Annotated in this window: 48 protein-coding genes, 2 tRNA genes, 2 rRNA genes, 1 pseudogene and 1 riboswitch (2 of these 54 only partly in view); of the genes and pseudogenes, 24 read left to right on the plus strand and 29 right to left on the minus strand. The window is 64.4% G+C overall.

Features of this window, described 5'->3' with window-relative positions:
* The 4 genes from FBZ93_RS31640 to FBZ93_RS31660 form a co-directional block, all read right to left on the minus strand.
* A 23S ribosomal RNA gene (locus tag FBZ93_RS31640) occupies positions 1-157 on the minus strand; it reaches 2,683 nt to the left of the window's first position.
* Positions 158-552: 395 nt separating this feature from the next.
* Positions 553-628, minus strand: a tRNA-Ala gene (locus FBZ93_RS31650).
* Positions 629-663: 35 nt separating this feature from the next.
* Positions 664-740: transfer RNA gene (locus FBZ93_RS31655), tRNA-Ile, on the minus strand.
* Between the two features lie 210 nt (positions 741-950).
* Positions 951-2,439 (minus strand): 16S ribosomal RNA (locus FBZ93_RS31660).
* Together the 16S and 23S rRNA genes with 2 tRNA genes alongside form the textbook arrangement of a ribosomal RNA operon.
* A gap of 1,004 nt (positions 2,440-3,443) precedes the next feature.
* Here FBZ93_RS31660 and FBZ93_RS31665 point away from each other — a divergent pair.
* From FBZ93_RS31665 to FBZ93_RS31675, 3 genes are all read left to right on the plus strand, one after another.
* Positions 3,444-5,507 (plus strand): M23 family metallopeptidase, encoded by a 2,064-nt coding sequence (locus FBZ93_RS31665; RefSeq protein ID WP_146991336.1) that lies wholly within the window; start codon positions 3,444-3,446, stop codon positions 5,505-5,507.
* A gap of 213 nt (positions 5,508-5,720) precedes the next feature.
* A complete protein-coding gene (locus FBZ93_RS31670; RefSeq protein WP_146991337.1) occupies positions 5,721-6,083 on the plus strand; it encodes an SPW repeat protein in 363 nt (120 codons plus the stop codon).
* An 80-nt stretch (positions 6,084-6,163) separates the two neighbouring features.
* A complete protein-coding gene (locus FBZ93_RS31675; RefSeq protein WP_146991338.1) occupies positions 6,164-6,421 on the plus strand; it encodes a hypothetical protein in 258 nt (85 codons plus the stop codon).
* Between the two features lie 4 nt (positions 6,422-6,425).
* Here FBZ93_RS31675 and FBZ93_RS31680 read toward each other — a convergent pair whose 3' ends face one another.
* From FBZ93_RS31680 to FBZ93_RS31690, 3 genes are all read right to left on the minus strand, one after another.
* A complete protein-coding gene (locus FBZ93_RS31680) occupies positions 6,426-6,836 on the minus strand; it encodes a hypothetical protein (protein WP_146991339.1) in 411 nt (136 codons plus the stop codon).
* Positions 6,837-7,126: 290 nt separating this feature from the next.
* The gene (gene clpB, locus FBZ93_RS31685; protein ID WP_146991340.1) at positions 7,127-9,778 is read right to left on the minus strand and encodes an ATP-dependent chaperone ClpB; all 2,652 of its coding nucleotides are present in this window, start codon (positions 9,776-9,778) and stop codon (positions 7,127-7,129) included.
* A 191-nt stretch (positions 9,779-9,969) separates the two neighbouring features.
* On the minus strand, positions 9,970-10,533 hold the full coding sequence (locus FBZ93_RS31690; protein WP_146991341.1) for a helix-turn-helix domain-containing protein: 564 nt from the start codon (positions 10,531-10,533) through the stop codon (positions 9,970-9,972).
* A gap of 56 nt (positions 10,534-10,589) precedes the next feature.
* Here FBZ93_RS31690 and FBZ93_RS31695 point away from each other — a divergent pair, with 56 nt between their 5' ends.
* From FBZ93_RS31695 to FBZ93_RS31705, 3 genes are all read left to right on the plus strand, one after another.
* A complete protein-coding gene (locus FBZ93_RS31695) occupies positions 10,590-11,105 on the plus strand; it encodes a GNAT family N-acetyltransferase (protein WP_146991342.1) in 516 nt (171 codons plus the stop codon).
* A gap of 56 nt (positions 11,106-11,161) precedes the next feature.
* Entirely contained in the window at positions 11,162-11,944 is a 783-nt protein-coding gene (locus tag FBZ93_RS31700; RefSeq protein WP_146991343.1) for an MOSC domain-containing protein, read from the plus strand.
* A 134-nt stretch (positions 11,945-12,078) separates the two neighbouring features.
* Entirely contained in the window at positions 12,079-13,008 is a 930-nt protein-coding gene (locus FBZ93_RS31705; RefSeq protein WP_146991344.1) for a YARHG domain-containing protein, read from the plus strand.
* A gap of 81 nt (positions 13,009-13,089) precedes the next feature.
* Here FBZ93_RS31705 and FBZ93_RS31710 read toward each other — a convergent pair whose 3' ends face one another.
* Complete coding sequence (locus FBZ93_RS31710) at positions 13,090-13,761, minus strand: TIGR02594 family protein (RefSeq protein WP_146991345.1); 672 nt, start codon at positions 13,759-13,761, stop codon at positions 13,090-13,092.
* A 234-nt stretch (positions 13,762-13,995) separates the two neighbouring features.
* Between FBZ93_RS31710 and FBZ93_RS31715 the strand changes: the two genes are divergently transcribed.
* Positions 13,996-14,862 (plus strand): alpha/beta fold hydrolase, encoded by an 867-nt coding sequence (locus FBZ93_RS31715; protein ID WP_146991346.1) that lies wholly within the window; start codon positions 13,996-13,998, stop codon positions 14,860-14,862.
* A 7-nt stretch (positions 14,863-14,869) separates the two neighbouring features.
* Positions 14,870-16,474, plus strand: a complete 1,605-nt coding sequence (locus tag FBZ93_RS31720; protein ID WP_146991347.1) for a hypothetical protein — start codon at positions 14,870-14,872, stop codon at positions 16,472-16,474.
* A 60-nt stretch (positions 16,475-16,534) separates the two neighbouring features.
* On the opposite strand, the gene FBZ93_RS41450 is transcribed toward FBZ93_RS31720, so the two are convergent.
* Positions 16,535-18,421 (minus strand): hypothetical protein, encoded by a 1,887-nt coding sequence (locus FBZ93_RS41450; protein WP_433995460.1) that lies wholly within the window; start codon positions 18,419-18,421, stop codon positions 16,535-16,537.
* A 58-nt stretch (positions 18,422-18,479) separates the two neighbouring features.
* Between FBZ93_RS41450 and FBZ93_RS41455 the strand changes: the two genes are divergently transcribed.
* A complete protein-coding gene (locus FBZ93_RS41455) occupies positions 18,480-18,662 on the plus strand; it encodes a hypothetical protein (protein WP_246667725.1) in 183 nt (60 codons plus the stop codon).
* Between the two features lie 110 nt (positions 18,663-18,772).
* On the opposite strand, the pseudogene FBZ93_RS42005 reads toward FBZ93_RS41455, so the two are convergent.
* The 3 genes and pseudogenes from FBZ93_RS42005 to metX all read right to left on the minus strand — a co-directional run.
* Positions 18,773-19,333 (minus strand): annotated as a pseudogene (locus tag FBZ93_RS42005) (G8 domain-containing protein); the annotation flags it as partial.
* A gap of 332 nt (positions 19,334-19,665) precedes the next feature.
* A complete protein-coding gene (gene metW / locus FBZ93_RS31730; protein WP_074128739.1) occupies positions 19,666-20,331 on the minus strand; it encodes a methionine biosynthesis protein MetW in 666 nt (221 codons plus the stop codon).
* A complete protein-coding gene (metX, locus tag FBZ93_RS31735) occupies positions 20,328-21,533 on the minus strand; it encodes a homoserine O-acetyltransferase MetX (protein ID WP_146991349.1) in 1,206 nt (401 codons plus the stop codon). The genes metW and metX overlap by 4 nt, the downstream gene beginning before the upstream one ends.
* An 84-nt stretch (positions 21,534-21,617) precedes the next feature.
* Positions 21,618-21,697: riboswitch (SAM riboswitch) on the minus strand.
* A 186-nt stretch (positions 21,698-21,883) separates the two neighbouring features.
* Between metX and FBZ93_RS31740 the strand changes: the two genes are divergently transcribed.
* Genes FBZ93_RS31740 through FBZ93_RS31750 form a run of 3 tightly spaced genes read left to right on the plus strand, consistent with a single transcriptional unit; the run spans position 21,884 to position 24,842 of the window.
* Positions 21,884-22,747, plus strand: coding sequence for a chorismate mutase (locus FBZ93_RS31740; protein WP_146991350.1), 864 nt, complete (start codon positions 21,884-21,886; stop codon positions 22,745-22,747).
* A 60-nt stretch (positions 22,748-22,807) separates the two neighbouring features.
* Positions 22,808-23,905, plus strand: a complete 1,098-nt coding sequence (gene hisC, locus FBZ93_RS31745; protein WP_146991351.1) for a histidinol-phosphate transaminase — start codon at positions 22,808-22,810, stop codon at positions 23,903-23,905.
* A 4-nt stretch (positions 23,906-23,909) separates the two neighbouring features.
* On the plus strand, positions 23,910-24,842 hold the full coding sequence (locus FBZ93_RS31750; RefSeq protein WP_146991352.1) for a prephenate/arogenate dehydrogenase family protein: 933 nt from the start codon (positions 23,910-23,912) through the stop codon (positions 24,840-24,842).
* A gap of 295 nt (positions 24,843-25,137) precedes the next feature.
* Here the strand turns inward: FBZ93_RS31750 and FBZ93_RS31755 are convergent, their stop codons facing one another.
* The 3 genes from FBZ93_RS31755 to FBZ93_RS31765 form a co-directional block, all read right to left on the minus strand.
* Positions 25,138-26,127, minus strand: coding sequence for a Bug family tripartite tricarboxylate transporter substrate binding protein (locus FBZ93_RS31755; RefSeq protein WP_146991353.1), 990 nt, complete (start codon positions 26,125-26,127; stop codon positions 25,138-25,140).
* Between the two features lie 82 nt (positions 26,128-26,209).
* On the minus strand, positions 26,210-26,719 hold the full coding sequence (locus tag FBZ93_RS31760) for a hypothetical protein (RefSeq protein ID WP_246667727.1): 510 nt from the start codon (positions 26,717-26,719) through the stop codon (positions 26,210-26,212).
* A 198-nt stretch (positions 26,720-26,917) separates the two neighbouring features.
* Positions 26,918-28,486 (minus strand): hypothetical protein, encoded by a 1,569-nt coding sequence (locus tag FBZ93_RS31765; protein ID WP_246667728.1) that lies wholly within the window; start codon positions 28,484-28,486, stop codon positions 26,918-26,920.
* Between the two features lie 316 nt (positions 28,487-28,802).
* On the opposite strand from FBZ93_RS31765, the gene FBZ93_RS31770 reads away from it, so the two are divergent.
* Entirely contained in the window at positions 28,803-29,120 is a 318-nt protein-coding gene (locus tag FBZ93_RS31770) for an antibiotic biosynthesis monooxygenase family protein (RefSeq protein ID WP_146991354.1), read from the plus strand.
* Between the two features lie 164 nt (positions 29,121-29,284).
* Here FBZ93_RS31770 and FBZ93_RS31775 read toward each other — a convergent pair whose 3' ends face one another.
* A complete protein-coding gene (locus FBZ93_RS31775) occupies positions 29,285-30,472 on the minus strand; it encodes a DUF2125 domain-containing protein (protein WP_146991355.1) in 1,188 nt (395 codons plus the stop codon).
* A 143-nt stretch (positions 30,473-30,615) separates the two neighbouring features.
* Here FBZ93_RS31775 and FBZ93_RS31780 point away from each other — a divergent pair, with 143 nt between their 5' ends.
* Together FBZ93_RS31780 and FBZ93_RS31785 are read left to right on the plus strand one after the other, a co-directional pair.
* Positions 30,616-31,221, plus strand: coding sequence for a gamma-glutamylcyclotransferase (locus tag FBZ93_RS31780; RefSeq protein ID WP_146991356.1), 606 nt, complete (start codon positions 30,616-30,618; stop codon positions 31,219-31,221).
* A gap of 85 nt (positions 31,222-31,306) precedes the next feature.
* On the plus strand, positions 31,307-33,103 hold the full coding sequence (locus FBZ93_RS31785) for a caspase family protein (protein ID WP_167529302.1): 1,797 nt from the start codon (positions 31,307-31,309) through the stop codon (positions 33,101-33,103).
* Between the two features lie 70 nt (positions 33,104-33,173).
* Here FBZ93_RS31785 and FBZ93_RS31790 read toward each other — a convergent pair whose 3' ends face one another.
* Entirely contained in the window at positions 33,174-33,497 is a 324-nt protein-coding gene (locus FBZ93_RS31790) for a hypothetical protein (protein ID WP_146991358.1), read from the minus strand.
* 194 nt (positions 33,498-33,691) lie between these two features.
* Here FBZ93_RS31790 and FBZ93_RS31795 point away from each other — a divergent pair, with 194 nt between their 5' ends.
* From FBZ93_RS31795 to FBZ93_RS31810, 4 genes are all read left to right on the plus strand, one after another.
* Positions 33,692-34,435, plus strand: coding sequence for an ankyrin repeat domain-containing protein (locus FBZ93_RS31795; RefSeq protein ID WP_146991359.1), 744 nt, complete (start codon positions 33,692-33,694; stop codon positions 34,433-34,435).
* Positions 34,436-34,604: 169 nt separating this feature from the next.
* Complete coding sequence (locus FBZ93_RS31800) at positions 34,605-37,907, plus strand: efflux RND transporter permease subunit (RefSeq protein WP_146991360.1); 3,303 nt, start codon at positions 34,605-34,607, stop codon at positions 37,905-37,907.
* Between the two features lie 58 nt (positions 37,908-37,965).
* Complete coding sequence (locus FBZ93_RS31805; protein ID WP_146991361.1) at positions 37,966-38,430, plus strand: peroxiredoxin family protein; 465 nt, start codon at positions 37,966-37,968, stop codon at positions 38,428-38,430.
* A gap of 96 nt (positions 38,431-38,526) precedes the next feature.
* Positions 38,527-40,008 (plus strand): aldehyde dehydrogenase, encoded by a 1,482-nt coding sequence (locus FBZ93_RS31810; protein WP_146991362.1) that lies wholly within the window; start codon positions 38,527-38,529, stop codon positions 40,006-40,008.
* Positions 40,009-40,015: 7 nt separating this feature from the next.
* On the opposite strand, the gene FBZ93_RS31815 is transcribed toward FBZ93_RS31810, so the two are convergent.
* The 5 genes from FBZ93_RS31815 to FBZ93_RS31835 all read right to left on the minus strand — a co-directional run bounded on the left by FBZ93_RS31815 (position 40,016) and on the right by FBZ93_RS31835 (position 44,676).
* Positions 40,016-41,275, minus strand: coding sequence for an arsenic transporter (locus FBZ93_RS31815; protein WP_146991363.1), 1,260 nt, complete (start codon positions 41,273-41,275; stop codon positions 40,016-40,018).
* A complete protein-coding gene (locus FBZ93_RS31820) occupies positions 41,275-42,540 on the minus strand; it encodes an MFS transporter (RefSeq protein WP_283810862.1) in 1,266 nt (421 codons plus the stop codon). Before FBZ93_RS31820 ends, FBZ93_RS31815 begins: the two co-directional genes overlap by 1 nt.
* Positions 42,541-42,552: 12 nt before the next feature.
* Positions 42,553-43,008, minus strand: a complete 456-nt coding sequence (locus FBZ93_RS31825) for a DMT family transporter (protein ID WP_146991364.1) — start codon at positions 43,006-43,008, stop codon at positions 42,553-42,555.
* 2 nt (positions 43,009-43,010) lie between these two features.
* The gene (locus tag FBZ93_RS31830; protein WP_146991365.1) at positions 43,011-44,117 is read right to left on the minus strand and encodes a metallophosphoesterase family protein; all 1,107 of its coding nucleotides are present in this window, start codon (positions 44,115-44,117) and stop codon (positions 43,011-43,013) included.
* 109 nt (positions 44,118-44,226) lie between these two features.
* On the minus strand, positions 44,227-44,676 hold the full coding sequence (locus FBZ93_RS31835) for a hypothetical protein (protein WP_146991366.1): 450 nt from the start codon (positions 44,674-44,676) through the stop codon (positions 44,227-44,229).
* 265 nt (positions 44,677-44,941) lie between these two features.
* On the opposite strand from FBZ93_RS31835, the gene FBZ93_RS40830 reads away from it, so the two are divergent.
* The 3 genes from FBZ93_RS40830 (at position 44,942) to FBZ93_RS31850 (ending at position 47,491) form a co-directional block, all read left to right on the plus strand.
* Positions 44,942-45,310: a hypothetical protein gene (locus FBZ93_RS40830; protein WP_167529303.1), complete on the plus strand. Its 369-nt coding sequence runs from the start codon at positions 44,942-44,944 to the stop codon at positions 45,308-45,310.
* 139 nt (positions 45,311-45,449) lie between these two features.
* On the plus strand, positions 45,450-46,115 hold the full coding sequence (locus FBZ93_RS31845) for a response regulator transcription factor (RefSeq protein ID WP_146991368.1): 666 nt from the start codon (positions 45,450-45,452) through the stop codon (positions 46,113-46,115).
* Positions 46,115-47,491 (plus strand): ATP-binding protein, encoded by a 1,377-nt coding sequence (locus FBZ93_RS31850; protein ID WP_246667729.1) that lies wholly within the window; start codon positions 46,115-46,117, stop codon positions 47,489-47,491. The genes FBZ93_RS31845 and FBZ93_RS31850 overlap by 1 nt, the downstream gene beginning before the upstream one ends.
* A 49-nt stretch (positions 47,492-47,540) precedes the next feature.
* On the opposite strand, the gene FBZ93_RS31855 is transcribed toward FBZ93_RS31850, so the two are convergent.
* From FBZ93_RS31855 to ftsE, 4 genes are all read right to left on the minus strand, one after another.
* A complete protein-coding gene (locus FBZ93_RS31855; protein ID WP_146991370.1) occupies positions 47,541-48,299 on the minus strand; it encodes a lysophospholipid acyltransferase family protein in 759 nt (252 codons plus the stop codon).
* 13 nt (positions 48,300-48,312) lie between these two features.
* The gene (locus FBZ93_RS31860; protein ID WP_146991371.1) at positions 48,313-49,026 is read right to left on the minus strand and encodes a YdcF family protein; all 714 of its coding nucleotides are present in this window, start codon (positions 49,024-49,026) and stop codon (positions 48,313-48,315) included.
* 160 nt (positions 49,027-49,186) lie between these two features.
* Positions 49,187-50,158: a cell division protein FtsX gene (locus tag FBZ93_RS31865; protein ID WP_074129082.1), complete on the minus strand. Its 972-nt coding sequence runs from the start codon at positions 50,156-50,158 to the stop codon at positions 49,187-49,189.
* Positions 50,151-50,810 (minus strand): cell division ATP-binding protein FtsE, encoded by a 660-nt coding sequence (ftsE, locus tag FBZ93_RS31870; RefSeq protein WP_021079468.1) that lies wholly within the window; start codon positions 50,808-50,810, stop codon positions 50,151-50,153. The genes FBZ93_RS31865 and ftsE overlap by 8 nt, the downstream gene beginning before the upstream one ends.
* Before the next feature lie 273 nt (positions 50,811-51,083).
* On the opposite strand from ftsE, the gene FBZ93_RS31880 reads away from it, so the two are divergent.
* Together FBZ93_RS31880 and FBZ93_RS31885 are read left to right on the plus strand one after the other, a co-directional pair.
* Positions 51,084-51,947, plus strand: a complete 864-nt coding sequence (locus tag FBZ93_RS31880) for an MJ0042-type zinc finger domain-containing protein (protein ID WP_146991373.1) — start codon at positions 51,084-51,086, stop codon at positions 51,945-51,947.
* A 37-nt stretch (positions 51,948-51,984) separates the two neighbouring features.
* Complete coding sequence (locus FBZ93_RS31885) at positions 51,985-52,359, plus strand: response regulator (RefSeq protein ID WP_146991374.1); 375 nt, start codon at positions 51,985-51,987, stop codon at positions 52,357-52,359.
* A 46-nt stretch (positions 52,360-52,405) separates the two neighbouring features.
* On the opposite strand, the gene FBZ93_RS31890 is transcribed toward FBZ93_RS31885, so the two are convergent.
* The 3 genes from FBZ93_RS31890 to FBZ93_RS31900 form a co-directional block, all read right to left on the minus strand.
* The gene (locus tag FBZ93_RS31890) at positions 52,406-53,950 is read right to left on the minus strand and encodes an HlyD family type I secretion periplasmic adaptor subunit (protein WP_167529304.1); all 1,545 of its coding nucleotides are present in this window, start codon (positions 53,948-53,950) and stop codon (positions 52,406-52,408) included.
* 11 nt (positions 53,951-53,961) lie between these two features.
* Positions 53,962-56,088 (minus strand): type I secretion system permease/ATPase, encoded by a 2,127-nt coding sequence (locus FBZ93_RS31895; RefSeq protein WP_246667734.1) that lies wholly within the window; start codon positions 56,086-56,088, stop codon positions 53,962-53,964.
* 193 nt (positions 56,089-56,281) lie between these two features.
* On the minus strand, positions 56,282-57,671 hold part of the coding region annotated (locus FBZ93_RS31900; RefSeq protein ID WP_208764084.1) for a DUF5801 repeats-in-toxin domain-containing protein (this coding region is incomplete at its 5' end). Its footprint extends 627 nt past the window's final position; 1,390 of 2,017 annotated nt are visible.

Consider the following 57,671-nt stretch of genomic DNA (forward strand, 5'->3'; position numbering starts at 1 on the left):
GGTCTTGGAGTTCCGGCTATCGAAGGTGGGTTTCCCCATTCGGAAATCCGTGGATCAAAGCTTCTTCGCAGCTCCCCACGGCTTATCGCAGCGTAGCACGTCCTTCATCGCCTCTCAGCGCCAAGGCATCCACCGAACACCCTTAAGGCACTTGATTGCTCTCATTATCAATGTCCACACACTCGGCAGAATGTTGTCTGTGTAACTGCCCAAAGACCGAAGTCCCAGGCGCGCATCCTCGATGAATGCGATTGCACAGCCGGACATTGACTAGAAAGACCAGCTTGCTTCGTAAGATCGGCCCGATAGCGAGGCGGTCAAGCTTCGCTACAAAGATCGTTTTACAACTCGATCATCTTGCGATGAGCGAGCGCCGAAAACGATCTGGAGATTAGGAATGGTACCCGCGAATTGCTTCGCAGATCCAAACTCGGATCGATCTCCTCTTTACGATGTCAGAAAACACGCACGTCACCGTCCATCCGGACCAATGAGTGCGAAGTGATGTTTCGCGGACGATTGAACGAGGCATTCTCGAGCTTCAATTCCATCTGGTGGAGCCAGACGGGATCGAACCGACGACCTCATGCTTGCAAAGCACGCGCTCTCCCAGCTGAGCTATGGCCCCGTACCAGAAGACGAATGCTCCGCACTCGATCAAAATGGTGGGCCTGGGAAGACTTGAACTTCCGACCTCACGCTTATCAAGCGCGCGCTCTAACCAACTGAGCTACAAGCCCCTAACACGAGAGACATGCCGGCGCGCAACCGACGCGAAGTCGATGCATCGCACAGCGCTCAGCCCCTGGCGCGTGTTCGTCCGCGAAGAAAGAGAAACGAAGACGGCGAAATCCCGCCAATGGAGCTCAACAATCCTGAAACTGTTGGCCCCTGAATGTTTCTAAAACGATCCGATAGTGAGCGTGAGCTCGCTGAAGGATCATCCTTAGAAAGGAGGTGATCCAGCCGCAGGTTCCCCTACGGCTACCTTGTTACGACTTCACCCCAGTCGCTGACCCTACCGTGGCCGGCTGCCCCCTTTCGGTTAGCGCACCGTCTTCAGGTAAAACCAACTCCCATGGTGTGACGGGCGGTGTGTACAAGGCCCGGGAACGTATTCACCGTGGCGTGCTGATCCACGATTACTAGCGATTCCAACTTCATGGGCTCGAGTTGCAGAGCCCAATCCGAACTGAGACGGCTTTTTGAGATTTGCGAAGGGTCGCCCCTTAGCATCCCATTGTCACCGCCATTGTAGCACGTGTGTAGCCCAGCCCGTAAGGGCCATGAGGACTTGACGTCATCCCCACCTTCCTCGCGGCTTATCACCGGCAGTCTCCTTAGAGTGCTCAACTAAATGGTAGCAACTAAGGACGGGGGTTGCGCTCGTTGCGGGACTTAACCCAACATCTCACGACACGAGCTGACGACAGCCATGCAGCACCTGTCTCCGGTCCAGCCGAACTGAAGAACTCCGTCTCTGGAGTCCGCGACCGGGATGTCAAGGGCTGGTAAGGTTCTGCGCGTTGCGTCGAATTAAACCACATGCTCCACCGCTTGTGCGGGCCCCCGTCAATTCCTTTGAGTTTTAATCTTGCGACCGTACTCCCCAGGCGGAATGCTTAAAGCGTTAGCTGCGCCACTAGTGAGTAAACCCACTAACGGCTGGCATTCATCGTTTACGGCGTGGACTACCAGGGTATCTAATCCTGTTTGCTCCCCACGCTTTCGTGCCTCAGCGTCAGTATCGGGCCAGTGAGCCGCCTTCGCCACTGGTGTTCTTGCGAATATCTACGAATTTCACCTCTACACTCGCAGTTCCACTCACCTCTCCCGAACTCAAGATCTTCAGTATCAAAGGCAGTTCTGGAGTTGAGCTCCAGGATTTCACCCCTGACTTAAAGACCCGCCTACGCACCCTTTACGCCCAGTGATTCCGAGCAACGCTAGCCCCCTTCGTATTACCGCGGCTGCTGGCACGAAGTTAGCCGGGGCTTATTCTTGCGGTACCGTCATTATCTTCCCGCACAAAAGAGCTTTACAACCCTAGGGCCTTCATCACTCACGCGGCATGGCTGGATCAGGCTTGCGCCCATTGTCCAATATTCCCCACTGCTGCCTCCCGTAGGAGTTTGGGCCGTGTCTCAGTCCCAATGTGGCTGATCATCCTCTCAGACCAGCTACTGATCGTCGCCTTGGTGAGCCATTACCTCACCAACTAGCTAATCAGACGCGGGCCGATCTTTCGGCGATAAATCTTTCCCCGTAAGGGCTTATCCGGTATTAGCTGAAGTTTCCCTCAGTTGTTCCGAACCAAAAGGTACGTTCCCACGCGTTACTCACCCGTCTGCCGCTGACATATTGCTATGCCCGCTCGACTTGCATGTGTTAAGCCTGCCGCCAGCGTTCGCTCTGAGCCAGGATCAAACTCTCAAGTTGGACTTGAAACCTTTGAACCGGCTGATCACAACGTTTGACGAGGTCCCACCATTCTTCGTCGACCGAAGTCAACGAGCCGCCTGCGATTCACATCGTTGGCAGCGATGGTGTAACCTTTAAACGTGTACCGCCGAAGTCTTTCGTCCACTCCCAGAAGTCAAAAGCCGAAGCTTTCGAGTATTCCGAGAGACGCAAGGACTCCGCCGTCCACGTTTCTCTTTCTTCATCTTCACTTGTCAAACAGCCCGGGATCAGACGACCCCACACCCTTAGAGGGTGGTTCTACCCTTCACCGGCAGACAGTGAACCTCAACCGATTTATGTCGGCTGTTGTGTCACTCATCTAAGTGAGGAGCATCAGAGGCGCGTTCGCTCGCCTTGGTCAGTGACCCGGCGGCGCCGCGCTCAGTGGTTGGTTTATAGTCCGCCCCCCTCCGGATTGTCAACGGCCATTGTCAACAAATCGTCGCACGCCAAAATCGGTTGTGCAGTGCGAAGAAATTCTCATGCTTTCCGTGACTTAGGTCGGAGGTAAAAATCCGTCACCCAACCCACGTGGTAAAAAACTTGAAAAAAAGTTTGTCGCCGGGGGGCCCGTCAGACCCCTCGGAGCGGGTTCCAAGCCGCTCCAGGCGGGACGACGGCCCCCACCTGCTTCAGGAAACTTTTCCACCCTAAATGCCGCACTTGAGCCACAATCCTGCGACGTTCTCGCTATAACGAATGCAATGAACCGCTCGAAACCTGTGGGGGCTCGGGTGGTTTTTCAGGGGGACCAGGCGATTTCTTCGAGAACCCGTCGCCTCTTCCCTACGCGGCCGAGCAATATCGAGAGATCTGCACACCATTGACGTTCGAGAGTGCGGCCAGCGAATGGCCTTCGTCTCTTCGACTTCGATGCGTGTGGCTCGCCACACCGCCGAAATCCCTCTCCGAGGGAGCGAGGCGGAGATGAGGACGAGCAGAGGTCAATCGCAGTTGCTGGAATTTGGGGGGATATCGGGTTGAGCCAACGGGCGTCACGCGGAAGCGGCATTGGGCGCGAGACCGGGATGATCGATCTCGGTCACGAACCGCCGCTTTCAGTCGACGGCACCGAGGCCGCGGTGATCGATCGCCGCCGTGTCTCCGTACAATGGTTTAGCGGCACCATCCTCACTGGACTATGTGGCGCGGCCCTGATCGGCGGCGCCGTGTTTGCCTCGCTCGATGGCGAGATGACCTTCGCCAAGGTGCCGGAGCGCGTCGAAGGCGCGCTGCGCGGCGCCTTCAACGGCAATGATCGCGTCGTCAGCCTGCACAAGGGTGACCGCCTGCCGCCGCCCAGCGAAAACTCCGCTTCGCGCAGCCTGGTGCGCGTCTCGACCGTGACCCGCGTCGGCAACCGCGACGTGATGAGGGTCAGGCCCTTCATCCGAATTTCCGGCAATCTCTCGATGACCACGAGCGATCTGTCGTCCAAGATACCGCCATTCAACGCGCAGCGTCTGCTGACCGATGTCGGCTCCGACACGCCGGCTGCGGCCGAGGATCCGAATGCGGCGGCCGCCGCCGAGCCCGACGCCGAGGTCTCTTTCGTCACCAAGGATCTCGGGACGGTGCTGCCGAAAGCCAAGCTCGCCGCAGGCGTCGGGCTCGACGACATCCTGATGCGGGTCCGTGACGCCGCCAATTGGCGCGGCTCCGGCAACTCGGTGCGCTATGCTTCGCTCGCCAATGCCGCAGCCGATGCCACCGGCGCCGGCCCCGATATGCGGATGGCCTACGCCACCGAGGGCAACACCTCCGACCCCTATGCGGGCTTCGAGACCCGCGTGGTGCCGGAGAATGTCACCCTGCTGCCGAAGACCAAAGAGCAGGTCACCGGCGGCAATCCGGTCGGTGAACGGGTTCACCTCGTCAAGAAGGGCGACAGCATCACCTCGATCCTGCGCGATCAGGGCGCGACGCCCGACGAGGCGAAAGCAATTGCCGCAACGCTTGGCCCGCGCGGCCGCGACGGCGGCCTGAAGGAAGGCCAGAAGGTGCGGATCCTGATGGCGCCGGCGGCTCCGGGCGCCCGGCTGCAACCCTATCGCGTGATCGTCGCCAATGATTCCGTGGTCGAAGCCGTCGCCGCCCTGTCCGATCTCGGCAAATATGTCGCCGTCGACGTGCAGAGCATGAACACCACGACCGACACCGCCGACAATTCCAGCGACGATGACGAGGATGATGGCAGCGGCGTGCGGCTCTATCAGAGCATTTACGAAACCGCGCTGCGCAACAAGGTGCCGCCGACCGTCATCGAAGACATGGTCAAGATCTACTCCTACGACGTCGATTTCCAACGCAAGGTCCAGCCCGGCGACTCGTTCGACGTGTTCTTTGCCGGCGAGGATGAAGGCGTCACCAGCACCGAAAAGACCGAAGTGCTCTACGCCGCGCTGACCGTGGGCGGCGAAACCAAGAAATACTACCGATTCCAGAGCTCGGACGACGGCCTCGTCGACTACTATGACGAGACCGGCAAGAGCGCGAAGAAGTTCCTGGTGCGCAAGCCGGTCAACAACGCGATCATGCGTTCGGGCTTCGGCGGCCGCCGCCACCCGATCCTCGGCTATGTGAAGATGCACACCGGCGTCGACTGGGCCACCGCCTACGGCACGCCGATCTTCGCATCCGGCAACGGCGTGCTCGAAAAGGTCGGATACGAGGGCGGCTACGGCAAATATATCCGCATGAAGCATGCCAATGGCTATGAGACGGCCTACGGCCACATGTCGGCCTTCGCCAAGGGCATGGAGATCGGCAAGAAGGTGCGGCAGGGCCAGGTGATCGGCTTCGTCGGCTCGACCGGCCAGTCGACCGGCCCGCACGTCCACTACGAAATCCTGGTCAACGGCCGATTCGTCGATCCGATGCGCGTGAAACTGCCGCGCGGCCGCTCGCTGGAAGGCCCGATGCTGGCGAACTTCGAGAAGGAGCGCGACCGGATCGAAGCTCAGATGTCGAGCCGCGGCAGCTCGCGCATCGTCTCGGACGCCACGAGCTCGACCTCGCAGACGCGCTCCATCACCAACCGCTGATTATTCCCCCGGGCCACACGGGCCGTCTGACGTCGCCGCTGCGCTTCCCTTGGAAGCCGATTTGCCGCGTCGAAACACGCGCGCCGGACATGTGCGGCGGCAGCGATTTCCGCCAAAACCCCTCGGAATCCACCAAATTTCGCGGAACAAGACGGGAACCCGAACGGCGGTCATCCAGTTGATTCGACAGTGAAACCTCCAATGGAGGGAGTCATGGAGAACTGGACGAACGCAAAACTGTGTGACGTCGCAAACCTGATCCTCGGCGCGATTCTTTTCCTGTCGCCGTGGCTGTTCAAGTTCGACGGCGGAACGGTCTCCGCCAACGCCCACATCGTCGGCATTGCGATGGCGGTCCTTGCGATCGCCGCGCTCGCAGCCTTCGCGGTCTGGGAGGAGTGGCTGAACCTCATCGTCGGGCTTTGGGCGCTGGTCTCGCCGTGGGTCCTTGGTTTCCAGGGAACCACCACCGCGACGACCGTGCACGTGGTCATCGGCATCGCAGTCGCGGTCCTTGCGGCGATCGAGCTCTGGGTGATGTCCCAGCATCCGCCCCGGCTCACCACACATAGCTGAGACTTCGAACTCATCCACCCTTACCCGCTGGCCGGGATGGCCGGCGGGTAAGAGCCTTTGCCCAATGAGGATATGCAACCATGACCCAACTCACCCGCGACGACGTGCTGAAAGCCGTCAGCCACGCCGACGACGTCACGATTGCGCGAATCATCGCATCCGGGGCAACGGTCGCCGAGCTTGCCGAAGCGCAGGCGTGGCTCGCCAATGACGAGCCGCTGATGAATGACGGCAGGCCGCTGGCCACGGGCCGCGCCCGCGAGCTGGTCGACATCCTCACAGAGCTCGAATCCGCCGAGGACGACGAACCCTCGCCGCCCATCGCCCCGCCGGAATGAAAGCTTACGGCGCGAGGCTCGCGCAGATCAGGAAAACGATCCCGATCGCGGTCAGCCCGAAGGCGACGGCCGCGAGCGGCAGCAGCATGTCGATCGTCGCATGGGTGCTGTTGATCGTGCTGCCCCAGACCGCGAATTCGCCCCTCCGCCATTCGCCAAACGGAATCGGCCGCGGATGCGGATCGTGCCGATGGTCGTATCTCCGCCAGATCTGCGAGAGCAGCCACGGCAGCAGCACCGCGACAAACAGCAATACGGTGACGAACATCAGCGACAGTTCGACCTCACTCTGGCGGTCGAACAAGATCCAGGCCGACAGCACGAACCATCCGACCAAGCCTGCGGCTGTGCCGTAAACGCGGGGATGAAGATCGTCATAGACGGGCCGGTTATGGGCAATGAGTTCTCTGCTCATGCAATTCGCCTTCTGCTGAGGGCGACCGGCGGCGTGGCTTTGCAGGATGATGCAAGGTGTCGCGCAAATCAGCGATGCGATTGGCGCCAAATACGTCCCTTTGCAGCTGCGCGGAACATTGCCACGCCAGCCGATCATTCATGAGGAAAACGAACGCCGTCGACCGGCGTTTCATTAAAACCGGGACACGAATCGGGCCGCCGGACAGGAACCTCGTCACGCACGGCCCGTCGATTATCGCGCGGATGCGGCCTGTCGCCAGGCCGCATCCGGTTTCGCTGTAGATATGCTCAGTTCAGCTTGCGCTTCGAGACCGGGGCATCGAACTGCACGATCTCGGCGGTTTTGGACACCTGACCGTTGAAGGTCAGCACGTTGCCCTTTTCCGAAATCACCACGTGATCGCCATCCTTGACCTCGCCGGCGAGGATCATCTCGGCCAGCGGATCCTGCACGCTGCGCTGGATCACCCGCTTCAGCGGGCGGGCACCGTACGCCGGATCCCAGCCCTTTTCCGCGAGCCAATCCCGCGCCTTTGGATCGAGCGTGAGCTCGATCTTGCGATCCTCGAGCAGCTTGGTCAGCCGCGCGAACTGGATCTCGACGATGCGGCCCATCTCGTTCCGCTGCAGGCGGTGGAACAGGATGATCTCGTCGATGCGGTTCAGGAATTCCGGCCTGAAATGCGCCCGCACGACGCCCATCACCTGATCGCGGACCGCAGCGGTGTCCTCGCCTTCCGGCTGATTCACCAGGAGTTCCGAACCGAGGTTCGAGGTCATGATGATCAGCGTGTTGCGGAAGTCGACGGTGCGGCCCTGACCATCGGTCAGGCGGCCGTCGTCGAGCACCTGCAACAGCACGTTGAAGACGTCGGGATGCGCCTTCTCGATCTCGTCGAACAGCACGACCTGGTAGGGCCGCCGCCGAACGGCTTCGGTCAGTGCACCGCCCTCGTCGTAGCCGACATAGCCGGGAGGCGCGCCGATCAGCCGCGAGACCGAGTGCTTCTCCATGAACTCGGACATGTCGAGGCGGACCATCGCGGTCTCGTCGTTGAACAGGTCAGCGGCGAGCGCCTTGGTCAGCTCGGTCTTGCCGACACCGGTCGGCCCCAGGAACATGAACGAGCCGGTCGGCCGGTTCGGATCCTGCAGGCCTGCGCGGGCACGGCGCACGGCGGTTGCCACCGCACGCACGGCTTCGGCCTGGCCGACGACACGCTTGGCGAGACTGTCCTCCATTTTCAGGAGCTTGTCCTTTTCGCCCTCGAGCATCTTGTCGACCGGCACGCCGGTCCAGCGCGAAACGACCTGCGCGATGTGGTTGGCGGTGACCGCCTCCTCCATCATCTCGCCGCCGTTCGGCTTGCTGCTTTCACGCGCCTCGATGTCGGCGAGCTTCCGCTCCAGCTCGGGGATCCGGCCATAGGCCAGTTCGCCCGCCTTCTGGAATTCGCCGCGACGCTGCGCATTGGCCAGCTCGACACGGAGCGCATCGAGTTCGCTTTTCAGCTTCTGGGCGTTGGAGAGCTTGTTCTTCTCCGCGCTCCAGCGCGCCGTCAGCGCGGTCGACCGCTCCTCGAGCCCGGCAAGCTCCTTCTCGAGCGCCTGCAGGCGGCTCTTGGAGCCGGCATCGTTCTCCTTCTTCAGCGCCTCCTGCTCGATCTTGAGCCGGATGATGTCGCGATCCAGCGAATCGAGCTCCTCGGGTTTGGAATCGACCTGCATCTTCAGCCGCGCCGCCGCCTCGTCCATCAGGTCGATGGCCTTGTCGGGCAGGAAGCGGTCGGTGATGTAGCGGTTCGACAGCGTGGTCGCGGCCACCAACGCGGAGTCGGTGATGCGCACGCCGTGGTGCTGCTCGTATTTGTCCTTCAGGCCGCGCAGGATCGAGATGGTGTCCTCGACCGTCGGCTCGCTGACATAGATCGGCTGGAACCGGCGGGCGAGCGCCGCATCCTTCTCGACATGCTTGCGGTACTCGTCGAGCGTGGTCGCACCGATACAATGCAGCTCACCGCGCGCCAGCGCAGGCTTCAACAGGTTGGACGCGTCCATCGCGCCGTCGGTCTTGCCGGCGCCGATCAGCGTGTGCATCTCGTCGATGAACAGGATGATGCCGCCCTCGGCGGTCGAGACCTCCTGCAGCACGGATTTCAGCCGCTCCTCGAACTCGCCGCGATATTTCGCGCCGGCGATCAGGGCGCCCATGTCGAGCGACAGCAGCTTCTTGTCCTTCAGGCTCTCCGGCACGTCGCCATTGAGGATGCGCAACGCCAGGCCCTCGACGATCGCGGTCTTGCCGACGCCGGGCTCACCGATCAGGACGGGATTGTTCTTGGTTCGCCGCGACAGCACCTGGATGGTGCGGCGGATCTCCTCGTCGCGGCCGATGACGGGATCGAGCTTGCCGTCGCGCGCCGCCTGGGTCAGGTCGCGGGCATATTTCTTCAACGCGTCATACGCGTTCTCCGCGGTCGCGCTGTCGGCGGTGCGGCCCTTGCGCAGCGCTTCGATCGCCGCGTTCAGGTTCTGCGCCGTGACGCCGCCCTTGCTCAGGATATTCGCGGCCTCGCTGCCCTTCTCGAGCGTGAGCCCGAGCAGCAGCCGCTCGACGGTGACAAAGCTGTCGCCGGCCTTGTCGGCCGCCTTTTCCGCCGCATCGAAGGCGCGCGCCAGCTCCGGCGACAGGTAGACCTGTCCGGCACCGTTGCCCGAGACCTTCGGCAGCTTGTTCAGCGCCTCTTCGGTGGATTTCAGGATCGCTCTGGAATTGCCACCGGCACGATCGATCAGACCGCCGGCGAGCCCCTCATTGTCGTCCAGCAGCACCTTCAAGAGATGCAGCGGTGAGAACTGCTGGTGACCGTCGCGCATTGCGAGCGATTGGGCAGACTGGATGAATCCGCGCGCGCGCTCGGTGTACTTCTCAAAGTTCATTCGTTTTCCCTCGGCCTGCCGTCACCACCCATTCAGGCATGGTTCCGGCATCTTCATTGGGTTTCCGCGGGCCGCGTTGACGTTCCTCAACCAGCCTCTGGTCGTCGCCATCATTTTTCAGGCTTGCCGCAGATGTGGGCACTTGGTTCCAAAACGGAAGAGCCACAATCTGCGATTTCGCCCGGTGGAGCTCAGCGCCGCACGATGGCGACAAGGTAGCGGCAGGGCTGAGCAGTTTCGTTACGGAAGACGATGTCCGACGGCGGCCCGAGTTCGACGCGGTCACCCGCGGCGAGCTCGTGGCGCTCCGTCCCTTCCATTAAGACGAGACGGCCGCTGATCACCCACACCACCTGACGGATCAGGTGATAGGCGCTGGCGGGGAAGCCAGCTTCCTGGTTGGCTGGCAGCTCGACTTCCACCAGCTCCAGCGGATTGGCCGGATGCAGGAATACCTGCCGCCGCACATAGGCGGCCTTGGGATCGCGCCACACCGGCTGATCCTTGGCCCGCTGCAGGCGGGAACCGGCTGAGGCAACCTCGAACAGCGCGGCCATGGTCAGGCCATAGGCCGTGGCGATCCGCGACAGCGTCGCCGCCGTCGGGCTTGCCTCCGCCCGCTCGATCTTGCTCAGCATGGCCTTGGACACGCCTGCCCGTCCGGCGAGATCCGCCAGCGACCAGCCGCGCCCCTCCCGTTCGGCGCGAACCCGTCGCCCGAGAGCTTCATCGGCCTTGTCTTCTATAATTGACATGTCGTCTTATATAGTAGACGATCGGGTCCGTTCAAGAGGCTTGTCGAGGAAGACCGATGATTATCCGCCCCGCAACCGAGCAGGACATCCCCGCCATCACCGCGATCTTCAATGAGGCGGTCGCCAACTCGAACGCGATCTGGACGGGGAAGCAGGATTCCGAGGCCGAGCGGCTGGCCTGGATGCAGGCCCGGCTGGCGCTGGGCTATCCAGTGCTGGTCGCGGCCGAAGGGCCTGTGGTGCTCGGGTACGGCACGTTCGGCGACTTCCGAGCGTTCCCCGGTTACCGGTACAGCGTCGAGCACAGCGTCTATATCCATGTTGATCACCGCGGCCGCGGCTTGGGCCGTGTCATCGTCGACGAGCTCATCGCCGCGGCGACCGCGCTCGGCAAGCACGTCATGATCGCCGGCATCGACGGCGGCAATCCCGCCTCGCTCCGGCTGCACGCGCAGGCCGGCTTCGTCGAGGTCGCTAGGATGCCGGAGGTCGGCCGCAAGTTCGGCCGCTGGCTCGAGCTCGTGTTCATGCAACGGTTGCTGGACTCGCCCGGCGCAGCGCGGCCCGACTAGCTGCCGTGGCATTGGCGGCGGTTCTCCTCGCCCGCCAAACAGGCTAGAGCGGGCGCATGGACAACGCACACGCCTCCTCCGCCCGGATCACCGGCATCTACCGTTACCCCGTCAAGGGCCTGACGCCCGAGCCCCTGCCCCGCGCTGAGCTCAAGGTCGGCGAGACGCTGCGCTCGGATCGCCGCTACGCGATCGAGAACGGCCCAAGTGGCTTCGATCCGGCCGCGCCGACATGGCTGGCGAAGCCGCATTTCTTGATGCTGCAGCGGGACGAATGGCTGGCGCCGCTGCGCGCCCATTTCGACGACGACAACCATGTGCTGACGCTGCGCCGGGACGGCGCGATGGTTGCCCAGGGCGATCTCGAGACCGAGGCCGGGCGCGCGGCGATCGAGCGCTATTTCGCCGATCGCCATGCCGGACAGATCAAGGGACCGCCCAAGGTGCTGGTCAGCCCCGGCCACAGCTTCTCCGACGTGCCGCGCAAGGTGGTCTCGATCATCAACCTGGCGAGCCTGCGGGCGATCGAGGAGATGGTGCAGGCGCCGGTGCATCCGTTGCGCTTCCGCGCCAACCTCTATGTCGAGGGCTGGCCGGCCTGGCATGAAGCCAACCTGCTCGACCAGACCATTGCGATCGGCAGTGCGCGGGCCAAGGTTGTGAAGCGGATCACACGCTGTGCCGCGGTCAATGTCGATTCCGATACCGGCGCGCGCGACCTCTCGGTCCCGAACACGCTGATGCAGCGCTTCGGCAACAATGAATGCGGCATCTACGCCGAGATCATCGGCGATGGCGGCGCGGCGGTCGGCGACACGATTGCCGCGGAACCGCAGTAAATCACGTCGGGTTCCGTATTCCTTGAACACCGCATCAACGCGCATCGCATTGCAATGTTCGGTTGCGTGCAATAGACTTCACTCGACATTTTGAATTGCAGCAAATTTGTCGAAATTAATTGCACGGGGTTGCCATGAGCATGATCATGGTTTCGTACCGGCGGGTCGATCAGGATACAGCGGGCCGCATCGCGGACCATCTGATCGAGAAGTACGGCGAGAAATCCGTATTCTTCGACGTCAACAGCATTCGCACCGGCGCCAACTTCGTCGATCGGATCGCCAAGGCCATCATCGCCTGCGACGTCGTGATCGCCGTGATCGGTCCGCATTGGATCGGCAAGACCGATGATGGGAAACCCACGCGTCTGGAGGATCCCGCCGACTCCGTGCGTTTCGAGATCGAGACGGCGCTGAAGCACAACAAGACGCTGCTGCCGCTGCTGGTGAACGGCGCAACCATGCCGGAGGCAGCCGAGCTGCCGGAATCGCTTCGCTTCCTGCACTTCTGCAACGCTGCCCGGGTCGATTCGGGGCAGGATTTTCGCATGCACATGGCCCGCCTGATCGACACGATCAACGAGGTCCTGAATGAAGCCGGGCGATCGCCGCTGCGCGAAGTTTCACCGATCAGGCGCTACTGGACGTACGGCGCAGGCGTCGCCGCCGCAGCGTTGGCGCTCGCCGTCTGGACCGTCGGGCCCGCGTTCGAACATACCGTGGTCAAGGGCGCATCGGACGATCAGACCACGGTCGGGCGCACGACGCCGCCCGCCGTACCAGTCTCCGTCACGCAGCGCGCCAAGGCGCATGACGGTTTTCTCTTTCCTGATTCCGATCGACGATTTCTGAGTGAAGCCGATCTCAAAGACATGTCGGCGGTCGAGCTGCGCATCGCACGAAACGAGATTTTCGCGCGGCATGGCCGGTTCTTCAAGGATCAGGTGCTCGCAAACTACTTCTCGCAATTCGCCTGGTATCAACCCGCTGCGGTCGAAGTCCCGCTGAGCAACCTCGAGGCCACCAACGTCGACACGATCGAGGCGAAAGAACACGAGAAGTGAGCTGGCCAGCAGCGCCGGTTGGCCTCGCCGCGCGTGACCACCTCTGCCGCATTTCCCGGGGGGAGAGGTGGCAGCCCCGCCTCAGTTCGCCGGCATCACATAGGCGTAGATCCGGCCGCGCGAGACCGGCACCTCGCGGACACGGTGGCTGCTGTTGCCCGAGATCATGATCGGATTGCCCTTGGCATCGACGCCGGTGATGATGCCGACATGACCGCCGCCGCGGCGGCCCATCACGGCGATGGCGCCGACCTGCGGCCCGGAAACGCGCGTGCCGTATTTGGCGAACGAACTCGCCATGTCGGAACCGGTGCCGCGATGGCCGGTCTGCTGCAGCACCATGTTCATGAAGCGCGCGCACCACAGGCTGGAGCGGCCGGTCGGGTTGCCGCCGCCAAGATAGCGGCGCGCCGTGGCGACGATGCCGGACGAGCCGAAGCCGCCTGCCATGCTCACGCCGCCGGTGTTGGGCACGGCCTCAGCGTTGCCCGGCAACTCGACCGCATTGGCATCGGTAAAGCGGCCCGCCTCCTGCAACTGTGCACGGCGCTCAGCGCGCGACAGCCGCGCGGTGTGCCTGACGTGATGACGGACATAGTGCCGCACGTGATGGCCGGTGTGGGCCGAATGCGCGTGACGCTGATGGTGCGGACGGGCGGATGCCGGAGCGGCGGAGATCACGGCGAGCGTGAGCGAACACAGGGCCAGCGCCAAAACACGAAGCGACCGGCGATACGCAAGCAACTGAACCATACTTCACGAGATCCTCTGTAACGCCCCCCAACTCCCCGTCGCATTCCCCCGGGGAATGCGACGATGGTTTTGAAAATCGGGATGTGGCGAGAGGAAGATTTCATGTGACGCCAGGAAAACGATTTCTGGGTCATTCCGCGCTGATTCGATGACGAGAAAGGAACCAGAACTGCCGCATTGCAGCCGCGAAAATTAACTGCAAATCTGGGGCCGGCCAATGAGAGGAGAATTTCAATGCCCTACGCCACCACGAAAGATCATGTCCGCCTGCACTTTGAAGAGGCCGGCAGCGGCACCCCGATCATCTTCCTGCACGAGTTCGCGGCTGATCACACCAACTGGGAACCGCAGTTGCGCTACTTCGCGCGCGGCCACCGCTGCATCGCGTATTCCGCGCGCGGCTACACGCCGTCGGACGTGCCCGCGAGTGCCGACGTCTACACCTACCAGCATTTCTACACCGACGCGCTCGCGGTGCTCGACCACCTCGGCATCGCAAGAGCGCATTTCGTCGGCCTCTCGATGGGCTCCTATTCGTCGCTGCAGGTCGCGCTCAATGCGCCGGAGCGCGCGCTGTCGATGACGCTCGCCGCGGTCGGCTCCGGCTCGAGCCTCGAGAATCTCGATGCCTTCCGCGCGCAGTGCCGCGCCAATGCCGAGCAATACGAGGCGATCGGCTCGGTCGAGGTCGCCAAGGTGACGCGCGAGGCGCCGAGCCGGATTCCGTTCCTGGTCAAGGACCCGCGCGGCCATGCCGATTTCTACGCCGCGCTCGCCCGCCACGACGCCAAAGGCTCGGCCAACACGATGCGCAGCTTCCAGGGCGGCCGGCCCTCGATCTACACCATGACCGACGCCATCAAGCGCGCGGCGACGCCGGCGCTGATCCTGTGCGGCGACGAGGACGACAATTGCATCGCACCAAGCATGTTCCTGAAGCAGCATCTGCCGGCCGCCGGCCTGTCGTTCTTCCCGAAGTCGGGTCACGTGCTCAATCTCGAGGAGCCGGCGCTGTTCAACGAGATGGTGGAACGCTTCATCGCGCTGGTCGAGGCCGGCCGCTGGCCGGTGCGCGATCCGCGGTCGCTGGTGGCAGGATGACTATCCCGTGTCATGGCTGGGCGGCGGACGCAGCCAGCGCCCGCACGATGCACGCGGCGAGCGCGAGCAGTCTGCTTCCGGAATTGGCGGAGGAAAACTCCGTCAAGGCTGGCGCGGCGCCGGGCGAACCATGAGAGCAGGCTACCTTCTACTGATCGGCATCGTTGCGGTTGGGCTTGCCACCGTCGCCACCGCCGTCTGCGCCCAGAGCCTCGTTCAGGAAATGCAATGGCAGGCCGCCGGCGCTGCGGCGGACTCGTCCTATCTCCGGGATGGGACGGCGAAACCCTCGATCCCGATCGGCTGGGCCGTGATGAGCCCAATGATCGCCGTCATCGACGGCGATCAGTATGCGCCGATTTTCGCCCCTTGCGATCCTGCCAATCCAGGCTTGTACTGCGTCGAAATTTTGAGAAACGGAACGACGTTCTCCGATTCCCTCGATATGGGGCACGCCTTCGCGCCGGCGGGTTTTCAGGCCGAACTCGCCTATCATCCCCCGCTGTTGTTCAGCGATGGAACCAGGCTGCTGGTCGCTTACTGGGTCCGTGCGAAGGATCACCGCTCCATCGTCCAACTGCTTTCGCTCGATCCGAAATCTCCGGGTCCCGCTCCATGGACCTTGCTTTCAACATTCGAGAACCGTGGTGACGAGCTTCTTAGCTACCTCGGAGGGGCGATGGGCCCTACCGGCGAAATCGTGATCGCCGGATATGGGACCGGTGGACCTGCGCGAAGCCACCGGCTCGAAATCATCAAGATACTTCCGCCATACACCGGGCCGTGGATGCCGAAGCAACTCATCGCCGAATATCCCTCTCCCGCCTACGCACCGGAATATCCGCATGTCGCGATCCGCGACGATGGCAGCATCAGCATTTTGACCGTGCTCGCCAACTACACGCCGTGCCCGGAGAATCAGGTGACTTATTCCGTCTACAAGAACGTCGCCGCCTTTGAGGGACGTTATGGCGGATCGTTCGCCGCGCGATGGAGCGATGCTACGACGGACACCGTCACCGATCCTGCGAACCACGGCGACAGCTGCCTGTTCGGGGCAGACCGCTACCCGCTGGCGCATTTCTGGGACAAGCAGTCGCACGCGATCTATTCGATCGTGCGCAGCGCCGACCTCGATGGGGTCGATGCCACGAACAAGGTGGCGTCGAACATTCGCTTTTCACGGACGTTCAAGCTCTATCGCGACGGCAGCGTGATCGTGCCCGACCTTGCGGCCTACTTCCCGCAATATTTTAGCGACCCGCAGCATCCTTGCTACCGGCCGCAAAGCGCGTGCCACATCCATGCCATGACGATGACCCGTCTCGACAATGGAGAATTCGTCATCTTCGCCAACGCCCGCGACGACGACCCCGCGATGACCTATTCCAAGATCGGCGTCATCTGGTCAAAAGACCTCCAGACCTTCTCCGAGCCGGTCTACCTGCCGACGCCCTTCGGGCCTGGATATGGCATTTCGGTCGCACAACCCGACAAGAACGGTATGCGTTCGGTGCCGAAGCTCGAGTTCTTCAACGCCGGCAACACCTACAATCCGGCACAACTCAACTACAATCAGCGCCTGACGTCCTGGCGCTATTCCCTCGAATAGCGCCGGCGCTTTACCTAAGACGCGCCACGATCGACGCGGGTCCGCACCTGCGCATCGACGTCACTGGGCCTGAGGAAACATCGCGCGTATGTCGCTTTCCATCTCCGCGTCGAAACTGCACTTCCCGCAATATTGCGCCTGCTTGTAGAATTCGTAATTCTTTCCGCGCCTGACCGCCTGTTTCGTCACGGTGAGCGACAGTGGCAGCGACGTCATGTCCCCGGCCGGATCCGGAAACTTCACGTCGAGCGCGATGTGGCCTTGCTCGTCGGGCCGCAACTGCGGGAAGTCCTGTATGAACGCCATTTCGGTGATGCGGTTGCCGACCATATCGGCGACGATTCCCTCAAGCCGATAGCCGTAGCGCACGTCATCAGGGTGAATTTCCAGCTTGCGAAGCAAGGGATGGACAATCAGCTTTGGGCTGGTCTTCTTGACGAAGACAAAGTTGGGACGCTCGGGGCCGGAAACTCCGTCCGCGACCGTCCAACGGCTCTTTACAGCCTGGTCTTCCGTGTTGACGATGTGCTGTCCCGCCAAGGGATAGAGTTCGTTCGAGGGATTTTGCGCATACTCCAATTCCTTCGGCGTCGGCGCCAGACTGTCCGCATCGACGAAAGCCATCGTTGCGTTGCTGCGCGGCAGCGGCTTCGCATCGTTCGGCGCGAGCTGGCCGCCAAACGCGAGGCCAAATCGCGCCTTGATCTCCCCGCTGGTCAGTCCCCTGAGATCCGCCGGCCCCTTGTCGGCAAAGGGGACGAAGCTTTCGTTCTGGGATCCGAAGTACAACTGGAGCGTCTTGCCGCCGGCATTGGTCCAGAGAATCCGGTCGTGTTCAAAGAGCATGGCGATGTCGCCATTCGCCGGCACGGCCATATCCTTCAGATCGAGGTTCGTTGTCGCTCCCTCGGATGGAACGTGGATATTCTTGAGGGTGACCATGCGGAACGGACGATTCGCCGATTCGATCACGATGTTGGTCCGATTGCGGAGGAACGCACCGTCGACGGTGTTGATGCCGCGCCTCGGCAGCAGCAATCCGGTGGGAAACCGCTCGGCCGAGACGTTCTGGAAGGTGATGTTCTCGGTCTGGGAATTTCCCCCGATCGCAAAATCGGTGTTCATGTGGCCTTCGCCGCCATAGGCGTAGACATTTCGGATGAGGGTGTCCCGGACGTAGGGGATGAAGAGCGCATGCCGGCTGACGTTCCAGACCGTGACATCCTCGATCAGGCTCTGGGAAGGATGCGGCGCGAGCAGCTTGTGATTCCAGATCTCCACGCCGTCGGTCGAACCGGCCGCGTAGTTGCGTGCGAAATACAGATCGACGTCCGACGTCGAGATGCGGCCGTCCGGATCGGCATTGACGCGATTGTCGGTATTGTGCGCGTCGAACCAGGTACGGCTGTTTCCTTCCGCGAACGAATAGCCGAACACGACATACGCACCCCCGGCGTGCCCAAAGGCCCAATTGTCCGTTACGCGGACGCCGGCGCTTTGCATCCAGAAGCCATGCCCCTGATGGCCGTTGTCGAAGATCCCCATTCGACTGACGAGATCTTCGCCTGATCCGGTCGACCGGACTGCGAGATTGTGTCGAAAAGCTCCGATCTCCGTGCCGTTCTCGGCAAAGAAATGCGACCCCGCGATCGCGAACGTCACGTTGTTTTGCGCCAGGAGATGGCCGCCATGGTTGACGATGCCGTGCTTTGGACTTCCCCTCACGACAGAGTTGCGTACGACATGAGGCGGAATATCGATGCGCGCGCCTGAGACGACGTGGAAATGAAGCGCGTATCGGCCGACGGTATTGTCGTCTGATCCGGGGATCAGATTTCCGGTGTCATCGAGATCCGGCACGGTCTGCGCCCGCTTCGCATCAGTTCGGCCGAGGTCGCGGAATTCGGCGCCGTCAATGTCCACACCGGTCTGCCGATGCAAAAACATGATATGGCCTCGCGCCGACAAAGGCGCAGCGACCTCGGAGGCAATGCGGACATTCCTCGTGAGGTTGCCAACGGGAACCGACGTGCCGTCCGGCGTCAGATGCGAATATTTGAACGGCCGATCGAGCACGACCTGCTCGCCATCGACGCTGACGATGACCGGCGTTTCGTCCTCGTTGTTTGCGTCGCTGGTCCCCGGCACGATCAATTCATCGCCGACCGACCAGTTCGACGGTGGCTGATCGAACTTGAATACCGCCGTTCCCGCTAGCAGCTGGGTCTGCGGTATCTTCCATGCCGTCTTTTCGGCACCATGAATCCGGATGGCGCCCATCGAAATCAGTCCGCCCGCCATGTCGAACGGATCGCGCTTGCGATCCCGGAACGTTCGTGCGGCAAAGGTGAGCTTTGCGACGACGGATTTTGAGACGCGATGCTGTTCGGTCCCCATTTCGAGCGCCCCTTCGGGGGTGACGACGATGGTTCCGACATTCACGGAGCTTGCCTGATCGGTGCTCCAGACCAGCGCTCCATCGACACGGATCCAGTCGATCTTGGCTCGGATCTCCCGATCGATCTTGACCGTCAGCCCGGATGGAATGCGGACCCTTGCATTGACGGCGGGCGGCTTGCCCTCTGCCCAGGTCGATGCGGCGCTCCAATCGCCCGACTTCACGGCGACATGGGTCTCCGAGCACAGGGCCACCAGGTCCAGTGCCGCCGAATGCTCGCGATGGCGCGCCAGATCCTGCACGTGACCCGCGGCATGTTCAGACGACTGCGTGTCGCAAGCGCCATGCAGTTGCGCCAGGTGATGCGGCTGGTGTCGATCGAGGGTGATCAAATCGGCCGCCCAAAAGACTGCGGCCAGTGCCGCAACAAGCACCAGCGCAATCGATAAACCCGTTCGCATTGCATTCCCCAGCAATTGGGCATTCCACGTCAGCTTGCAACGACCGTCATCAACCCGTCATGGATGTTCGTCGCCTTGCGCAGCCCGATCCATTCTCGCACGGCACTTCCGGTCAGAAAAGCCAGAGGTTGAAGCGCCGGCACGATTCAACGGAGTGATGGAATGCTTCATGGCGCGGGTCAAGGCAAGCCGCTGGGCCGGTGCGATCCGCGGTCGCTGGTGGCAGTGCCGGTGTAGCCTGTCATTGCGAGCGGAGCGAAGCAATCCATTCATCCGAGTATGCCGAGAGATGGATTGCTTCGTCGCTTCGCTCCTCGCAACGACGGCGATGGCTATTTGCCCTTCCCGCCGCGGCTGAGCAGGAACACGCCCTGCTCGCCGAACATGTTCCACACCCACCAGGGCAGATTGAGCGGTACCGGGCGGCCGTAGAGATCGAGCGCCACCGCGCGCTCCATCTTGACGTTGATCTGCTCGCAGAGCTCCACGAAGTCCTTGATGGTGCAGAAATGGATGTTGGAGGTGTCGTACCAGCTCGCCGGCAGATTCTCGGTGCGCGGCATGTGGCCGCCGATCAAAAGCTGCAGCCGCATCTTCCAGAACCCGAAATTCGGGAACGAGACGATGGCGCGCTGGCCGATCCGCAGCAGGTTCTCCAGCACCACCTTGGGCTGCCGCGTCGCCTGCAAGGTCTGCGACAGGATCACGTAGTCGAACGCATCGTCGGGATAGTTGACGAGGTCGGTGTCGGCATCGCCCTGCACCACCGCGAGGCCCTTGGCGACGCAGCCGTTGACGCCCTCGCGCGACAATTCGATGCCGCGGCCGTCGATGCCGCGGCTCTCCAACAGCTGCAGCAATTCGCCGTCGCCGCAGCCGACGTCGAGCACGCGCGAGCCCGGCCGCACCATCTCGGCGACCAAAAGATGATCCCTGCGATAGCCGCCGGTCCGCTCCGGCGCGACGCCCGGCAAGGGCAGTGTCTGCTGCATGCTCATGACTGGCCGCCGTCCTTCAGTCCACGCGCCTTGCCTGCGGCCAGCAGGAAGGCACGGGAGATTTCGAGGAATTCGGGCACATCGAGCAGAAAGGCGTCGTGTCCCCTGTCGGTCTCGATCTCGGCGAACGACACCCGCGCGCTCGACGCATTCAGCGCGTGCACCAGCGCGCGCGATTCCGAGGTCGGAAACAGCCAGTCGCTGGTGAACGACACCACGCAGAAGCGCGTCTTGATGCCGGCGAACGCCTTCGCCAGCACGCCGTTATGGTCCGCGGCGATGTCGAAATAGTCCATCGCGCGGGTCAGGTACAGATAGGAATTGGCGTCGAAGCGCTCGACAAAGGACGAGCCCTGGTAGCGCAGATAGCTCTCGACCTGGAAGTCTGCGTCGAACGAGAAGGTCGGCAGCTCGCGATCCTGCATGCGGCGCCCGAACTTGCGATGCAACGCGGCATCCGAGAGATAGGTGATGTGCGCGGCCATCCGCGCCACCGCCAACCCGCGATGCGGATGGGTGTCCTCGTCGACATAGCGGCCGCCGCGCCAATCCGGATCGGCCATCACGGCCTGGCGGCCGAGCTCGTGGAACGCGATGTTCTGCGCCGAGTGGCGCGTCGAGCAGGCGATCGCGAGTGTCGAGAACACACGCTCGGGATAGGCCGCGGTCCATTGCAGCACCTGCATGCCGCCCATCGAGCCGCCGACCACGCAGAACAGCGTCGTGATGCCGAGCCGGTCGATCAGCATCGCCTGCGCGCGCACCATGTCGGGGATGGTGATGATCGGGAAATCGAGCCCCCACACCTTGCCGTTCGCAGGATTCAGCGACGCAGGGCCGGTCGAGCCCATGCAGCCGCCGATCACGTTGGAGCAGATGATGAAGTATTTGTCGGGATCGATCGGCTTGCCGGCGCCGACCATGGTGTCCCACCAGCCCGGCTTGCCGGTGACGGGATGGATGTTGTTGACGTGCTGATCGCCGGTCAGCGCGTGGCAGATCAGGATCGCGTTGGACCTTTCGGCATTGAGCTCGCCATAGGTCTGATAAGCGATCTGGAACGGTGCGAGATCGACGCCGCAATCCAGCTTGAGCGGCTGGTCCATGCCGAACTTCGCCACCAATGACGACGGATGATCGGCCTCATGGGCGCGATCATCGCTCTGGGTTTGCGGGCTCGGTATCGGACGCACGTTGCTCATCTAGGCGACCCTGCCTCCGCGCGGGAGGGCTCGAACAGAAAATCAGGCCATAAAAAACCCGGCCTGAACAAGGTTCGGCCGGGAGCTGATCTGTCCCCGGCCTGTTTAGCGAGTTGTTTAACGTGGCTGCAAGCCGGCCGGCTCAAATGACCACGGAGTGGAAGGAACCTAGTCCCCGGGCCCCCCGCCGTCAAGGCGGCCAGCGAACGTCCCCTTGCCGGGTGCCGATGGTTAACCGAATGCGCAGGGCACGCCTGCGACGTTTCTCTTTGCTTTCGCTGCCCGTCTTTCCTAATCAGGGACCCTGTCCGGTACGGCATCGGGCCGCCCGGACGACAAGGTTTGAGAGCATGTCCAACCCACCCCCGTCGCCGCCTTCGTTGCAGGAGCTGCGCAAGGAGATCGATGCGATCGACGAGCAGGTGCACCGCCTGCTGATGGCGCGCGGTGACATCATCGACCGCCTGATCCAGGTCAAGAAGACCCAGGAGGTCGGCTCGGCGTTCCGCCCGGCGCGCGAGGCCAGCATGATGCGCGAGCTGGTGCAGCGCCATCGCGGCATTCTCCCGCTCGACACCATCGAGGGCATCTGGCGCGTCATCATCTCGACCTTCACCTACGTGCAGGCGCCATTCGCCGTGCATGCCGATGTCTCGGTCGGCGAGTCGGCAATGCGCGACTCGGCGCGGTTTCACTTCGGCTTCGTGGTGCCCTACGTGTCGCATTTCAGCGCCCAGGCCGCAGTCGAGGCGGTGGCGAAATCGAGGGGCGACCTCGCGCTGGTCTCCGCAATCGCGAGCCGCACGCCGTGGTGGAATGCGCTGGAGGCCGATGGCGCGCCGAAGATCATCGCGCGGCTGCCGTTCCTCGAGCGCGCCGACCATCCCGCCGCGCTGCCGGTGTTCCTGATCTCGCGGGTCGCTGACGACGCCATGGTGACGGAGGTGCAGACCTGGAGCGTGCGGGTCTCCGGCTGGAACGCCGACGTCGCCCGCGCCCTGGCGCCGCTCGCCGAGATCGTCGCGGTCCCCGACACCGCCTTCGACGGCGCGGCCCTGCTGGTCTCGGTCGCCGGACAAGACCTTGAGAACAAGGGTTTCGAGAAGATCAAGCTCGCTTTGATCAAGGCCGGCGCCTCGGTACGTTCTTCGGCCCTCGTCGGCAGCCACGCAACGCGCTATACGGTGCCCTCTAACGGATCGGCCAGGACCTGAAGCAAGACCTGAAGCAGGACCTGAAGTCAGAACTGGCCGTCTGTACACCCGGAGTAGATGATGTCCCGCCCCGTGCCGAACCCCGGCATCCTCGATATTGCGCCCTATACGCCCGGCAAGAGCCCGGTGCCGGAACCGGGCCGCAAGGTGTTCAAGCTGTCCGCCAACGAGACGCCGTTCGGACCGTCGCCGAAGGCGATCGCGGCCTACAAGGCTGCAGCTGACCATCTCGAGGACTATCCGGAGGGCACCTCGCGCGTGCTGCGCGAGGCGATCGGCCGCGCCTACGGGCTCGATCCCGACCGCATCATCTGCGGCGCCGGCTCCGACGAGATCCTCAATCTCCTGGCCCACACCTATCTCGCGCCCGGCGACGAGGCGATCTCGACCACCCACGGCTTCCTGGTCTACCCGATCGCCACCATGGCGAACGGCGCGAAGAACGTGATCGCGGCCGAAGCCAATTTCACCGCCGATGTCGACGCCATCCTGAAGGTGGTGACGCCGCGCACAAAACTGGTCTGGCTCGCCAACCCGAACAATCCGACTGGCACCTACATCCCGTTCGACGAGGTCAAGCGGCTGCGCGCTGCGTTGCCCTCGCACGTGCTCTTGGTGCTCGACGCGGCTTACGCCGACTACGTCTCGCGCAACGACTACGAGCTCGGCATCGAGCTGGTCGCGACCATGGACAACACGGTGGTGACGCACACCTTCTCGAAGATCCACGGCCTGGCCGCGCTGCGGATCGGCTGGATGTTCGGCCCGGCGCATATCGTCGATGCCTGCAACCGGATCCGCGGTCCGTTCAACGTCACGACGCCGGCGATGCTCGCCGCAGTGGCGGCGATCGAGGACACCGCGCATGTGCAGATGTCGCGCACCCACACCGAACAATGGCGCAACTGGCTGACCGAGGAGATCGGCAAGCTCGGGCTGAAGGTGACGCCGAGCGTCGCCAACTTCGTGCTGATCCACTTCCCGACCGACAAGGGCAAGACCGCCGCGGAAGCCGACGCCTATCTCACGCGGCGCGGCCTCGTGCTGCGCGCGCTCAACAATTACAAGCTGCCGCATGCGCTGCGCATGACCATTGGCACCGAGGAAGCCAACCGCCTCGTGGTCGAGGGCCTGCGCGACTTCCTGGCCGGAAAGTGACATCGTGACCACGGCTCCGCTCTTCAACCGCATCGCACTGATCGGCTTCGGCCTGATCGGCGGCTCGATCGCGCGCGGCGCGCGCGCGCAAGGGCTGGTCGGCGAGATCGTGACCACCGCGCGCTCGGAGAAGTCCCGGGCGCGCGTTGCCGAGCTCGGCATTGTCGATCGCGTCGTCGAGACCAATGCCGAGGCGGTCAAGGATGCCGATCTCGTCATCCTCTGCATCCCCGTCGGCGCCTGCGGCCCGGTCGCAGCCGAGATCGCGCCGCATCTGAAGCCCGGCGCCATCATCTCCGACGTCGGCTCGGTGAAGGGCGCCGTCGTCAAGGACATGGCGCCGCATCTGCCGGATGGCGTGCATTTCGTGCCCGCGCATCCCGTCGCCGGCACCGAGAACTCGGGTCCTGATTCCGGCTTCGCCGAGCTGTTCATCAACCGCTGGTGCATCCTGACGCCGCCCGAAGGCACCGATCCCGCCGCGACCGACCGGTTGCGCGCGTTCTGGGCCGCGCTCGGCGCCAAGGTCGAGATCATGACGCCGGATCATCATGACCTCGTGCTCGCGATCACCAGCCATCTGCCGCATCTGATCGCCTACACCATCGTCGGCACCGCCGACGAACTGGCGCAGGTGACGGAATCCGAGGTGATCAAGTTCTCCGCCGGTGGCTTCCGCGACTTCACCCGCATCGCCGCGTCCGACCCGACGATGTGGCGCGACGTGTTCCTCGCCAACAAGGACGCCGTGCTCGAGATGCTCGGCACCTTCACCGAGGATCTGTCGAAGCTCACCCGTGCGATCCGGCGCGGCGACGGCGAAGCGCTGTTCGACCACTTCACCCGCACCCGCGCCATCCGCCGCGGCATCGTCGAGATCGGCCAGGATTCCGCCGCGGCCGACTTCGGCCGCCCGCACGCGAATTTGAAGAAGTAGGGCTAAGCACGCGGCTTTCCCCACGTCGTCCTGGCGAAAGCCAGGACCCATAACCATCGCGTTTGCTTGTGAACGGGATCGTGGCCCCAGCGTCGCACAACAACTGAGATTTGGGGTAATGGGTCCTGGCTTTCGCCAGGACGACGATGCGGATGGTTCTCGATTCAAGACATCAAACACACGGTGTCATCGCAACGCCGTAGGATGGGTAGAGCGCAGCGAAACCCATCATTGGCGCGGCGAGTGTGATCGATGGGTTTCGCTTCGCTCTACCCATCCTACAATTCCGGACGACTTACGCCGGCGGCAGGCCGAGTGACTGGGCCGCCTCCATCCAGACCGGCAATTCGCGCTGATAGAGCGCGTTGCTGTCCCTGAAGCCGATCGCGGGTTCCAGCACGAAGGTCGCGAGCACCTCCTTCACCTTGGGATCGTTGTTGGCGGCGACGCAGAGTTCGGACAGCCGGTCGACGATCGGCTGCGGCGTCGCCTTCGGCAGCGCCCAGCCCGAGAAGCCGCTCACGGTGAAGAATTTCGATGTCGCGCCCTGTTCGGGCAGGGTCGCAATCCCGGGGATCGCATCGACCTTCTTGGAATGCACTCCGAATACGACGCCGAGGTTGCTCTGCAGCACGGTCTGCGCCGCGGTGTAGCTGCCCATCGCGACGTCGAGCGTACCCTCCGCAAGCCCGGTCCACATCGGCGCTTCGCCGCGATAGTGGATCGGCTCGATAGTGAGGCCATATTGCTTGTTGAGCTCGTTGATCGTCATGTGCGGGGCGGAGCCGGCGCTGTAGGTACCGAAGTTCACCTTGCCGCTGCTCCGCGCGTGGGCGACGAATTCCGCCAGCGTCTTGACGCCGAGTTTCGGGCTCGCGACCAGCAGGAGGCCGGCGCCCGGAATGACGCTGACCAGCGTCAGATCCTTGTCCATGTCGTAACCGGGGTTCTTCATCATCGCCCGGTTCATCACATAGGTGGTCGAGATCGAGCACAGGATGGTGTGCCCGTCAGGCGCGGCGCGAGCGACTTCCGCGGCGCCGATCGAGCCGGAAGCACCGGCCTTGTTCTCGATGACGACGGTTTGCCCGACCTGCCGTGTGATGAATTCGCCGAAGGCGCGCGCCAGCAGGTCGGTCTGCCCGCCGGCCGGATAGCTGCAGATCATGCGGATCTGCCGCGACGGCCAGGCGGCCTGCGCCGAGGCGCCGCGCGACAGCAACGGCATTGCGGCGGCGGCAGCTCCGGCAGCGATGACGCGACGGCGGCTGAATGTCGCTGGCATTTTGGTCCCTCCCCGATTTTTCAGCGAGGGTACCGCATCGCTCGGTCTCAGCTACGGGACAGATTGGCGCAGCGGGGCGCGCTCACCGCCGCAGCCGTTGATCCCTGATCGGCCCCGCCGATATCGGCGCGACCTTGTGTGTCAGCCGCTGGCGGCCGACGAGGCCGGCCGTCGCCAGCATGAGGACGCCGCCGAACCACCAGGAGCCGATCACGAGCTCCCAGGCCCGCGGCGGAATCTCGTCGAAGATGATGCCGTAGACCGACACCAGCGCAGCCAGCGCGGCGAGGAAGATGCCGCCCGCGCTCATCAGTTCGACCGCATCGATGCGCCCCGTCGCGCGCAAGGCCGGCCTAGGAATATCGATGCCGAGATAGAAGCCGGCGGCCCCGATCACGATCGCTGTCACGATGAACGCAAGCGTGCCGAAGAAAGCGACATGGCCCTTCGCCAGCTGGGCGGCGACGAAGGTGCCGGCCATGGCCCCGGCCATCGCAAGGCCGGTTCGCTGCAACACATGCGCGGCGCGGCTGACCATCATCAACTCGCGGGCGATCATGGCTCTCTGCTTCGGCCTGGACATGATCCTCATGTGCGGTCTCCTTTACCAGCGCCTGGGTCCGCAAAGGCCTTGAACCTGTCTGTCTCGTCATTGCGAGCGAAGCGAAGCAATCCATTGCGCAGCAGGTACAGCGGTGGATTGCTTCGTCGCTATCGCTCCTCGCAATGACGGGGCTAATAGGTTCACACTCCTCTCAGAACCGAAGCAGGCCATTTCCTAGTTGACGCCCTAGAACGGGTAGTAGCGGATCTGCGACATGATGATGTGGTCGTCGGTCCTCGGCGCGCCGCCGACACCTGCGAAGGCGAAGCGCTGGTTGTAGGAGTACTGGACGCCGGCCTTGATCGCCCCGTAGTCGCCCTTGAAGATCGTGTCGTAGAAGCCGGCGGTATACTGCCTGACCTCCGAAGTGTTGCCGTTGCAGGTCGCGGCCGGCGAGTTCTCGATGTTGCAGCCGAGATTGTTGTAGAGCGGATTGCCGTAGCCGAACGGCACCGAGCCGACATTGGAGAACGTCGCCTTGGTCTTCTCGAGGCCGGCATAGGCGTAGAGATCGAGCGACGGCGTCGTGTGCCAGACCGTGCCGAGCAGGAACGCCGTGATCGGCAGCGGCTGGATCGTGCCGTCCTGGCGCACCGTCGCATCCGGGAACGGCGCCGCGGTGAAGCGGCCGAGCGCGCCGTGCGACGCGGAGCCTTGCAGCTCGAGCAGCTTCGGCACGATCTCCGCCGAGAAATGGCCGCCGAAGCTCATCGTGTTGACGTCGTGATTGGCGAAGTTGAATCGATCGTAGAAGTCGCGATACATCGCCCAGCCCTCGACATGCAGCTTGTAGGGCCCGAGCCGCGGATCCCACGCCCCCTTCACGGTGAAATCGGGCACGTGATTGAGGCTGACATTGTTGGCGTTGTTGAAGAAGCTGCCGCCCGGACCGGTGAGGTTGACCAGCAGGTTCGGATTGAGCACGCCCTGCGGCCCGACCGCGGGCGTGCCGACCAGCGGCGTGTTGCCGCCGAAGAACGAGGTCTGCGGATTCTCCGCCGAGACCGCGAGCTTGAACTCGGGCCCGATGTCCTGCCAGACCCGGATGCCGGGCTGCCGCGCCGCGAGGAAGCCGGGCACCGATTCGAAATCGATCACGCCGGGCGCATCGACCGAACGCGGATCGATGCCGGCCTTGCTCGGCGCGTTGAGCGACCAGCTCTGGCCGGCAAGGACATGCAGGCCGAGATCGGTGCGATCGACCTCGACGCTGGCCTGGCGCAGACGCGGGTTGAACGAGTTGGTGGCGACCGAATTCGCGGTCTGCGCCGCGCCTTCGAAATCCATTTCGCCGTAGCCGGCGACGCGGGTGTTGGCGAACACCTCGGCTTCCGCAAGCACTGAGAAGCGGGTCTGCCGCGCCGAGAACCGCGACTCGCCGGTGTTGAAGTTCTTGCTCTGCGGGAACGGAATGAAGGCGTAGACCGAACCGGTGTCGGAGGCCAGATTGCGGGTGCGATAGATGCCGGTGAGATCGACCCAGCCACCGAAGGTGAAGGTGACGCCCTTGTAGCAGAGCTTGCCCGATGCGCAGGGATCGAACGGCACCGGCGCCTTGGCCGCCATCCTGGTGTTTTGCATTGCGCTCTGCCTTGCCGCCAGCGCCTCCTCCTTGCGCGCCTGCACCTCCATTTTCTGTTCGAGCTGCTTGAGGCGCACCTTCAACGCCTTCAGCTCTGACGCATCGTCCTCCGCCAACGCTGGACCTGCCGACAGCAGCATGCTGCCGAGCAGAATTCCCCCGAGAATTCGCATCGCTTCCTCCACACGAGGTTGTTTCCTCAGGCGAGAGAGAGCGATACTCGGGGAATGATATTCGCGGCGGCCCGCAAGATTGCGGTCACGTTTTTCTCATCGCGGCCGCGGGAATAGATTGCCGTGATGGACGATATCGCGCGCGAGGGAATAAGGTGTGCGCGCGGCGCACAAGGCGGATTCTGCGCAGCACAATCCGCTTCTCATCCCGCTGCGAACGACGGCGAACGTGTAACAACAGCGGCCGCGAGATCGAATTGTCGTTCGGCACCTGTTTCAGGCTGCCATGGATATTCGATGGACGAAGGACAGAAGCATGATCGGTGAAGTCATTGTGATTGGCGACCTGAAGCTGCGAGAGAACGCCTCGCTCGACGAATACAACCGGCTCGGCGAGCGCATGTACGAGATTGTCAGCCGCCTTCCGGGATTCGTCTCGGTCAAATCGTTCAAGGCAGAAGATGGCGAAGAGCTCACCCTGTTTCGCTTCGCCTCGGAGGAAGCGCTCGAAGCCTGGCGCACTCATCCCGAGCATGTCGAAACCATGCGGCGAGGACATGCCGAATTCTACGCCAGCGGCTTCCTGCAAATCTGCAAGGTGATCCGCGAGGTCGGCCCGTTCGAGCATCGCTGAGAGCAAGTCGGTTACCTCCGTCATTGCGAGCCACCCGGTCGGCGCGGAGCGCCGCCGGATGACAGGCTCCGCGAAGCAATCCATCGTGCCGCATATGCGGAAACATGGATTGCTTCGTCGCTGTCGCTCCTCGCAATGACGGGGCTTTCGCAGCGTCCATCCGCTCAGAACAGCGGCGGGATCTGCGCGACCTTCAGCGGGCCCAGAAACACCGCGCCGTCGGCGAAACGCAGCGGGAAGCTGCGCGCCTTCTTGCCTTCGAGCGTGGCCTCGGTGCCGAGCGAATTGATCCCGGCCGAGATGCCGGCATTGGCGTTCTGCTTGATCACCTTGCCGAGGCCGGGGATCGCGCGGTCCAGCGCACCGAAGAGATTGCTGAGGTCCTGGCTCTTCACGCCCGGCGCGACGCGATCGAGCGTCGACTGCGGCACGCCCTCCTCCAGCATCTTGTCGATGCCGAGCGCGGGGATGACGCGCTCGAGGCCGGCGACCGTCATCTGCAGCTCGCCCTCGATGCGGCCTTGCGCGTTGAGGCGCAGCGTGCCGGCCGCGACCGACAGCACATCGCCCTGCTCGATCCGCGACTGCTGGATCTCGACGCTGCCGCCGGCCGCCTGGATCTCGCGGAAACGATCGGGCCACGGCTTCGGCGAGAAATCCTTCAGCCCGTTCAGCCGCGCATGGATGTCGGCGTTGAACGGCTGGGTGAGCAGCGGATGCACCTCCTGCAAGGTGCCGCCATTGATCTGCAACACGCTCTCGATCGCGGGATTGTCCGGCGCCGAGCCTTCGACCTGGCGACCGTGCAACTCGATGTGATTGACGCGCATCAGCGGCGTCGGCGCGGGACCGCCGGTGCGGTCGATGGCGAGATCGTCGAACACGAGCGAGGCGCGCTGCGGTACCGCCGGCAAGCCGACCACGCTGGCACGTCCGAGGCGCCAGTCGACCTGCAGCGTCGGCTGCGCATTGCGTTCGGCGATCGTGGCCGGGCCCTTGAACTCCGCGATCACGAGCTTGGGGTCATAGATCTGCGCCACGACCAGGATCTCGGCCAGCCGCGCCACGAACGACATCTGCGGCGAGGCGGTCTGCGACACCAGCATCACGCTGGGTTGCTCGCAGCGGATCTCGAGCCGGAACGGGTAACCCGCCACCGAACGCTTGTCGCAATCATAGATCCGGCCGGCCTTCGCCTCCTGCGCGCGCCAGGCGTCGGCCTGCACGCCGACCTGCGAGGCGGCGAAGAACCAGAATCCGCTCCACAGCACCGCGGCGATCAGGACCGCGACGGGGACGGCATAGAGGCCGAAGCGCGAGCGGCGGCGGGGGGCGGAGGTCAAATCGGACATGCGGCGTCCTTTGGAGCGCGAATTTGTCAAAATCTAAGCGGCTGCACGGCCTGAACAACCCTTGACCAAGCCCTGAGCAACCCTTGGAAACATCACGGAATCTGCTTCGCTTGGGCGGCCCGTTCTGCTAGCCCATCAGCGCGATGTCAGCAAATCCCCCCCATTCCGAAACCGACGGCGACCTCTGGGTGTTCGGCTACGGCTCGCTGATGTGGAAGCCGGGCTTCGAGTTCCTGGAGCAGGTGCCGGCGCGGCTGATCGGCGAGCATCGCGCGCTCTGCGTCTATTCGTTCGACCACCGCGGCACGCCGGAGAAGCCGGGCCTGGTGCTCGGGCTCGACCGCGGCGGCGCCTGCCGGGGCATCGCGTTCCGCGTCGCCGCCCGTCTGCGCCACGACACCATCGCCTATTTGCGGTCGCGCGAGCAGACCACCAATGTGTATCGCGAGGTGATGCGCTCGGTATGGCTGGAGAATGCGGCGCGCGATCGCGTCTCTGCGCTGGCCTATGTGGTCGACCGCGGCCATGTGCAATATGCCGGGCGGCTGTCGCTGTCAGAGCAGCTGCGCCTGGTGCAGCAGGGCCATGGCCGCTCCGGCAACAACCGCGACTATGTGCTCTCGACCGTTGCCTCGATCGAGAAGCAGGGTTTTCGCGACACCCAACTGCATCAGCTCGCGACCATGCTGCATGATTCCGGCCCGCTCCATCGGGATGCGCGTGCCGCTGACGGGCTCGATCCGGCCTAAGCGCGGAACCTGGCGCGCGAATTCTTGCCACGGCGCGAACAACATTGTGGTCTCAATTTCCGGTCGCTGGAATGGAATGACCGGAATGCGCTCCTCATTGCTCAAGCTCGCCGCGCTCGGCCTGCTGTTGCTGCTCAACACCCCATCCTATGCCGGACTGAGAGAGGATGGCGCGGCGTGCGACGCCCGGGATCCGCACCCGGAGCTCGCGATCCCCGCCTGCACCCGCCTGATCGCGGCCAATCCCAGGGGACGCGACCTTGCGATCACCTATTACAACCGCGCGCTCGCCTGGCATAACAGGGGCGATCTGGAGAAGGCCAAGGCCGACTACGATCAGTCGATCGCGATCAATCCGTCGTTCGCGCCGTCCTATGGCCAGCGGGCCAAGGTCTATCTGCAGAACCAGGACTACGACCGCGCGCTGAGCGATTTCGATCGGGCGATCCAGCTCAAGCCTGCCGGTCCGTTCAGCGCCGGCTGGTTCAACAATCGCGCCGAGCTGTTCGTTGCCACTGGCGACTATGAGCGCGCGCTGGCCGATTACGGCAAGTCGATCGAGCTCGATCCCAACTCGTGGTACGCCTATGTCAATCGCGCGCTGGTCTATGATTTCAGCGGCAAGGACCGGCTCGCGGCGCTGCATTGCCAGGATGCGATCAAGCTCGCGCCCCGCGCGGCCGGCCCGTATTATTGCCGCGCCGTGGTCGAGATCAGCGCCGGCGATCTCGACAATGCCGCGCGGGATGTCGACCGCGCGATCGGCATCCAGGATGGGCAAGCCGAGTTCTACTCGCTGCGCGGCCTGACGCTGGCCGGCAAAGGCCAGCTCGATCAGGCCATGCGCGACTACGACCACGCCACGCAGCTCAACGCCCAGGGCGCGCTGAACTACGCGCGGCGCGGTCTCGCCGACGAGAAGAAGGGCGACATCGACGCCGCGCGCGCCGACTTCCGCCACGCGCTCGACGTCATCGGCCTCGACCAGCTCGACCGCACGCAGGGCCAGCGCGTCGCGAGGGATGGCCTGCAACGGCTGGACAAGGTCGCCACCACGGAGAAGAGCGTCGGCACGGATCATGCCGCGGCGAAACCTGCCCCCGCGGTCACCGCGGCCGTTCCGGTCCCGCCGATCGGCACGGGATCGAAGGCGGCAACGACCGAACGGCGCGTCGCTCTGGTCGTCGGCAATTCGAAATATCGCTCCGTGCCGGTGCTGCCGAACCCCGGCCAGGATGCCGCTGCGATCGCCGATACGCTGCTCGCGGTGGGCTTTCAGGATGTCCGCCTCGTCACCGACGCCACGCGCGACAGCCTGGTCGAAGCACTCAAGTCATTCGCCAACGCGGCCGACGGCGCCGACTGGGCGGTGATCTACTATGCCGGGCACGGCATGGAGATGGCGGGCGAGAACTATCTGGTGCCGGTCGACGCCAAGCTCGCCACCGACCGCGACGTGTCGTACGAGGCGGTCGCCCTGACCCAGGTCATGGGCGCGACCGAGGGTGCGCGCAAGCTGCACCTCGTCATTCTCGATGCCTGTCGCGACAATCCGTTCGCCAACCAGATCAAGCGCACCGTCGCGTCGCGCTCCATCGGCAGGGGCCTGGCCCAGGTCGAACCCGACAGCGGCACGCTGGTCGTCTACGCCGCCAAGCACGGCCAGGTCGCGCTCGACGGCGACGGCGGTCACAGCCCGTTCGTGACCGCCCTGATCAAGCGCATGCAGACGCCGCAGATCGAGATCCGCAAGCTGTTCGACCTCGTGCGCGACGACGTCATGGCTGCGACCGACCGGCGGCAGCAGCCGTTCAGCTATGGCTCGGTGCCGGGAGCTGAGGATTTCTACTTCGTCGGCGCAAGCCAGAATGCGGCGAAGTAGGCTGGATGCGAGAGCAAGCGCACGAGAATTGCCACTTATGCGGCATGATGCCGGACGCGTAGCGATGCGTCTACTTGCCTTTCGTTCGTTTGCCCAAGCGCCGTTTGACGACTTCACCCAGCGGGCTATCGGGCGATTTGCGGAATGCTTTGAGCTTCTTCATTCGGCCTTTGTGCAGAGCATCTGAATGCGCCTCATCGGCTATCTCGTCCACGACGTTACCCCGAGCAGCGATGAGGGACTGTCGCACAGAACGACGCTCGTCCTGATGCGAGAGTTGCTTGCTGCGCGGAATGTTCTTTCGGCTACTCTTTTGATTTTCACCATATGTATTGCGCCGGTCGTGCTGGTAGCTCAACCGCTTCTTCTCCTGGGGATTTTTTGTCTTGCTCACAGATGGGTCTCCGGGCTCTTCTGGGAACGACACCCTTGCGGAGGCAGCAACCGCGCCCACCTCTCAACTATCACCTTTCGGGGTCTCCGTCGCTCTTCCCAAGCACACCAGCGCCCCCGGGCGTCCGTGGGCGCGCACGACATCCGCCATACAGTTACGGCATCATCGATCCCATGTGCGATAGGAGGCCGGCAATGACCACCGAGACGCCCAGATTGCGAAACCACGACCCGCTCGCCGTCGAGCTGACGGCAGCCGTCAAGGCCGGTGAGGCCGAGCGCCTCCGCGCGCTGCTCGCCTCCCACCCCGAACTCGCCCGCTGCGTGGTCGTGGATGCCAAGGGCGGCGGCCGGAGTCCGCTGCACCTGCTTGCCGACTGGCCGGGCCACAATCCGAACGCGGCAGCGATCGTGCAGATCCTCGCTGCAGCCGGCGCCGATCTCGATGCGCCGGCGGACGCAATGTGGCATCGCGAGACTCCGCTGCACTGGGCCGCCAGCAGCGACGATGTCGCGCTGATCGACGCGCTGCTCGATGCCGGCGCCGACCTCGAGCATGAGGGCTCGTCGATCGATGGTGGCTCGCCTTTGTCGTCCGCCGTCGGCTACGGCCAGTGGGCGGCGGCACGGCGGCTGGTCGAGCGCGGCGCGCGGACGGCGCTGTGGCAGGAGGCGGCGCTGGGCATGATGCCGGAGATTGTCCGTCGGCTCGAGAGCGCGGCCCTCCCGGCCGAGGAAGTTTCAGGACCGTTCTGGAACGCCTGCCGCGGCGGGCAACTCGCCGCGGCCAAATATCTGCACGAGCGCGGCGCCGACCTCAACTGGCCCGCTCCCTGGTCCGGGCAAACACCGCTCGACATTGCAGAGCAGGCGGAGCATCGCGAGGTCGTGGCCTGGCTTCTTGAACGTGGCGCGACCCGCGCAAAGCAAGGCTCCTGACCGGACGCGAGCTGAACGGCTCGGACAGATCGCGCCGCAAATCCGATCGTGGCCTGGCCGCAACCCGGCAAATCGCGGCGGAGGTGTGGCAGCGCCCTGTGACATTTAGGCTTTTGCATCGCGGCGCGGACGGATAGAAGCTCATCCGCAAACATCGCTCGCTGATGCAATGAACCTCTCCGCCCCCTTTGTCCGCCGGCCGGTCGGCACCACGCTGCTGTCGCTTGGACTAGTCGTGGCAGGCATCATTGCGTTCTTCAAGCTGCCGGTGTCGCCGCTGCCCGACGTCGACATCCCGACCATCATGGTGCAGGCGACCTTGCCCGGCGCCAGCCCGGCCGACGTCGCCGCCACCGTGGCAAGCCCCCTGGAGCGTCACCTCGGCCAGATCGCCAGCGTCACCGAAATGACCTCGGTGTCCTCGCTCGGCAACGCCCGCATCACGCTGCAATTCGACATCGACCGCGACATCAACGGCGCCGCGCGCGACGTGCAGGCGGCGATCAATGCGGCACGCGCCGACCTGCCGACCAACCTCCGCGCCAATCCGACCTACCGCAAGTTCAACCCGGCCTCGGCGCCGATCCTGATCTATACCCTGACCTCGGACACGCTGACGCCGGCCGAGCTCTATGACGCCGCCTCGACCGTGCTTGCGCAAAAGCTGTCGCAGGTCGAAGGCGTCGGCGAAGTCTCGGTCGGCGGCGGCTCGCTGCCCGCGGTGCGCGTCGAGCTGATCCCGCCGGCGCTCTACAAATACGGCATCGGGCTCGAGGACGTCCGCGCCGCGCTGTCGAGCGCCAATGCGCACAGCCCGAAGGGCGGCATCGACGTCGGCGACCAGCGCTACCAGATCTACGTCAACGACCAGGCCCGCAAGGCCGCCGACTACAGGCCGCTGGTCGTCGCCTACCGCAACGGCGCGGCGGTGCGGCTGACCGACGTCGCCGATGTGATCGATTCCGTCGAGAATGCGCGCACGCTCGGCCTTTCCAACGGCAAGCCGGCCGTCGTGATGATCGTGTACCGGCAGCCGGGCGCCAACATCATCAAGATGGTCGACAGCGTGAAGGGGTTGATGCCACAACTCCGGGCCTCGGTGTCGCCCGCGATCGACATCACGCTGGCGATGGATCGTTCGAAGACGATCCGGGCCTCGCTGCACGACGTCGAGATCACGCTCTTGATCGCGGTCGCGCTGGTGATCCTGGTGGTTTTCGCGTTCCTGCGCAATGCGCGGGCGACGCTGGTGCCGGTGGTGGCGGTCGGCGTATCGCTGATCGCGGCCTTCGCCGTGATGTATCTGCTCGGCTACACGCTCGATATCTTCTCGCTGATGGCGCTGACGGTGGCGACCGGCTTCGTGGTCGACGACGCCATCGTGGTGCTGGAAAACATCACCCGCCACATGGATGCCGGGCTGTCGCGGCTGGAGGCGACGCTGGTCGGCACCCGCGAGGTCGGCTTCACCGTGCTGTCGATGAGCGTGTCGCTGGTCGCGGTGTTCGTGCCGATCCTCTTGATGGGCGGGCTGGTCGGCCGCCTGTTCCGCGAATTCGCCATGACCATCACGATCGCGATCGTGATCTCGCTGGTGGTCTCGCTGACCACGACGCCGATGATGTGCGCGGTGCTGCTGCGCAAGCAGGAAGGCCAGCCGCATGGCCGGATCTACCGGATCAGCGAGCGCGTGTTCGAGCTGCTGCTGGGCGGTTACCGCGTGACGCTCGGCCTCGCGCTGCGCCATCCGCTGCTGGTGATGCTGATCCTCGGCTCGACGCTTTATCTGAACTTCCATCTCTACCGGGTCGTGCCGAAGGGCTTCGTGCCGCAGCAGGACACCGGGCTGCTGGTCGGCTCGATCCAGGCCGACCAGAGCACCTCGTTCCAGCTGATGCAGCAGAAGTTGACCCAGTTCATCGACATCGTGAAGTCGGACCCGGCGGTCGATACCGCGGTCGGCTTCACCGGCGGCGGCGGCGTGGGTCCGGGCGGCACCAACACCGGCACCGTGTTCGCCTCGCTGAAGCCGATGGGCGAGCGCAACCTACGCGCCGACAAGGTGATCGAGCGGCTGCGCGAGCCGCTGGCCCATGTGGCGGGCGCTACCCTGTTCCTGCAATCGATCGGCGATCTCGGCGCCGGCGGGCGCTCGGGCAATGCGGCGTATCAATACACGCTGAAGGGCTCGACCTTCGAGGAGCTGAACGAGTGGACGCCAAAGCTCGTCGCCGCGCTGCAGAAGGAGCCGACGCTCGCCGACGTCAACAGCGACCAGCAGAACAAGGCGCTGCAGGCCAATCTGGTGATCGATCGCGACGCCGCCTCGCGGCTCGGCATCACCGTCAGCCAGCTCGACAACACGCTCTATGACGCGTTCGGGCAGCGCCAGGTCTCGACCATCTTCGTCGCGCGCAACCAATATCACGTCATCATGGAGGTCGCGCCGCGCTTCTCGCAGGACCCGCAGACGCTGAAGGAGGTCTACATCTCGACCTCGGGCGGCTCGGCGACCGGCACGCAGAGCACCAATGCGGTGGCCGGAACGGTGGCCTCGTCCGCGCAGAAGAGCTCGCTCAGTTCGATCGCCGCCAATGTGGTGCGCAATCAGGCGACCAATTCGATCGGCGCCACCGGCAAGGGCGTAGCCTCGACCGGAACGGCGGTCTCGACCAGCGCCGAGACGATGATCCCGCTGTCCAGCGTCGCGCGCTTCGAGCATGGCGATACGCCGCTCTCGGTCAATCACCAGGATCTCTTGGTATCCAGCACCATCTCGTTCAATCTGCCGCCGGGCGTCTCGCTGAGCACGGCCACCACCACGATCGAGAATGCGATGCACGCGCTTGGCATGCCCGCCGGCATTTCCGGCGGCTTTGCCGGCTCCGCGAAGATCTTCCAGCAGGCGCTGGCGAACGAGCTGTTCCTGATCCTCGCCGCGCTCGCGACGATCTACATCTCGCTCGGCATGCTCTATGAGAGCTACATCCACCCGCTGACCATCCTCTCGACCCTGCCCTCGGCCGGCGTCGGCGCGGTGGCGGCCTTGATGCTGTCGCACACCGATTTCGACATCATCGGCATGATCGGGGTGATCCTCTTGGTCGGCATCGTGAAGAAGAACGCCATCATGATGATCGACTTCGCGCTCGACGCCGAGCGCCAGCGCGGGCTGTCGTCGCGCGATGCGATCTACCAGGCCTGCCTGATGCGGTTCCGCCCGATCATGATGACGACGCTCGCCGCGCTGTTCGGCGCCGTGCCGCTGATGATCGGCCTCGGCGAAGGCAGCGAGCTGCGCCAACCGCTCGGCATCGCGATCTTCGGCGGACTGATCCTGAGCCAGATCCTGACGCTCTACACGACGCCAGTGGTCTATCTCTATCTCGACCGAGCGAGGCTGTGGACCCAGCGCCGCCGCGCGGCCCGCCGCGCACGGCGGGCAGCAGCGGCAGGCGCCGCCGGTCGTTGACATATCGGCGTCGATCTTGCCAACTTGACGCGAAGTGGCAGTCGCAAGGAACCAGGCCGTGACTCCAGCACCGGAAATCGCAGCATCCCGCTGGTTCAACAGCGAACCGCTGACCCTGGCGGCGCTGCGCGGCCGCCCGGTGCTGCTGCACGCGTTCCAGATGCTGTGTCCCGGCTGCGTATCGCACGGCACGCCGCAGACGCAACGCGCGTTCGAGCTGTTCAAGCATTCGGACCTCCAGGTGATCGGGCTGCACACCGTATTCGAGCACCATGCGGCGATGACGCCGGTGTCGCTGGAAGCCTTCATCCACGAATACCGGCTGACCTTCCCGATCGGCGTCGACGAGGCCGGCGACGGCACGCCGATCCCCGTCACCATGCAGCGCTATGGCATGCAGGGAACCCCGACCAGCATCCTGATCGGCCGCGACGGCAACATCGTGCATCACGGTTTTGGCCAGCAGAGCGACATGGCGCTCGGCGCGATCATCGCGGCCGAGCTTGCCGCGCCGCACGCTTGACGCCCGAGCAACCCCGTTCACGCAGCCGCGCTATGACGGCGTCGCGCAAGGCGTGATAGCTTCAGGTCAACCAGAACCATCGTGCGGGAGCGTTCCATGAAGACCTATCAGCTCTACATCAACGGCCAATATGTCGACCCGGCCAATGGCGAGTGGTTCGAATCGATCGATCCCTATCGCGGCGAAGCCTGGGCGAAGATTCCGCGCGGCACGGCCGCCGACGCCGACAAGGCGGTCAAGGCCGCCAATGAGGCGATGTGGAACGGTCCCTGGGCGAAGATGACGGCCTCCGCCCGCGGCAAGGCGATGCGCAAGCTCGGCGACCTTGTCGCGGCCAATGCCGAGCGCCTTGCCGAGATCGAGGTGCGCGACAACGGCAAGCTGATGGCGGAGATGCTGGGCCAGCTGCGCTACCATCCGGAATGGTGGTGGTATTTCGGCGGCCTGGTCGACAAGCTCGAGGGCGGCCTGGTGCCGATCGACAAGGCGGAGACGTTTGCCTACACGACGCATGAGCCGGTCGGTGTCGTCGCGGCGCTGACGGCCTGGAATTCGCCGCTGCTGTTCGTCGCCTGGAAATGCGCCGCCGCGCTCGCCGCCGGCTGCGCCGTGGTCGTCAAGCCGTCTGAGTTTACTTCAGCCAGCACGCTGGAGTTCGCGGCGCTGACGAAAGAGGCCGGAGTCCCCGACGGGATATTCAACGTGGTGACCGGCTTCGGGCCCGAAGCGGGCTCGGCGCTGATCTCGCATCCCGGCGTCGCCAAGATCACCTTCACGGGATCGGACACGACCGGCGCCAAGGTCTATGAGACCGCGGCGAAAAGCCTGAAGCGCGTCTCGCTCGAACTCGGCGGCAAATCGCCCAACATCGTGTTCGAGGATGCCGACCTCACCGCGGCCGCGGCCGGCGCGATCTCCGGCATCTTCGCCGCCACGGGACAGACCTGCATCGCCGGATCGCGGCTCCTGGTGCAGAGCTCGATCAAGGAGAAGTTCGTCGCGCGCGTGCTGGAGCTGGCAAAATCCGCCAAGATCGGCGATCCCATGCAGTCCGACACCAATGTTGGCCCGATCACGACGCCCGCGCAGTACAAAAAGGTGCTGGACTATATCGATATCGCGAAGGCCGAGGGCGCGCGCTGCCTGCTCGGCGGCAAGCCGGCCTCCGGCGACGGCATCAAGGGCGGGCAATTCGTCGAGCCGACCATCTTCACCGATGTCGACAACACGATGCGGATCGCGCGCGAGGAGGTGTTCGGCCCGGTGCTGTCGATCATCTCCTTCGACACCGAGGAAGACGCCATCCGGATCGCCAACGACACGATCTACGGCCTCGCCGCCGGAATCTGGACCAAGGACCTCGCCCGCGCCATCCGCGTGCCGAAGCAGCTGCGCGCCGGCACCGTGTGGGTGAACACCTACCGCGCCATCAGCTACATGATGCCGTTCGGCGGCATGAAGTTCTCCGGCGTCGGCCGCGAAAGCGGCATCGACGCGGTGCGCGAATATCAGGAGACCAAAAGCGTCTGGATCTCGACCGCGACCGACGTGCCGGCCAATCCGTTCGTGATGCGGTAACGAGACCTCACGGCGCTAGCAGCGAGAGCGCAAACAGCGCGAGGACCAAGGCCGGAGGCATCACGCACACGCCTACCCGCAGGAAACGGAGGGCGCTGACGTGCTCGCCCTCCCGCCGCAGCGCGATCAGCCAAAGGATCGTCGCCAGAGAGCCCGCGACTGAGAGGTTGGGCCCGAGATCGACGCCGATCAGGACGGCGCCGGTAATGTGAGGCGACGATTGCGCCGTGTGCGTCGTCGTCGCTGCGATCAGCCCCATCGGCAGGTTGTTGATCAGGTTCGAGGCAATTGCCGTGATGATACCGGCGCCCCAGGCAGTCGCGTGTGGCGAAGCGGCCGTGGCCTGCTTCAGCTCTTCGGCGAGCGCGGGCAGTACGCCCGTGCGGTTGAGGCCTTCGACCAAGATGAACAGACCGGCGACGAGAGGCAGGACCGACCACGACACGCTCTGCACGATCGGGACCGGGGATTTTCGGCCGAGCGCGAGTACGATCGCGATCACGACGAATCCGCAGATGAAAGTAGGAAAGCCGAGGTCGGCGCCGAATGCCGACGCGGCAAGCAGGACCACGGCTGCGGCAGCAATGCCAACGCCGACGATGGTCGCACCTCTCGTCAGCAGAACAGGCTCGCTATCGTGGCTTTCCACGCCGCCGCGCAAAGCCTCACGCTGACATATCCGAAGCATGATGAAGGTCGCAGCGATTGCCGCAACCGACGGCAGCAGGAAGTAGTGCAACCACACCGCAAGGGTCGGCATGCGATCGCCGAACAGGACGAGATTTGCCGGGTTCGAGATCGGCAGCACGAAGCTGGCCGCGTTGGCGATGAACGCACAGACGAACAGATACGGCAGCGGTTCGACCTTCGCGGCGCGGGTCGCCGCGTAGACCGCCGGCGTCAACACGACCGCCGTGGCGTCGTTCGACAGGAAAATCGTCACCAGCGTCCCGACGGCGTAGACGATCGCAAACAACCGGGAGGCCGACTTGTGCGAATGCTTGACGGCCTGCTCCGCAAGCCAGTCGAACAGGCCTTCCTTTCGGGCGACCTCCGCCAGCAGCATCATGCCGACAAGGAAAAAATAGACGTCGGTGCCTTTTCCGGCGGCCATGATCGCGTCCCGCCACGGCAGGAGGTCGAACGCGACCAGCAGCACGGCACCCGTCACGGCCCAGATGTATTCCGGCAGATTCCACGGCCGCGCGATGACGCCGAGGGTCGCGAGCCCCGCAATGCTCCAGGTCGCGGCGTGGGTGCCGAACATCAGGCGACACCCGCAAGGCTCGGGGCCATCGGTTGAGGCAGGCGCTTGGGTTTCGCCACGCAAGCGGGTTTGAGCAATGATGCGGAGACGATCCAGAGCACGACCGACACCGCCGCGAACCCGCCCAGAACGGGGAATGTTGGCCCGTAGCCGAACTCCTGCGCAAGCCAGCCGCCAATCGCCGGACTGAGCGACGCACCGATGCCCTGGAACGTCATGACGGCGCCCTGCCCAGCGTTGATCCGACCCGTACCATCGAGAATCCGTGCAACGAGGCCTGGTACCGCCACGCTCTGCAGGCCGGCACCTACGCCATCGAGAATTTGAACCGGGTAGACGCCCCAGCCGGTCAGCCACGCCGCGAGAACGCCACGGACCGGCAGGGCTGCGAACGACACAAGTAACACCGACCAGTAGCCTTCCCTCTCTGCGATACGCATCGCAGCAAGCGAGGTCAAGATCATCGTGCCTTGAGCGATCACGATCGTCGTGGCGACGAAGCGCGCTGGATCGGCCTGCTTGTCGGCGACGACGGCGAGGCCGTAAAGCGGGAGCATCGCCGCGTTGCCGAGATGAAAGAAAAGCAGAGCTGCGGCGAGGATCAGCAACGGCTTCGATCCGACCAGTACCTGCGCCGCACTCGCGCGGTTGTCATCGCGGGTCTCGCGCGCCAGGCCACGGGCCGCGTCGTCGTCGATGGCATCACTCGGGATCATCAGCACCGACATGATCGAGAGAACACCGAAGAACGCGGCGAGCCAGAATACCGCGGTGAAACCGTAGAACCAGCCGACCAGGCCGGAGAGCCCCGCACCGACCATGTTGCCGGCGTGGTTGAAGGCCTGATTGCGGCCGATCTGCCTGTTGAAGCCGACCTGCCGCACGATGCCGAGCGTGATGCCGGCGACGGCAGGACCGATCGCGGCACCCGCGATCGCGGTCGCGACCTGCGAGGCCGCCACCAGCCAGAACTGCTGCGACAGCAGCACGATGCCCGACGCGATGACGGTGCAGATGCCAGGAATGATGACGAACAGTTTCTTGCGGCGGGTGGCGTCGATCAAGGCTCCGGCCGGTGTCGTCATCAACATGCCGGCGACGCCGCCGGCCGTCATCACCGTCCCGATCCAGCCGCTCTGCCAGCCATGCGCGAGCAGAAACACGCCCAGGAAAGGACCGACGCCGGCCTGCATGTCCGCCCTGAAGAAGTTCAGCGCGAGCAGCGGGCGAAGCGTCTTGGCTCGATTTGCATTCCCTGCGGTCACCGGCGCTGCTCCTCAGAAACGCGAAATGAGGAAGATGCCAAACATCATCAGAACCGCGCCAGCAGCGCGACCGAGCGTGAGTTCGTGCACCGTCATCCCGAACCAGCCGTACTTGTCGATAAGCAGAGACATCAGGATGTTGGCGGTGATGGTGAGGCCTCCGAACGTTCCGGCGCCGACTCGTCCGACGAAGAGCAAACCGGCGACGACAGCGAACGCGCCAATCAACCCGCCGAGGGGAGCCCACCACGGCATTGCCGCAATGCTCTCGCGAGTCGGGAACGGATGCGGCTGACACATCCATACAATGGAGAGGAAGGCGACGATCGGCAGGAACGAGGCGATGCTCGACAGCCAGGGGTTCTCCATCGCATTCCGCAACGCGTTGTTCATTGGCGGGCCCCAGGCCTGCAGCGCGCCAGCGACGAGGATGATCGGATAAAGCCAAACGGCGTTGAGATTCTGCATGGTCACCACTTACGACCGTTACGGTTCGGCCCCAGTTGCGTTCCGAAAAGATGGCGTTCGGGCCACGCGCCGATCGAGCCCGCATCACTTCCCGTCGAAGCTCGGCGCAAGTCGTTCGTTTCGCATTCGATGACGTCATCGGCCGTTGCGCCGGTCTCGTCCGTGACGCGCACTTCGAGCCGGAAAGGCTGCTGTCCGACGATGATCGGTGCCACGAAGATGCAGTGATCCTCGCGAGACATTTGTCGCCAGGGACCGTCATCGATGCGAAACTCGGCAGACGAAACGGGTGCAGTTCCCCAGGCGCAGGCACGGACCAGACGCGCCGGCTCAGGCTCCGTCCCCTGGAGATCAAGCCGCCGGTCGGCGGGCGCGGTGATCATGACAAAGGGCCAGGGGGAATCGAGCGGCTTGAAGCGCCAGCTCACCACGTCGCCGTCAAGTGCGGCGAAACTGAAGCCGACCGGCCCCTCCTCGATCTGTCCGGTCGAGCGCGTCGCGGCGTAGACGGTCCGGCCGTCATGAGCGATCTCGTTGTAATGCGTATGGCCCATGGCCACGAGACGGACGCTGCTTTCGTCGAAGAGCTGCGACAGCCGCTCAGCTTCCCCGCCAAGGTCCGCCGGATAGGCGTGCATGAAGACGACACAAGCCTTCCCGTCTCGCTGCGCGTCAGCGAGCCGATCCTTGATCCACTCGAACTGCTCGGTACCAAGTTTGAAATCCGGGCCGCCCGTTCCCTGAGAGACGACATCCAGGAACAGGCATAGGTGTCCACCGATCTCCTCGGCGGAGGGCAGTCTCCGGACCCGCAATGCGCGATAGAAGCTTTCCAGCGATCGAGGTTTGAAATCGTGATCGCCGGGGATCGCCCGCCACGGCAAACGGAGCTCATTAAGCCCGCCGCACACCAGGTCGAATTGTTCGTCAGTGCCATCGTCGGCATTGTCGCCCGGCAGATAGACGAAATCGACGGAGCCATCGACCTGCCGATTGAGCTCGTGCACGATGCGGATGAAGTCGCGGTGGTTCTGCAACGCCTGCTCCGTCAGATGCAGGTCGCCGATCTGTATGAACCGCAACAGCGGCCTATTGATTGAATTCGACACGTCGTCTCCCGATGATTTTTGGCCAATCTGCTGCCGCTTCCCCGGAACCGGAGCCGGTTCTGTGTCGGCTCCGGTCGCTTTCGAGCCGTTCGACTCGAAGCCGCGTCCATCAAGCGGTTTCGTGGTCGTCGCCGACCAGACGGGCCTTCCGGATTCGCCCGCCCAACTCCACGTGCAGTTCGTAATCCTGACCGTTCCGCCGGCCCTGAATTTCGAAATGCTTGGGCTTGCGACGGGGCGTGCCCGTCGGCTCGAACCCGGCGGCGCGCGCGGCCTCGATCGCCGCTGCGGGGTCGACAGGTGGATGGTGGTCGTGGCCGTGCTTCTTCTTATGCTCGATCGTCACGCGTTCACCAGCACAGGCAAAGCGCGTCACCTTGAGCTCGGACGGCTTCATTTCGCCTTCAAGATCGACGTTGGCGCCGATCCGTAGCGTGACCGCCTCGGCTCCATGCGGCGTGAGATCGGCGAGCACCGCTCCGCCCGAGGTCTCGACCACGAAGCGGTGCGCGAACACATGCACGATCTTGCCGGACAATCTGATCTTTTCCTGGGACATCCTGATCTCCTGATTGCGTTCGTTGATCACTGGCTCACAGCCTTCTCGGTGGCGCATCGGCCTCCGGCGGCGGCGGCGGAGGTGGAGTGTCTGCCCGCGGCGGCGGCGCTGCTCCGGGGGGAGGCGGAGGTGGCGGAGCATCCGCCCTTGGCGGCGGAGGCGGCGGAGCTTCAGCCCTCCGCGGGCGCGGCGGATCGCCGGGGTGCGGCGGCGGCCGATGACCGAAGGATTCCGTCCGGCCGTCGGCGTGTGAAACGATCTGGGCGTGGACGATTCCCCGGTCGAACATGCCCTGCACGGTGACGGTCTCACCTCTGGTCACCGTATCGGCGTCCTCCCCGCGCGGCCCGAGATCGACCAGTGCCCGACCGCTGCCGTCGTCGACGATGAACTTGTTGCCGAATATCTCGGCCACGCTCCCCTTGACGGCGACCGGACTTCCCGGCTGCAACGCATTGATGGCGGTCGGCTGCAACAGCATGACGCTCCGCGGCTGCCACTTCTCGGCGACTCTCATCCCGCCGGCGCCGGCGGCAGCACCGCCCATGAGCACGGCGAGCGCCGCTCCTGCCAGCAGACCTCGATGCCGGGCTTGCCGCCGCGCCGGGGGCGTTGGGTCCGCATCCCTGTGTGAATGGCTTTCGGTCATTGGACGCTCCTTTCATCGATTGCGATGACGGGAGCCTAGGGCACCGTCCCCAATCCAGCCTGAACCGTTTCGTTCAGATTGGGTTAAGCTCTCGGGCATAGGTCCCGTCCGAGGTGTAAGCGGAATGAAAATCCTTCTGGTCGAAGATGATCGCCTGCTCGCGCAAGAGATCGCCCGCGCCCTGCGCGAGGAGAACTTCGCGGTCGACGTCGCCGCGAACGGAGAAGACGGACAGCATCTCGGCGAGACGGAATCCTACGACGCAGCGGTGCTCGATCTCGGTCTGCCCAAGGTGCCCGGGATCGAGGTCTTGCGTGGATGGCGGAAGCATGACCGGCATCTGCCGGTGTTGATCCTGACTGCGCGCGATGGCTGGACCGACAAGGTCGACGGCTTCAAGGCAGGTGCCGACGACTATTTGACGAAGCCGTTCCGGACCGAGGAATTAGTCATGCGGCTGCGCGCGCTCGTCCGCCGCGCCGCCGGGCATGCCGCGCCGCGCATCTCATGCGGGCCTCTGAGCTTCGAAACGCAGACCGGCGTGTTCGAGCTCGACGGACTTCCGTTGAAGCTGACCGCGCTGGAATGGCGAGTCCTCGAATGCCTGATCCTGCGCAAGGGTACCGTCGTCGAGCGCGGCTTGCTTTCCGAGAAGGTCTACGAAGGCGATGTCGGAACGGACTCGAATTCGATCGAAGTGATCGTCGCGAGGCTGCGCCGCAAGGTCGGGAAGGAGCTGATCGAGACCGAAAGGGGTCGTGGCTACAAGCTGAACTCGGGATCGCGATGATGAACCGCAGTACGTCGCTCAGCCGACGCCTGATGATCGGGGCGGGAGTGTTCATCACGGCCGCGCTCGTCATCGCCGCGGTCTTGATCTCGTTCGTCTTGCACCATTTCGTGCAGGGGCAGATCGATCAGAGGCTAGATGCCCACATCCTGTTTCTGTCTTCCATGCTCGACGTCGACGACAGCGGTAATCTGCGTCTGGCAGGATCCGCCGACGGTCCGCCCTTCGATCGCCGTCGTCACGGCTGGTATTGGGAGATCTCCGGGCCAAACAACGTTCTACGCTCCCGGTCGCTCGATGGCACGGATCTCACTCCTCCCGACATCCACAACAGACACCCGCCGCCTCGGCGGGCCGACGACGATCCGCCGCCGCGAAACCGCCCGGCGCCGGCCGACGGCGTGGGGCCGGACGACCGCATGCTCCACTTCCGCATCCTGAACGTGTCGGTTTCCGGAGTTCCGGCCACGATCGTGGCGTCCGCTCCGAGAGATGCGGTACGCGGCCCGATGTGGCAGGCGATGCGCACATTGGCGCTGTCGCTGGGCGTGCTCGGCATCGCCTTGATCTGCGCCATGCTGCTCCAGGTCCGCCTGGGACTGCGGCCGCTGGAGCAGCTTCGTCGCGCAGTCGCTGATGTGAGATCGGGGCTACGCGAACGGGTACCCGACGCTCAGCCGAGTGAGGTGCAGCCGCTGGCCGCCGAACTCAACGCGCTGCTGGAACAAAACGCCGCCAACCTCGAGCGGGCACGTAAGCACGTCTCGAATCTGGCGCACGGTCTGAAGACACCTCTCGCCACGCTCGCCGTCGCGCTGCAGAAGCCGACGCCGGGCGCTGAGGATCTCCATGATCTCGTCGTGCTGATGGACCGCCGCATCCGCCATCATCTGGGCCGCGCCCGGTCGGCCGCACTCGGCGGCCCGGTTCGGACCAGGACGGCAATTGCCCCGCGCGTTGCCGATCTTGTCCTGGTCCTCGGCAAGGTGAACGCCGACAAGGCAATCACCTTCGTCAATCGTATTCCACCCGGTCTCGCAGTGGCGTGCGAGCAGCAGGACGTCGACGAGATGCTCGGAAACGTGCTGGAGAATGCATACTCGTGGTGCCGGAGCAAGGTCGCGGTCGGATCGACCCAGGAGGGGCGGAGTATCATCCTGTTCGTCGAAGACGACGGACCGGGACTATCGCCGGAGCAGATGTCACAGGCATTGCAAGCCGGCCGGCGGCTCGACGAGAGTGCGCCCGGATTCGGCTTCGGATTATCGATCACACGCGAACTCGCCGAACTCTATGCCGGCTCCCTCACCCTGGACCAGTCTTCGCTGGGGGGCCTTCGGGTCGCAATACGTCTCCCGTCCGCCAGCCTGGATTGACCGAACTCGCATCCATCCCGCTGTGGCCGAGCGTCGACAAGCCTGCGCCCTACCCCTTCGCACCCGGCACACCGCCGAACAATTTCGCCTGCTCGGCGCGGCCGGCGTCGACGATGCGGGTGGTGGCGGTTTCGATCTGGTCGCGCAGGCGGGTCATGAACTCGTCGCGCGGCAGGCCCGGCGGCAGCGGATCGAGGAATTCGACCACCAGCGTGCCGGGATAGCGCATGAAGGTGCGGCGCGGCCAGAACAGGCCGGAATTGAGCGCGATCGGCAGGCACGGCACGCCGCTCTCGGCATAGATCTGCGCGACGCCGGCCTTGTAGTTCGGCGCGGCGCCGGGCGCGGTGCGGGTGCCCTCGGGGAAGATCACGAGCTGCCGGCCGAGCTTCACCTCGGCCGCGGCGCGCTTCAGCGTCTTGATCAGCGAGCGCGGGCCGCCGCCGCGTTCCACCGAGATCATACCGACCTTCTTCAGGTACCAGCCGAACACCGGGATCATCATCAGCTCGCGCTTGAGGATGAACAGCGGGTGCTCGAAGAAGCGGACCAGCGCAAACGTCTCCCAGAACGACTGGTGCTTGGAGGCGACGACGAGCGGTCCCGGCGGAATCTTCTCGACGCCGCGGAACTCGATCCGGATGTTGCAGATCACGCGCATCAGGAACAGGCTGATGTTGGCCCACAGGGCTTCGAGCGCCATCAGCGCGCCGCGCGGCAGCAGCAGCGCCGGCAGCGCGACGATGCACAGCAGCACCAGCACCAGATAGAACAGCACGTTGAAGATCAGCGAACGCAGGAAGATCATCGAGGTCCCAGTACTAATTCGCCAGCGCCGTCGCCGGACGGCGTGGTGCCGCTGCCGGCTGTTCGGCGAGATCGGAGGTCAGGTCAAGGCCGATATCGGCGAGCCGCACCCGGACCTCCGCGGCAACATATTTGGCGTATTCCGATAGCAAGAGACGGAACGTTCCGCCACTCGTCCACCACGGCTCGTCGCGCCATTTGTCGCCGACCACCGCGAACGGGATCAGCGTGATGTCGGGCATCGCATGCGACAGTTCCACGATGGCGCGCGGCATGTGGTAGTTCGAGGTCACCACGATCAGCGATTTGAAGCCGCGCTCGCGCGCCCAGCGCCGCGTCTCCGCCGCATTGCTGCGGGTGTTGACCGCCGAACGGTCGAGATCGACGCAGCAGCGCATCAGCCCCTGGCTGTCCGGCACCGAACGCGAAATGTCGCTGGCGTCGTTGGTCGGATGCACGCCCGAGATCAGCAGGCGCTTGCCGTAGCCGGCCGCCAACAGCTCCATCGCATCCGACACCCGCGACGAGCCGCCGGTCAGCACCACGATGCCATCGGCATTGTGCGGCGGGTCGGTCTCGACGCCGCGCAATTGCGACAGGAAGCCGATGAAACCGACCGAGGCGGCCACGAAGGCCAGCGCCAGCGGCGCGACGATGGCGGCGCGCAGCCAGCCACGCGGGCGCGCGGCATGGCCATTCGGCGACGTATCGTCGGACTGCAAACTCATGTGATGCGGCTACCCTTCCCCCCGGTGATTTTAGAACATGATCCGGAAAAGTGGAAACCGGTTTTGCCGCGGCCGGGCCCGCGCGTATGCACGCCAAATCACACTCGCCCCGCGAACCGCGATCACGAAACCGGCGCCATCATTGCGATGCCGCCGGCCGTCAATCGATGTCGTCGAGCGTGGCGAACAGGGTGCGCCGCGACGCCCAAGCCGTGATCGCCGCGATCAGCACCGCCTGCAACGCCAGCACCAGATAGCCCGACGGACGCAACGAGAAGGTGCCGAGCAGGGCCGCGAACTGGTCGCCCACCGGCGTGCCGGAGAACCAGTTGGCGATCGACTCGGAGAAGCCGAACGCCAGCATCGCCGCGCCGCCGCCGATCAGCCCGCCTTCGAGGCCGAGCCTGAGGAAATGCCGCAGGAAGCGGTTGGCGATGAAGCTGTCGCCGGCGCCGACGAAATGCAGCACCTCGACGATCGGGCGGTTGGCGGCCATCGCGCCACGCGTGGCGAAAGATACCGAGATGATGGTGGCGATGATCACGAGGATCAGGATGCCGACGCCGGCAAACACCGTGGCGCCGGTCATCGAGCGCATCCGCTCGATCCAGGCGCGGTGGTCGTCGACGCTTGCGGTCGGCGCCACCTGCGTCACCCGCGCGCGCAAGCTCGCGAGATCGAGCGTGGTGCCGGGCTGCACCCGCGCAACGATGACGCGCGGCACCGGCAGCTCGTCGATCGAGAGCCCGCTGCCGAGCCACGGCTCCAGCAGCTTGGCGGATTCCTCCTTGCTGAACGGACGGACCTCGAGAATGCCGGACTGCGCCCGCATCGCATCCGCGGCCGCCTGCGCATCGCGATCGAGGTCGCGGCCGGGCGACGGGCGCACCTGGATGGTGATCTCGCTCGAGACTTCCGACTGCCATTCGGCCGCCGACGCACTGACCAGCAGCACGGTGCCCGTCGTCAGCGAGGCGAGGAAGGTCATGATCGCGACCACCGCGACCAGCGCGCGGCCGGAGATCGAGGCGCGCGGCACGATCGGCGACATGTTGCGTGCGGTGGCCGGGACCTGCGGGCGTTCGCGCCCGAGATCGACCAACGACACTTTCTCGTCGCCGCTCCTATTCATAGATGTGCAGCCGTCCCTGATGCAGCACCAGCCGCCGCGCCTCGTATTGATCCATCAGCGTGATGTCGTGGGTCGCGATGATGACCGCGGTGCCCGATTTGTTGAGCTCGATGAACAGCCGCAGCAGGCGGCGCCCGAGCGTCGGATCGACGCTGCCGGTCGGCTCGTCCGCCAGCAGCAATTGCGGCCGCGAGATCACCGCGCGCGCGATCGCCGCGCGCTGCTTCTCGCCGCCCGACAGGATCGGCGGCAGCGCATCCATCCGCTCGCCGAGGCCGACCCATTTCAACAGGTCGATCACCTCGCGGCGATAGGTCGATTCCTCGCGGCCCATGACGCGGAACGGCAGCGCGACGTTCTCATAGGTCGTCATGTGGTCGAGCAGGCGGAAGTCCTGCAGCACGATGCCGATCCGCTTGCGCAGGTCCGCGACCTGGTCCTTGCTCAGCAGGGAGACGTCCTTGCCGAACAAATTGACCAGCCCGCGGGTCGGCCGCAGCGACAGGAACAACAGCCGCAGCAGCGAGGTCTTGCCCGCGCCGGACGGCCCGGTGAGGAACTGGAACGAGTGCGCCGGGATCATGAAAGAGAGGTCGCGCAAAATCTCCGGGCCGAGCCCGTAGCGCAAACCGACATTTTCGAACCGAACCAATGCGCTAGCTCCGTTCGAGAGGGCCTGTGGCCCAATACCCAACTCCAGAGCCATTTCCGTTCCGATGAAATCGGAACGGCTCTGGTTTCTTGCTTGGACGCGTTTTCTTCACGCGAACCGGTACCCACTTCGCTCGAAAACGCTTTGGCGGCCCGAACACCCCGCCGAGCGGCCGCGAACCGCACAGAAAGCTTGTGCGTCGGTTATGGTTTCCGATTCGTTAACGGTCGCTCAGTAGCATCCGGGCATACCACATGGTGGAGATTCGGCTCCATGCATATCGTTTGCCCGCATTGTACAACATCCTATGCCATCAATCCGGCCACCCTCGGGGAGGCCGGACGCACCGTCCGTTGTTCCCGCTGCCGCGAGGTCTGGCTGGCCCGGCCGGAGGATGCGATCGGGGCGACCGCGCCCACCTTGGCCTACGAGGCCGCCGGCTCCAACCTTGCCGCCGAATGGGAAGCGATGGGCCGCGAGGAGGCTGACGAGACGCCGGTGGTCGAGAGCCCGTCGATTTCGGCCGATTTGCCCGAGGAGGGCGATGCCGCTACCGCGTGGCCGGCGGTGGCCGAGGCGGATGCCGCGGCTCATGCCGACGGCCAGGACGCGACCGGAAAGCGCCGCTTCCGCCTGCCGGGGTTTCCCCGCCTGTTCCGCCTGCCCTCCCTGCCCCGGATTCCCTTCATGCCGGCGATCGGCGCCCTGCCGACCACCTGCGCCGCGATGGCGGCGCTGATCATCGCGCTGTTCGTCTGGCGCAACGACGTGGTGCGGCTGCTGCCGCAGACGGCGCTGTTCTACAAGATGGTCGGGCTCGACGTGAATCTGCGCGGGCTTGCCTTCAAGGACCTCAAGATCACCAACGAGACCGTGGACGGCAAGCCGGTGCTGGTCATCGAGGGCATGATCGTCGGCCAGACCCGGAAGCCGGTCGAACTGCCGCGGCTGCGCTTCTCGGTCCGCGACGCGCAGGGCGCCGAGATCTATGCCTGGAATGCGGTGCTGGAGCAGCCGGTGCTCAAGCCCGGAGAACGCGCGTTCTTCAAGTCGCGCCTCGCCTCGCCGCCGCCCGAAGGCCGCAATATCGACGTACGCTTCTTCAACAAGCATGACCTCACCGGCGGCCGCGCCTGAGGCTGCGCACCAATACTTTCGGGAACCGACCATCACCATGACGCGTGTTCTGATCGCCGACGACGAAGACTCGATGCGCTCGCTGGTGGCGCGCGCCATCGCCATGGACGGCCACGAGACCGTGACCGCGCAGGACGGCGCCGAGGCGCTGGAGGTGCTGACGCGCGATGAGGGCGCGTTCGACCTGCTGCTCACCGACATCCAGATGCCTGTGATGGACGGCATCGCGCTGGCATTGACCGCGGCGCGCGACTTCCCCGCGCTGAAGATCCTGCTGATGACCGGCTTCGCCCATCAGCGCGAGCGCGCCTCCGGCCTCGAGGCGATCGTGCATGACGTGGTGACGAAACCGTTCTCGGTCGCCGATATCCGCACCGCGGTGGCGGATGCGCTGGCGGCAAGCAAGGCCTGACCCTCAAACGCCGAACTCCGGGCCGTCGACACGCGGCACGCGGCTGCTATCTCTCCTTCAACGCCTCGGATGCAACCTTGGCAAGCGGCGAGAGCAGGTAGTCGATCACGCGGCGGCTGTCGGTCTTGATTTCGACGGTCACGGTCATGCCCGGAGTTAGAGCGACCTTCGCACCGTCTACGTCTATCGACTGTTGTTCGAGCTCGACGGTAATCGGAAAAACGAAGCTCGGGGACTGTCCAGCCTGACCGGCAGGCGAGGCACCGGCCGTATTGGCGGTGGCGGGCGCGTTGGCGAGACCGCGCTTGGCTTCCTGTTCCTCGACCGCCTCGGATGCGATGCGCATGACCTTTCCGTGCAGGACGCCGAAGCGGGTGAAGGGGAAGGCGTCGACCTTGATCGCCGCAGCCTGGCCGGGCTTGACGAAGCCGATGTCGAGATTGGCGACGAGCGCCTCGACTTGCAGCGCCCCTTCGGTCGGCGCCACGACCAGGAGCTGCTGCCCCGTGGTGACGACCTGGCCGACCGTGGTCACCGCGATCTGCTGCGCGACGCCGTCGACCGGCGAATAGAGCCTGGTGCGCGCGAGGCGCGCTCCCGCCTTGAGCTGCGCCTGCTTGGCTCCGTCCGCCTTGCGCTCGGCCTCAGCCTGCTTGTTGCCATTGTCAGCGACGAATTGTGCCAGCGTCTTGATCTTCTCGCTGGCGAGCTCCGTCAGTGCAGCTTCGGTTTCGATCAACTCGCCTTCGTCGGAGGCCCGCGCCGATTGCGACTTCTCCAGCTCTCCCCTCGCATCATAGAGATTGATCTTGGTACCGACTTTGAGATCGAACGACATCTGGCGCACGCCGAGGAGATCCGTCAGCGTCTGGATCAGCTTGTCCTGGTAGGCGATCCTCATCTCCAGGCGCCGACGTGTCGCCTCCTTCTGGGCCATCTGCTTGTCGAGGCTTTGCAGGGTGCCGATCAGGTGATCGATGTCGGCCGTCAACACCGCAGCCTCGCGCAGACGGATCGCCTCCGGGAGTTCGGCATCCCAGACGATTCGCGGTGCCGGGTCGGCAGCGGCCCGCGCGAGTTCCGCGATAGCGGCTTCCCGCGCGCTCGCTTCCCCTGACTTCGCCGGACCGTCGAGCACCGCGCGCACGGTTGCTATGGCGAAACGCCGGCGAGCGATTTCGGCGAGGTCCGCATCGAGCGCATCGCGCTGGGCATTTTCCTCTGCGGTCGCTTCCGCAGGATCGAACTCCAGCAGCAGGTCGCCCGCCCTCACGTGCTGTCCGTTTTCGACGTGGAGGGCAGCGATCTTGCCGGGGTCGAGCGGCTGGATCACCTTGGCGCGCCCGGCCGTGTCGATTTTGCCGGGCGCCACCGCATGGACATCGAGCCGACCGAAGAACGACCAGGCAAGTGCGGCGGCGAAAAACAGGCAAATCGTCAGCATCATCACCACCGGCAGCGGCGGTGCTGGCGTTTCCAGAATCTCGATCGCCGCCGGCAGGAATTCGCGGTCGCGGCCGGTGACGATCGGGGCCGGCGCAGGAACCGGCTGACGGGACGGCGGCGCGGGCGGCGGCGCGGGCGGCGGCACAGCTCTCTGGTTCATGTCCGCGCCCTCGCCCGATCCTGCAGCGCCCAGAGCCTTGCGTAAAGGCCGCCTTGGCGCGCCAGCAGCTCGTCGTGCGTTCCGATCTCGACGATCTCGCCCTTCTCCATTCCGACAATGCGCGTACAGGGGCGCACCGCGGCCAGTCGATGGGCGATGATCAGCACCGTGCGGCCGCGCACGATCGCGCGCATATTCTCCTGGATGATGCTCTCGCTCTCGTAATCCAGCGACGAGGTCGCTTCGTCGAAGATGAGGATGCGCGGATTGGTGGCGAGCGCGCGGGCGATCGCGATGCGCTGGCGCTGGCCGCCCGAGAGATTGGCGCCGCGCTCCTCGATGATCGTGTCATAGCCTTGCGGCATCTGCGCAATGAACTCGTCGGCGCCGGCAAGCTTCGCGGCCTCGATCACCCACGCCCGAGGTGCGGCGGGGTCGCCGAGCGCGATGTTCTCGTGGATCGAGCGGTTGAACAGGATGTTCTCCTGCAGCACGACGCCGATCTGGCGGCGAAGCCAACCCGGGTCGAGCTGGGCGATGTCGACGCCGTCGAGCATCACCTGTCCCGTCTGCGGGGCATAGAGCCGCTGCACCAGCTTGACGAGCGTCGACTTGCCGGACCCCGAAGCTCCGACGAAACCGATGACCTCGCCTGCGGCGATCGACAGGGTGATGTTGCGCAGCGCTTCGGCCGCATCGGCCCGGTAGCGCAGCGACACGCCGCGCAATTCGATCGCGCCTCTCGGCGGCGGCAGGGTCAACAGGTTCTGCGGCGTGGGTTCCGGCGGCGTATTCAGGATGTCGCCAAGCCGCGCCACCGAAACCTGGACCTGCTGGAAGTCCTGCCAGAGCTGGGAGAGGCGGAGAATCGGTGCCACGACCTGGGAGGCGATCATGTTGAATGCGATCAGCTCGCCGACGGTCATTGCGCCGTCGATCACCGCCTGGGCACCGAACAGCAGAATCAGTGCCGTCGTTGCCTTGCTGACATATTGAACGAGATTTTGGCCGAGCGTGCCGGTGACGCCGGCATCGAACGAGGTGCGAACATAGGACGCGAGCCGCTCCTCCCACTGCGCCTGCATCATCGGCTCGACGCTCGCCGCCTTCAACGTTGGCGCGCCGACGATCGACTCGACGAGAAACTGCTGCGATCGCGCGCCGCGGTTGAATTTTTCGTTGATCTGTTCACGCAGAATCGGACGGATCAGCGCCGCGATCAGAAGATAGACGGGGATCGTGCCGAGCACGACCAGCGTCAGCCGCTCCGAGTAAATGAACATCACGACGAAGAAGACGAGGGTGAAGACGAGATCGAGCAGCGAAGTCAGCCCCTGCCCGGTCAGGAAGCTGCGAATCGTTTCGAGCTCGCGCACGCGCGCGACGGTCTGGCCGGCCGCGCGCGTTTCGAAATAAGCCAGCGGCAGGCGAAACAGATGATGGAACAGGCGCCGTCCGAGCTCGACATCTATCCGGTTGGTGGTGTGGCTCAGCGTATAGGCGCGGAGGAATTGCAGCACCGTCTCGAAAAGTCCCAGCGCGAGCAGACCGACGATCAGGACGGCCAGCGTCGACAGGCCCTTGTGTACCAGCACCTTGTCGACGACCAGCTGGAAAAAAATCGGCGTGACGAGCGCGAACAACTGCACGAAAAGGGACGCGACCGCGACCTGCGCAAGCGGCCGCCGGTAGCGCAGGATCGATGGCAGGAACCAGCGGAATCCGAATGTGCTTGGGTTTATCCCGGCCCCGCCGAGGCGGCGGGTGATCAGCACCACCTCCCCTGATGACAGTGCGACGATCTCCTCGATGGGCAGCTCACGCGCGGTGCGGGCAATCGGATCGAGCAGCCGTGCGAACCCTTTCGCCGGTGAGGCTGCCAACACGCTGAACGCGCCATCCGCAAGGCGGATCAGCGCGGGATAGGGAATGGCGGCGAGGCGCTTCGCCGTGACGCCGCGCAGGATGCGCGAGCGCAGTTTCAGATGGCTGGCGCTGCGGAGGATGTCCTCCACCTCGGCAAACCGTCCCGTCAGCGCGAGTTGATGGCGCAATTGCGCCGGGTCGGCAGCGATCCGGTAATATCCCGCGATGACGGCGAGCCCGGCCAGACCGGAGTCCATTGCCGTGATCGGCGCAGGCTGCGGTTCAACCTTGGGCGGCTCGGTCGGCGCGGGCTCGACTTCGACCGCTTCCTTGATCTGCGCCATCACCTCGCCCATCGCGCGCTCCTCGCGGCGCTGTGCCGCGCCGATCCTGGGCAGGGCTTTTCGCTCGGCCCAGGATCGGCTGCGCGTGACGATCGTCTCGCAGACATCATGCGTGCGTCGGCGCGGTCAGGTTGATGTTGAGCGTGCCTGTCCCGGCCTCCGCAAGGTTGGTGTTCAATCCGCTATTGAACGCATCCGAGTCCTGCAGTGCGAGGTTGAAGGACATGTTGACGGGTTGGCCGACGTTGAACGTCGAGACCGACACCGCGCCCATGTCGAACGTACCCTTGTTGCTGTAAACAGAGCCGATGTTAGTCGCCAGCAGGCGATCGAACCCGGTCGCTGTGCTGACCAGGATGAACTCTCCCGGGACCTGCTGAAGGCCGATCATGTCCACGCCATTGGTGTCACCCGATGGGGCGAACTTTGCTTCCACGGTTTGCGAAACCCCGCCGTTGGTGAACGTCTTCGTCGTATCGCCTCCGGTGAAGTCGGCCAGGACCGCCGTGACGTTGCCGCTGCTGTCCTCGGTCACGATCTTGACCTCCGTGACCGCCTCATGGGTGGCGCTCGCGTCGGTCGGGAACGTCCCTCCGGGCGAGAGCGGCGTCGCCTCCGGAACCTCGTAGGCGTCGAGGCGGACGTCGACGGTCTTTCCGTTCGGGTTGACCTGCGAGAGCGTGAAGCCGGCGTTGTTGACCTCGTAGTGATCGAGATAGCCGAGGGTGGCGAGCGACTTCAGGTCCGTGGTCGTGGTGATCGAATGGACGTTGTCGACGAAGTCAAGGCGAATGGCTTTACCCGGAGCCACCGCCTGCTTGTCGCTGCCGACGCCGATATTGCTGGGGTTGACCGTGTCGCCGCCGGGGCTGAGCCCGGTGAAGACCACCGACTTGCCGGGGGTGACCGGCTGTTTCGTCGTCGGGTTGAACGGCAACGAGAACCAGGCGTAGTCACCGGCGGGGACGTCGGCGAAATCGCTGAACGTGAAGTTGGCGCCGTTGCTGATCGGCTGCAGCATGTTGAAGGCGTACTGACCGCTGGTGTGGTTGAGCGCGATCGTGAACACCTCATCCGCCGTGACGGGGGATCCGCTCGCTCCGCCGGGAAGTCCGGCGCCGGTCGAATCCGTTGTCGCCGTCAGCGTGCCCGTGCCGAACCCGAACAGGTAGATATTATTCCCGTTCGCTTTCAGGTTCTGGGTCGAGCCGCCGATTTGGCCCGACAGCTGCGCGCCGTTCGTGCCGGTGAAGGTCAGGGCGCCGAAGCCATCGGCGCCGGCGTGCTGGTCTATGGTGAGCGACGGATTCGGATCGACGTTCCCGTCGGACGCGACCGTGTTGACCAGATTCCCGGTGAAGGTCGAGCCGGCTGCATCCTGAACGTTGTCGGCGTTGACGATCGCCTCGGGGAACAAGTTCGCCGGCACGTCGTCGATGACCGTGACCGTCCAGGCTTTGGCGGCAGCGTTCGCCGTGCTGCCGTCTGCATCCGTC

The sequence above is a fragment of the Bradyrhizobium macuxiense genome, from assembly GCF_007993935.1.
Classification (GTDB): Bacteria; Pseudomonadota; Alphaproteobacteria; order Rhizobiales; family Xanthobacteraceae; genus Bradyrhizobium; species Bradyrhizobium macuxiense_A.

Excerpts from the sequence above, each read along its gene's own strand:
- FBZ93_RS31880 (WP_146991373.1), top strand. The coding sequence starts at position 51,084 with ATGCATATCGTTTGCCCGCATTGTACAACATCCTATGCCATCAATCCG.
- FBZ93_RS31785 (WP_167529302.1), top strand. The coding sequence starts at position 31,307 with ATGCGCTCCTCATTGCTCAAGCTCGCCGCGCTCGGCCTGCTGTTGCTG.
- FBZ93_RS41450 (WP_433995460.1), bottom strand. The coding sequence starts at position 18,421 with ATGTTTTTGCATCGGCAGACCGGTGTGGACATTGACGGCGCCGAATTC.
- FBZ93_RS31815 (WP_146991363.1), bottom strand. The coding sequence starts at position 41,275 with ATGTTCGGCACCCACGCCGCGACCTGGAGCATTGCGGGGCTCGCGACC.
- FBZ93_RS31835 (WP_146991366.1), bottom strand. The coding sequence starts at position 44,676 with ATGTCCCAGGAAAAGATCAGATTGTCCGGCAAGATCGTGCATGTGTTC.
- FBZ93_RS31715 (WP_146991346.1), top strand. The coding sequence starts at position 13,996 with ATGCCCTACGCCACCACGAAAGATCATGTCCGCCTGCACTTTGAAGAG.
- clpB (WP_146991340.1), bottom strand. The coding sequence starts at position 9,778 with ATGAACTTTGAGAAGTACACCGAGCGCGCGCGCGGATTCATCCAGTCT.
- FBZ93_RS31710 (WP_146991345.1), bottom strand. The coding sequence starts at position 13,761 with ATGGTTCAGTTGCTTGCGTATCGCCGGTCGCTTCGTGTTTTGGCGCTG.
- FBZ93_RS31855 (WP_146991370.1), bottom strand. The coding sequence starts at position 48,299 with ATGATCTTCCTGCGTTCGCTGATCTTCAACGTGCTGTTCTATCTGGTG.
- FBZ93_RS31800 (WP_146991360.1), top strand. The coding sequence starts at position 34,605 with ATGAACCTCTCCGCCCCCTTTGTCCGCCGGCCGGTCGGCACCACGCTG.
- FBZ93_RS31825 (WP_146991364.1), bottom strand. The coding sequence starts at position 43,008 with ATGCAGAATCTCAACGCCGTTTGGCTTTATCCGATCATCCTCGTCGCT.
- FBZ93_RS31700 (WP_146991343.1), top strand. The coding sequence starts at position 11,162 with ATGGACAACGCACACGCCTCCTCCGCCCGGATCACCGGCATCTACCGT.
- FBZ93_RS31680 (WP_146991339.1), bottom strand. The coding sequence starts at position 6,836 with ATGAGCAGAGAACTCATTGCCCATAACCGGCCCGTCTATGACGATCTT.
- FBZ93_RS31740 (WP_146991350.1), top strand. The coding sequence starts at position 21,884 with ATGTCCAACCCACCCCCGTCGCCGCCTTCGTTGCAGGAGCTGCGCAAG.
- FBZ93_RS31850 (WP_246667729.1), top strand. The coding sequence starts at position 46,115 with ATGAACCGCAGTACGTCGCTCAGCCGACGCCTGATGATCGGGGCGGGA.
- FBZ93_RS31810 (WP_146991362.1), top strand. The coding sequence starts at position 38,527 with ATGAAGACCTATCAGCTCTACATCAACGGCCAATATGTCGACCCGGCC.
- FBZ93_RS31755 (WP_146991353.1), bottom strand. The coding sequence starts at position 26,127 with ATGCCAGCGACATTCAGCCGCCGTCGCGTCATCGCTGCCGGAGCTGCC.
- FBZ93_RS31670 (WP_146991337.1), top strand. The coding sequence starts at position 5,721 with ATGGAGAACTGGACGAACGCAAAACTGTGTGACGTCGCAAACCTGATC.
- FBZ93_RS31760 (WP_246667727.1), bottom strand. The coding sequence starts at position 26,719 with ATGAGGATCATGTCCAGGCCGAAGCAGAGAGCCATGATCGCCCGCGAG.
- metX (WP_146991349.1), bottom strand. The coding sequence starts at position 21,533 with ATGAGCAACGTGCGTCCGATACCGAGCCCGCAAACCCAGAGCGATGAT.
- FBZ93_RS31845 (WP_146991368.1), top strand. The coding sequence starts at position 45,450 with ATGAAAATCCTTCTGGTCGAAGATGATCGCCTGCTCGCGCAAGAGATC.
- FBZ93_RS31860 (WP_146991371.1), bottom strand. The coding sequence starts at position 49,026 with ATGAGTTTGCAGTCCGACGATACGTCGCCGAATGGCCATGCCGCGCGC.
- metW (WP_074128739.1), bottom strand. The coding sequence starts at position 20,331 with ATGAGCATGCAGCAGACACTGCCCTTGCCGGGCGTCGCGCCGGAGCGG.
- hisC (WP_146991351.1), top strand. The coding sequence starts at position 22,808 with ATGTCCCGCCCCGTGCCGAACCCCGGCATCCTCGATATTGCGCCCTAT.
- FBZ93_RS31865 (WP_074129082.1), bottom strand. The coding sequence starts at position 50,158 with ATGAATAGGAGCGGCGACGAGAAAGTGTCGTTGGTCGATCTCGGGCGC.
- FBZ93_RS31690 (WP_146991341.1), bottom strand. The coding sequence starts at position 10,533 with ATGTCAATTATAGAAGACAAGGCCGATGAAGCTCTCGGGCGACGGGTT.
- FBZ93_RS31675 (WP_146991338.1), top strand. The coding sequence starts at position 6,164 with ATGACCCAACTCACCCGCGACGACGTGCTGAAAGCCGTCAGCCACGCC.
- FBZ93_RS31780 (WP_146991356.1), top strand. The coding sequence starts at position 30,616 with ATGTCAGCAAATCCCCCCCATTCCGAAACCGACGGCGACCTCTGGGTG.
- FBZ93_RS31765 (WP_246667728.1), bottom strand. The coding sequence starts at position 28,486 with ATGCGAATTCTCGGGGGAATTCTGCTCGGCAGCATGCTGCTGTCGGCA.
- FBZ93_RS31795 (WP_146991359.1), top strand. The coding sequence starts at position 33,692 with ATGACCACCGAGACGCCCAGATTGCGAAACCACGACCCGCTCGCCGTC.
- FBZ93_RS31885 (WP_146991374.1), top strand. The coding sequence starts at position 51,985 with ATGACGCGTGTTCTGATCGCCGACGACGAAGACTCGATGCGCTCGCTG.
- FBZ93_RS31770 (WP_146991354.1), top strand. The coding sequence starts at position 28,803 with ATGATCGGTGAAGTCATTGTGATTGGCGACCTGAAGCTGCGAGAGAAC.
- FBZ93_RS31705 (WP_146991344.1), top strand. The coding sequence starts at position 12,079 with ATGAGCATGATCATGGTTTCGTACCGGCGGGTCGATCAGGATACAGCG.
- FBZ93_RS31895 (WP_246667734.1), bottom strand. The coding sequence starts at position 56,088 with ATGGACTCCGGTCTGGCCGGGCTCGCCGTCATCGCGGGATATTACCGG.
- FBZ93_RS31775 (WP_146991355.1), bottom strand. The coding sequence starts at position 30,472 with ATGTCCGATTTGACCTCCGCCCCCCGCCGCCGCTCGCGCTTCGGCCTC.
- FBZ93_RS31695 (WP_146991342.1), top strand. The coding sequence starts at position 10,590 with ATGATTATCCGCCCCGCAACCGAGCAGGACATCCCCGCCATCACCGCG.